Here is a 57671-nt window from a genome sequence, read left to right on the forward strand (position 1 = left end):
ATTCCCAAGGGTATGATTTATAGGCCTGTAGCTCAGCTGGTTAGAGCGCACCCCTGATAAGGGTGAGGTCGGCAGTTCAAGTCTGCCCAGGCCTACCACTTTCCTCGGAAACACTTATCGAAAATGGGGCTATAGCTCAGCTGGGAGAGCGCCTGCCTTGCACGCAGGAGGTCAGCGGTTCGATCCCGCTTAGCTCCACCATTTCCTAATCCACATTAGAAGTCAGAAAACTGAATTTTTAGCAGTTTCTCGCTGTTTGAGAATAAGAATTCAGCTTTCTGATTTTTACATCAGATGCTCTTTAACAAGGTGAAATAATTTGTAGTAATACACTGCAAGGCGAGGTTGAGTATCTCTTTTTTTAGAGAATAATACTCAACATCAAAAATATTGTGTGTCTCTCAAGCACACAATCCGGCGTTCAGGCCAATGATTTATCGTTGAGTCTGAATGTTAAAGTCGTTAGTAGTCGTTTGTGTTGTATGGTCAAGCGACTAAGCGTATACGGTGGATGCCTTGGCAGCTGGAGGCGATGAAGGACGTAGGAGCCTGCGAAAAGTCTAGGGGAGCTGGCACACAAGCTTTGATCCTAGAATGTCCGAATGGGGAAACCCACCTGTTTTACAGGTATCCATAACTGAATACATAGGTTATGGAGGCGAACCCGGGGAACTGAAACATCTAAGTACCCGGAGGAAAAGAAATCAACCGAGATTCCCTGAGTAGCGGCGAGCGAAAGGGGATTAGCCCTTAAGCTCTTTATGTTTTAGTGGAAGGTTCTGGAAAGTACCGCGATACAGGGTGATAGCCCCGTACACGAAAAGGCATTTAGAGTGAAATCGAGTAGGTCGGGACACGTGTTATCTTGACTGAATATGGGGGGACCATCCTCCAAGGCTAAATACTCCCAGCTGACCGATAGTGAACCAGTACCGTGAGGGAAAGGCGAAAAGAACCCCGGAGAGGGGAGTGAAATAGAACCTGAAACCGTATACGTACAAGCAGTAGGAGCCCTTCGGGGTGACTGCGTACCTTTTGTATAATGGGTCAGCGACTTATTGTCTGTAGCAAGGTTAACCGCTTAGGGGAGCCGTAGAGAAATCGAGTCTTAATAGGGCGTTTAGTTGCAGGCAATAGACCCGAAACCCGGCGATCTATCCATGGGCAGGTTGAAGGTTGAGTAACATCAACTGGAGGACCGAACCCACTAATGTTGAAAAATTAGGGGATGACCTGTGGATCGGAGTGAAAGGCTAATCAAGCCGGGAGATAGCTGGTTCTCCTCGAAAGCTATTTAGGTAGCGCCTCGCGTCTCACCCTCGGGGGTAGAGCACTGTTTGGGCTAGGGGGTCATCCCGACTTACCAACCCCATGCAAACTCCGAATACCGAGGAGTGCAATCGCGGGAGACACACGGCGGGTGCTAACGTCCGTCGTGGAAAGGGAAACAACCCAGACCGCCAGCTAAGGTCCCAAATACCAGTTAAGTGGGAAACGATGTGGGAAGGCCCAGACAGCTAGGAGGTTGGCTTAGAAGCAGCCATCCTTTAAAGAAAGCGTAATAGCTCACTAGTCGAGTCGGCCTGCGCGGAAGATATACCGGGGCTAAAACTGGTAACCGAAGCTGCGGATGCTCTTAGGAGCATGGTAGAGGAGCGTTGTGTAAGCCGTTGAAGGTGGATCGGGAGGTCTGCTGGAGGTATCACAAGTGCGAATGCTGACATGAGTAACGACAAGGGAGGTGAAAAACCTCCCCGCCGGAAGACCAAGGGTTCCTGTCCAACGCTAATCGGGACAGGGTTAGTCGACCCCTAAGGCGAGGGCGAAAGCCGTAGTCGATGGGAAACAGGTTAATATTCCTGTACTCGCTATTGCTGCGACGGAGTGACGGAGAAGGCTAGGCCAGCATGGCGATTGGTTGTCCATGTTTAAGGTTGTAGGCTGGGGACTTAGGCAAATCCGGGTCCCTAAGGCTGAGAACTGATGACGAAGCCCACTTGTGGGTGAAGTGGTTGATGCCCTGCTTCCAGGAAAAACTTCTAAGCTTCAGGCAATAGTGAATCGTACTCTAAACCGACACAGGTGGTCAGGTAGAGAATACCAAGGCGCTTGAGAGAACTCTGGTGAAGGAACTAGGCAAAATGGTACCGTAACTTCGGGAGAAGGTACGCCGGTTTTGGTGATGGGACTTGCTCCCTAAGCTGAGGCCGGTCGAAGTGACCAGGTGGCTGCGACTGTTTATTAAAAACATAGCACTCTGCAAACTCGTAAGAGGACGTATAGGGTGTGACGCCTGCCCGGTGCCGGAAGGTTAATTGATGGGGTTAGCTTCGGCGAAGCTCTTGATCGAAGCCCCGGTAAACGGCGGCCGTAACTATAACGGTCCTAAGGTAGCGAAATTCCTTGTCGGGTAAGTTCCGACCTGCACGAATGGCGTAACGATGGCCACGCTGTCTCCACCAGAGACTCAGTGAAATTGAAATCGCTGTTAAGATGCAGTGTACCCGCGGCTAGACGGAAAGACCCCGTGAACCTTTACTACAGCTTTGCACTGAACTTTGAGCCTACTTGTGTAGGATAGGTGGGAGGCTTTGAAGCAGTAACGCTAGTTACTGTGGAGCCGTCCTTGAAATACCACCCTGGTATGTTTGAGGTTCTAACTCTGGTCCGTTATCCGGATCGAGGACAGTGTATGGTGGGTAGTTTGACTGGGGCGGTCTCCTCCCAAAGAGTAACGGAGGAGTACGAAGGTGCACTCAGCATGGTCGGAAATCATGCAATGAGCATAATGGTATAAGTGCGCTTGACTGCGAGACAGACATGTCGAGCAGGTACGAAAGTAGGTCATAGTGATCCGGTGGTTCTGTATGGAAGGGCCATCGCTCAACGGATAAAAGGTACTCCGGGGATAACAGGCTGATACCGCCCAAGAGTTCACATCGACGGCGGTGTTTGGCACCTCGATGTCGGCTCATCACATCCTGGGGCTGAAGCCGGTCCCAAGGGTATGGCTGTTCGCCATTTAAAGTGGTACGCGAGCTGGGTTTAGAACGTCGTGAGACAGTTCGGTCCCTATCTGCCGTGGGCGTTGGAAATTTGAGAAGAGTTGCTCCTAGTACGAGAGGACCGGAGTGAACGAACCTCTGGTGTTCGGGTTGTCACGCCAGTGGCATTGCCCGGTAGCTATGTTCGGACGGGATAACCGCTGAAAGCATCTAAGCGGGAAGCCTCCTTCAAGATTAGATTTCCCTGACTCCTTGAGAGTCCTAAAGGGCCGTGGAAGACTACCACGTTGATAGGCTGGGTGTGGAAGCGTTGTGAGGCGTTGAGCTAACCAGTACTAATTGCCCGTGCGGCTTGACCATACAACAGAGATGGTTACTAACGACTAGCTAAGCTAGCGGATTGTGGAATGAAAGACACACAATGATCGCTTGCGGTGTATTACTACAGATTGTTTTACCGACTTATTTGGGGTTATCGCCGGTCACCAGACCGAGGCAAACAGCGATAACACGGCAGGCCAAGCAGATTGCTTATAAGACCAACGCCAACCCAAGCCAGTTTGCCTGACGACAATAGAGTTGTGGAACCACCTGATCCCTTGCCGAACTCAGAAGTGAAACGCAACATCGCCGATGGTAGTGTGGGGCTTCCCCATGTGAGAGTAGGTCATCGTCAGGCTTCTAATCCGAAAAGGGCCACCCAATAGGGTGGCCCTTTTTTTATGTACAAAAATATTGAATGCATAAAAAAATAAAAACAGAGAATAAAAAATAAAATTCAAAATACAGAAAAATAAAAAGCCCAATCGAATTTTTACTCGCAACACTCCCGCCGAAAAATCCAACTCGGTAAATGCCAATGAAAAAAGCGCAGGCTCTAAAAAGCTCCGAAGAGCCTTCCCTCCTATAAATAAAGCGCTTTCTTAAGTTTTTTCTGTAAGGAAAAAATGAAAATACAAAAAAATAACGCGCTTTATTTAATCTGTACCTCAAGCACCACCAAAAAAACACCTGAAATAAAAAAAGTGCTCTTTAAACTAGAAAAATCATTGCGTTGAAAAAAACGGCGCAGAAATAACAATAAAAATACCGGTGATTTTTTGCACGTTTTAATGAACCTGTGCAACCACGGGGCCTGGCGCGGATATACCGCAGTTATGCACAAGTCTATCCAGACTTTCTGTTAATAACGCCAAGCGGTGGAAAGTGGATAAATGGCTGGTGTTTTTTTACCCGTTGAAAAGGGCCCCGCGGAAACAGGGGCCTGAGCGTGGATATCCCTGAGTTATACACAGCTCTATCCATGGATTCTGTTAGTAACAGCCTGTTAATGGAATGGTCATCAGCAGGAAACAGAAATATGCCTTGGTGCTGTGGGTAACTTGGAGAATGGTACGAATAGGGTAGTTGGCAGGTGAGGTATAAAGAGCCTCCGCAGGGGAGGCTCTTATCGTGGTTGATAGGTGCTTAGTTTACTCTTTTATTTTTGAGGGAATTCGGCCGAGGTCATCTTCCATCTCGGTGGCAAGGAAGGACATCACCACCCAGGCTGCGACGTTCTGGCGCAGGTTCTCTGGCTTCACCTTATCGAGGGTATCGTTAGGGGTATGGTGATAGTCGAAGTAGTCGGTACCATCCTGGTAGAGACCGAAGGCAGGGACTCCTTCGGCGACAAACACACTACTGTCTGGTCCGCCATAGGATTTGTTATGTCCGCGCTCGATGCCAAGAGGTGCTAGTAATTGCATCATTTGGTCGGCAATATCGAATTTACTCTCAGGCAAACGAGTATCAAATCTCCAGATCTTACCTGCGCCAAAGTCAGACTCAGAGATGGCAATAATATTATCCAGCTCGTGACGATGTGCATCTAAATACTGCTTGGCACCGACCAGGCCAATTTCTTCGGCGCCGAAGAGAACTACTCGCAGGGTACGGCGAGGACGCTTGGGGAGCTCGGCAATCAGGCGAGCGGTCTCCATTACTATGGCGACTCCGGCGCCATCATCCAGCGCTCCGGTACCTTCATCCCAAGAATCCAGATGGGCGCCAATAATCATGACTTCTTCGGGTTTCTCGCGGCCAGTAATTTCTCCAATAACGTTAAATGATGGGCCATCACTGTGACGCTGATTATCTATATCGAGCTTAACTTCTACCGGCTTGCCACGTTTCAACATGGCTTCTAAAAGGTTGGCATCCGGGGCTGACAGTGCCAGTGCGGGAACTGGGTTTTCGACATCATTAATAGACATCATGCCAGTATGGGCAAAGCGGTCAGAGTCTGTGCCCACGGACCTTAGGAGCAGTGCGGCAGCACCTTTCTCAGCGGCTGCACGCATACCTTTACTGCGCCCTTGCACTGCAGGGCCGTAGCCTTCACCCGTACGAGCTTTTTCCATACGCTTGTTGATGAAGGCTATTTTCCCTTTTACCTGTTTAGGGGAGGCTTGCAGTAGGGCTTCAACATCGGGAAACTCGACGATTTCCGCAGTAAGGCCACCTTTGGGGGTTGCTACGCTATAGCCCAGGGAAGACACCACCAGTGGTTGGGGGTAGGGCGAAACCACCTGGGCGTGGGCATGTCCACGTGTCCAGCGGGGTACTTCAATTTGCTCTGTATAAACCCGATCGAACCCCAGGGATTTCATTTTTTCCTGGGCCCAAGCCACTGCACGCCGATCACCTTCCGTACCTGCGCGGCGGGGGCCCACTTCTACCGTCAAGGATTCAACGATGCTAAAGGCATCGGAAGAAGCCAGGGCGCGATCACGCAATACTTCTGCCACGGACAGATCTTCCTGGGGTAGCGGCTTCGCCTGGGCGATGCTGATTGCTGTAGTTGCAATAAAGGCCCCAGTGAGGGTCAGTAGTGGTTTAAACATATGTTTATCCTTGATTAAAGCTCGTTGACTCAAGATCTAGGTTGTTTGTTAGGTGTGTTGACAAGTAGCCTACTGCGAATATGCCGCAGTTGTTCCAGCCCCTTCTCGGTAAATAAATAGGGCGGGTGATCACTGGACTCGTGCTCTTCTATTTCGAGACACTTGAGTCGCATTGCTTCCAACTCAGGATCATGGCGCATTGGTATCGCCACTAGGGCACGCCATTCACTCTCGCTAGCTTGGCCGGTGATAGCATCCTCCAGGCCTTTAATAAAGCTGGCCCTGTCCATACGAAATCGCGGAGTGCGCAGATGCATTAATGTCCAGATCACAATGACAAAAGCACAGAAGGACAGTAGCAGAGTGAGGAACAGGGTCACTTTCTAGGGCTCCAGCAGTAATTTTATCGCGATGGACATAGTAACGAGAATAACTACAGGCTTAATCAGTTTGGCTCCATGGGAAATAACCAGGTTAGATCCTAATCTTGCACCGATAATCTGGGTGCCCGCCATAGTGATACCGACTATCAGTGAAAAGTATCCACCCAGCATAAATATAACCAGTGAGGTGATATTGGTGGCCAATACCAGCGGTTTGCTTGATGCTGTGGCTTTACGCATGTTGTAACCCAGTAGAGCGGCGAATGCCAGGGCATAGAAGGCCCCTATTCCAGGACCAAAAAAACCTCCATAAAAACCAATCCCACCACCAATCAGAATGTTAAATAGCCCAGGGCTTATTCTGGATTTAGAGTCAATATCAGAAATTCGCGGCGAAAATGCGAAGTAGAGGGCGATGACGATAATTAATATCGGCAGTAGGGTATCGAGTATGTCTCCCCCGACTTTGGTGACTGCCCAGGTACCCAGGGCGGAACCAAAAACGGCCGCTATCAAGCCCGGCCACAGGGGTTTCAGTTGTAAGTGCCCTTTTCGAAAGTAGTTGAAGCTGGATGAGAGAGTACCGAAAACGGCCTGGAATTTATTGGTGCCGAGGGCATCTAGGGGGGGGAGGCCAGCCCATAAGAGTGTGGGCAGGGTTAGTAGGCCTCCGCCGCCGGAGATAGCGTTGATAAAGCCAGCGGTGAAAGCCACCGCGGCGAGTATCAAATATGTGCTAAGGGTTAAATTGCTACTGAATTCTATCACGGGAGGAATCACTGCCCTCCAAGAGATCGGTTTGCATATTGTGGTGAAACCCCTGGTATTTACTGAAGCGACGCTGGATTTCCGTCATATCCTCTTCCAGGTTTCCCGTGGGATGGTAGAGGGAGTCCAGGCAGAAACGCTTGCGAGAAAAGTCCCAGGCAACCAGTAAAATTGGTACCTCGGCAGCATAAGCAATTCGCAGGAAGCCACTTTTCCACTTAGTGACTTTCTTGCGAGTTCCCTCGGGAGTTATACCGACCCACATTTTTTCGTTATTGCGGTATTGCCTAGCTACCTGTTTGGCGATGCCCCCTGCAGAACCACGATTGGTGGGCACACCACCGAGCCACATAAAGAGATTTTTAAAGGGGAAGAAAAAAGCTTCCTTCTTCATGAGCCAGGAAATTTTCACCCTATAGGCCATGATAAAAGGCATGGCCACGACAAAGTCCCAGTTGGAGGTGTGGGGGGCCAGGGCCACCATCACTTTTTTTTCCGGAGGGAAGGTACCTTCCAGGCGCCATCCCATCAGCCGGATCAGCAGCCTACCAATAGCAGCGGTCAGGCCGTTGCCTAGGCGGGGCATTTCTTCCGGTAATTCTTTCTGCTGACTCATTATTGATCTCTCTGTCTACTGCTCAAACATCCTGGAACTGACAAGCGATTTCAGGAAAAGTCCACCCAAGTTAATGCTCGCGGGTGGCGTAGAAGCGAATATCCGGATAACGCTCCTCTGCCAACTGCAAATTCACACGGGTAGGCGCTAGGTAGGTCAGGTGTCCACTGCCATCTATGGCGAGGTTGGTACTTGCTTTGCGTTTAAAGTTTTCCAACTCTTTCACGCTCTCGCTTTCCACCCAGCGAGCAGTATTTACATTTACATTTTCATAAATGGCTTCCACCTTATATTCGTCCTTGAGGCGATAGGCGACCACTTCAAACTGCAGGACACCGACGGCGCCGACAATAATGTCGTTGTTATCCAGTGGGAAAAATACCTGGGTAGAGCCCTCTTCGGAGAGCTGCTGCAAGCCCTTTTGCAGTTGCTTTAGTTTTAAAGGATCTTTCAGGCGAATACGACGGAATAACTCCGGGGCGAAATTGGGAATGCCGGTAAACTTTAGAGACTCACCTTCAGTAAAGGCATCTCCGATCTGGATAGTGCCATGGTTGTGCAGGCCGATAATATCACCGGCAATAGCCTCTTCCACGTGGGTTCGGTCGCCAGCCATAAATGTTACGGCGTCGGCAATTTTTATATCTTTGCCGATGCGTACATGTTTCATTTTCATGCCACGGCTATAAGTACCGGAACAGACGCGCATAAAGGCAATACGGTCGCGGTGTTTGGGGTCCATATTGGCCTGAATCTTAAACACAAAACCGGAGAACTTTTCTTCGTTTGGCTCTACCTGGCGCTCCTGGGTGGCGCGAGGCTGAGGGCCCGGGGCCCATTCGACAAATCCATCGAGCATTTCACGTACGCCAAAATTACCAAGCGCTGTGCCGAAAAATACCGGAGTCAGTTCGCCAGCTAAATAAGCTTCCAGATTGAATTCGTGGGTAGCGCCGCGTACCAGTTCGATTTCCTCGCGGATGTCCTCGGCATATTCGCCGAGTAGCTCATCGGCCTCAGCGGAGTCGAGCCCTTTGATCTGGATATCGTCGGGAATTGTGTGACCCTGGCCTTGAGTAAATACGTGAATCGTATCGGTGTAGAGGTTGTATACCCCTTTAAAATTTTTACCGGAGCTCAGTGGCCAATTGATGGGGGCGGCTTGGATATTCAAGACTTCTTCAATTTCATCCATCACTTCGATGGGGTCGCGAATATCCCGGTCCAGTTTGTTGATAAAGGAGAGAATCGGCGTAGTGCGCAGTCGGCACACATTCATCAATTTGATGGTGCGGTCTTCGACACCCTTGGCGCCGTCAATAACCATCAGAGCAGAGTCGACTGCAGTGAGTACCCGGTAGGTGTCTTCGGAGAAGTCTTCGTGCCCGGGGGTGTCCAGCAGGTTAACCGTGCGCTCCTTGTAGGGAAACTGCATCACCGAGGAGGTGACGGAGATACCCCTTTCTTGTTCCATGGTCATCCAGTCGGAGCGCGCGTGGGGACCTTTTTTCCCTTTAACCGAACCTGCCAGCTGAATGGCATTTCCGAATAAAAGTAGCTTTTCGGTCACGGTTGTTTTACCGGCGTCCGGGTGGGAAATAATAGCGAAGGTACGGCGGCCGGCGTAGCCCGCCAGGGAAGAACTCTGGCCCATATTTTAAGATTCGATCACTCGATATTCGGAATAAAAACAGGTCTGCATTATACACGCCGGCGCTGATACAAGGGTGGGGTATACTGCGAAATTGGCCTCTGAAATTGGGGCATAAAAACCATTTCGGCAGTGTCAATAGGCGGAGCTGCCAGCACTGCTGGCACTCCAGAACATCTTTTTGAATAAATTCGACTTTTCAGTCGAGTCAAGGTCATCACAAAGAACAGTGACTAAGCATGGGGCTACAGAAGTGGCTCGGGTGCTGGGAAACCATGGGGGAAGTATGAGTCAGGAACGATTACAGCGAGTGCGGGAGGAGTTGCGGCGACAGGGCGTGGAGGCTTTCCTGGTTCCCCGCGCCGATGAGTATCAGAATGAATATGTGCCCGCAGCAGATGAGCGTTTGGCCTGGATTACTGGCTTTACTGGATCTGCGGGCATGGCGGTGATTGGCCTGGATAAAGCTGCTCTTTTTGTAGATGGTCGCTATACCCTGCAAGGCCAGCAGCAATTGGGAGACCTGCCCATAGCCCTGGAGGATCTAAATAGCGAGGTTATTGCCCGTTGGGTGGGTGATCAGCTGCGTTCGGGTCAGTCTCTGGGCTTTGATCCTCGCCTGCATACGGAGCCGGGGTTGGCGCTGTTGAAAGAGTATTTGGCTGAACGAGATATTGCCTTAAAGCCCTTGGAGCACAATCCCATTGATACGATTTGGCTCGACCGGCCAGCATCTCCCTGTGGCCAAGCCTGCCCCCACCCCTATGTGTTTACTGGTGAGCACTCCAGTGAAAAGCGCCAGCGCATCGCCACTCTTCTCGCCGAAAAGCGTGTAGATGCTCTGTGGCTGGCAAATCCCGAGAGCTGTGCCTGGCTGTTCAATATTCGTGGAGACGACATTCCCCATTTACCTGTAGCACTATCCAGTGGAGTGCTCTTCAGAGACGGCAGCGCAATTTTGTATCTGGCCGAACCGGCAGTTGGTGAGGGGCTTTTGGAGCACCTTAATCGGGAAGTGATGGTGGTAACCGAGAAGGGCCAGCTGTTTGAAGGTCTGCGCCGCCGCCACGTGAACAGGATTTGGGTAGACCCCACAATTAGTAACTGTTGGACTCTGCAGCAGCTACGCGCTCTGGATTTGCAATTGCTATTGGAGCGTGACCCTGTGACCCAGGCCAAGGCGTGTAAAAATTCCGTAGAGCTGGCGGGCTCCAAGGCAGCGCATGAGCGCGATGGTGCAGCGCTGTGTGAATTCCTAGCCGAACTGCCCACTGCAGTGGCAGAAGGTTTGGATGAACTGGCTGCGGTGAAGCTGCTTTACAGCAAGCGTCAGCAGCGCGAAGGCTTTCGCGGCAATAGCTTTGAAACTATTTCGGGCTATGGTCCCAATGGTGCCATAGTGCACTACCGGGTGAGCGAGGAGTCGAGCTTGCCGATGGCTCCTGAGGGCATTTTCCTGTGCGACTCGGGCGCTCAATATCCCGATGGCACCACGGATGTGACTCGTACAGTGGCCCTGGGAGAAATTCCTGCACTTGCACGAGAGCACTTTACCCGTGTGCTCAAAGGACATATTGCCATCGCTACCCTACGCTTTCCGCTGGGCACCTGTGGAGAGCAGATCGATGCGATTGCACGTAGATCTCTATGGGATGCCGGCTTGGATTACGCCCACGGAACAGGTCATGGTGTTGGTAGTTTCCTAAGTGTGCACGAAGGGCCACAGCGTATCGGCAAAGCGGTTACCAATACCCCGTTACAGCCCGGTATGATTCTTTCCAATGAACCGGGTTTTTATCTTACCGGTCAATACGGTATTCGTATTGAAAATCTGGTGTTTGTAAAAGAGAGTGTGGATTACCAAGGTTTTTTGCAGTTTGAGGAATTAACGCTGGCGCCGATCGATCGGAGTCTGATTGATACTACACTTCTCACCGCGCAAGAGCTGCAATGGTTGAACTGTTACCACCAGCGTGTGCGGAAGATCATTACGCCTCTGGTGAATGAAAAAACGGCTTCCTGGTTACAGAAAGCCACCGAGGCTTTGTAATTTGATCGCTGGGAGCTCAGCTCCCAGCATCTCTTTTGCGGCTCTATCAAAATACAGAGTACTACGCGTTTACACTGTAATAATTACTGCACCTCAAATTTGTATCCCGCACCGTAAACTGAATGGATTAATTCTTTATCCGGCAGCAAGGCCGCAATTTTCTTGCGCACTTTTTTTATGTGGCTATCGATAGTTCGATCGCTGATTACCCGGTAGTCGGAATAAATACGATCCATGATTTGTTCTCGGGAAAAAATACGGCCGGGCTCACTGTAGAGAAGCTCGAAGAGATGGAACTCCAGGGCCGTTAAGCCCACGTCTTGGCACCCGATCAACAGTTGACCGGTGTTGCGCTGCAGCTGGATCTCCCCGAGTTTTTGTTGCTCGGAGCTGTGCGTACGACGCAGAACGGCTTTGACCCGCGCCACGATTTCTCTGGGGCTATAGGGTTTACACACATAGTCGTCCGCTCCAATTTCCAAGCCGCGCAAGCGGTCAGCCTCTTCAATTCTGGCGGTCAGCATAATAATCGGTACGCTGCTGTAGCGGCGGATTGCCGTGCAGATCTCCAATCCGCCTTTCCCCGGTAACATCAGATCGAGCAAAATCAGGTCTGGGGGTTGGGCCTCGACATGGGGGATGACCTCATTGCCATTGGTGAGTATATCGGCCTGATAGCCAGCTGCTTCAAGGTAATCCAGCAGCAAGTTGGCCAGTTCTATTTCATCTTCGACAATTAAAATCCTTGCGCCCATTATTCCTACCATTTGATCCTCTCGCTGAGAGGGAGATAAATACTAATTTCCAGGCCGCCCAGGCGAGACGGGCCAGCGGAAATACTGCCCTCGTGGGCTTGGACAATATTCTGGCAAATCGACAGCCCCAGGCCCGCCCCCCCGGTTTCTCGGCTGCGCGAGACTTCGGTGCGATAGAGACGATCGAAAAGGTGAGGCATATCTGCACTGGTGACTCCCGGAGAGGAATCAGCAAAGGTGATAATAGCCGTTTGCGCTTCCGCGCGGGCATGTATTTTAAGTTGGCCACCGTTATCTGTATAACGCAAGCTATTGGTGAGGAGGTTGCCAAACAATTGTTGTAGACGTGCCTCATCAGCGTAAATTAGTTTGTTTTCGGCCAACTCACACTGCAATTGCAAATCGATATTTTTCTCGGCAAAGGCACTGTGAAAATCCTCAACTACCTTGATCAGCAATGGGCCCAATGAGAGGTCGGATTTGCAATAGTTCAAGGCCCCGGCATCGGATAGCGAAAGCTCATAGAGGTCGTTTATCAAGCGGCTGAGCTGGCGAATTTTATCGTGCAAAATATTGAGATTTTCCGGTGTGGCGGTGCGTACACCATCCTGCAGGGCTTCAATTTGCCCTTTGAGTACTGCCAGTGGAGTGCGCAGCTCATGGGAGATATCGGCCATCCAGCGATTGCGTGCGTGCTCGTTGGCCTCTAGGGTTGCCGCCAAGCGGTTGAAGTCTGCACTCAGCTGGCCAAGTTCGTCGCGCCGCTCGATATCAATTCGGGTTTTATAATCTCCCGAAGTGAGGCGGTGGGTGGCTTCGGCCAGGCGTTGGATAGGGCGTACCAGCTGCCAGGCCAGGGGTAGGGCAATGGCTAGGGCAACGAGAAAAGTGGCGATGGAGATCAGCGCAAAAGTGCGGGATAACTCCCGGATAAAACCCTGTTCATAATTATTGGAGAGCTCGGGCGGTGGATTGATAGTGAGGTAGCCAACAGTTTTATCTGCTACTTTAATTGGCTGATAGAGCAATTCTTTTTCCGGTGCTGGTCGACCAATTACGAGTCGCTTTTCACTGTCAAAAAGGCTTAGGCGTGGCCCCAAGCGGTTACCCATAGGCGGGCGATGGCCTGGCCCGAACATGCCTCGCGGTGGCCTTCCATCAGGTGGTGGGGGTGGCGGTAAGCGGTCGAAGCGACGAAAGATTGTTTGTCTGTGCAGGTCAATCCACTCGGAGCCATTCGCTTCTAGAGATTTCCAGCTGCCCTTACGACGGTAAAAGCTTTCCAGTGCCTGGACCAGTCCTTCCACATCGCGCAACTCTTGTGCACGCATATAAGCCTGAAAACCGTGGCTGAAACTCCACTGGAAAAAAACAAACATACCACCGACAGTAATCGCCGTGGTGAGTAAAAAAGCCAGGCTGAGTTTGTTGCGAATATTTAACGACATCTTTTTTGCAGTCCTTCCTACGGACAGTGGGTATAGCGGACTCTCCCGTTCCACCATTTTGGGCTTTGCCCGTTCGGATGATTCTCCAAGCGTACACTTACAGCAAAAGGGGAGGCAATCTCAGTGACCAATTACTTACTGTTTATGACCAAGAATACAAAGCAATTCAGGTACTTTGCGAAAAATCGTGCTGAATAAATACAGCGGGAAAACCTCCAGCGGCTTACTGACTAATGTGCGCTAAATCTTGTGGCTTCTTACTCTCTTCCCTCCTTTCACCCTGAGATAAAGGCGATGTGGAAAAATGGTGCAGGACAAAGTTATCTCTGTCGCGCTGAATAAATAGTGTTGCCAAAACCCGCTTGCCCCCGCGACTCCAGGTACTGTGGTCGTGCGCATTGAGAGTCACTGTGATTTGGTTGAAGCCAGGCTTCAGCAGTTTTTCTGGCAGATGCACGTCGGCGGCGTAGAGACGCTGTATTTTTTCTCCATTGATGTAGAGGTGTGCGTGCCCTTCGAGGAAACGCTGTGGCTTATTTTTGGCGTAGCGGGGGGATTCCAGTTCGAAGCGGTCGTAGCCGATATGTAAATTGAAACCGGAGAGGCTATCTCTGCTGATGTCCAGTTCAATTCTCGGTACGGCTATATGCACGGGTATCTCTATGACCGGATGTTGATCGCCGTTGTGGCCGGCGTGGGGGTTGGGCTGGGCGGCCAGTGCGGGGCTGCCCGATACCATCAGACCGAAGAGGGAGCCAATAAGAAAATATCCGATTATTTTCATAGAAAGTTCGCCTTTAATGATGCTCGATGTCAGCGCCCAATGGTTGAAGAACACCGGTTTACAATGGTTTGCTCATCCAGTTTTCCGTAAAAGCGTGGTCCAAAAGTGAAGGGGAATGCGGGCACCAATTGGGCGTCATCGCTAAGTGTGACAGTCAAGTGATAATGGTAGCCGCGATCTTCATCTGTATGGCCGTTGTACTGGTCCAGGTATGCACCACCCTGGGCTGACAGTTCAGGATCCCAGTAATAGTCCTCGTAAAAAAAGCCGGCCGTAGTATCGAATTCGTTACCGGATAGGGAGGTATAACTGCCGTTGGTGGATGGGCCGGTATTGTTGGTATTTGCAACGCCCTTGCTAGTGTCGTATTCGTCAACCAATAGGCATGAGCGCTCGCCGGCGACGCCACAACCGGTTTCTGAGCTGGGATCGTCGTAGTCGCGTATTGCCCAGCTGCTTATTGCCAATTGTCCGTCGCCTTCCCAGGGCCCGTAAATCGGGTAGCCGTCGGCGGTATAACCATAAATTGGTGAGTGGGCATCACCTACATCCCCCACCAGATTTGCCAGGCAGTCGCTGTAGAAATGATGATGGTAATCACCGTTGGCGGCATGACCACCACAGACATCCACATCATAGACTTCGGCCAGAGGGGCTAGGGTGTGCCAAGTGTTGTTGACAGACTGGCCGTCGCTCCACTGATAGATAGAGGTGCCATTTACCCAGTAGCCCTGCACGCCGAGGCTAGTTTCACAGTCTTCTGTTGCAGCTTCCGGGGATTTGGGGATGTAGCCCTGATGCGAGACATTCTCCGGGCAGACGGGGCCGGGGGGCCAAAAGCCATAGCCTGCTTCGGCACCACAGGAGGCGTTGCTGCGATAACCGATATCCTGACCAAAACTGATGAAGTCACCCACTTGCACATTGGGGCTGCCGTTTAGGAAATCACTGTTAACCTTGGGGCGGGTGAGCAGGGCACTGAGGATATTTTCGGTGATCAGAATTTCGTAGTCGGGAATTCCGCTTGCGGATACCCGGGTGTATTCCTTGCCGCTTACAGTAACGGATTCAACACTCTGCACATTGACCAGAACTTGCTCATTACTGTTGTTCTCGTAGATATAGGGCGCGCGCTCTCCGGTGGTATTGACGACCCAGACCCCGGTGTCTTCCGTACTGCTGTCGCCTCCTCCAGTGTCTTCGTCCCCATTGCTGTCATCACCGCTGTCGCTGCCGGTTGAGGAATCACTGCCCCCGCTGCTGATTTCTGTATCAGAGGAAGAACTCCCTCCGCCACCACATCCCTGTAAGGCACCGGTGATCAGTGTAAGGGCGATGGCGCAGGATAAAAGCGAGCGCTGGTCCGGGAGGAGCATTTCTATTCTTTTCATGGGTAACCCTGACATCAAAGGAGAAGCCACCTGAAAGTACTGAAGAAAAGAGGACAAAATATGGACAATATGCAGACTTGCGCAGCTGGTTTTCCCGATGAGAAATGCCTTTCACTATTGCGCTAAAACAGACCATTGCGTGAAAGCGTCTATGTCTGCAAAAACCTTTCTCCCCAATGGGTATGGGGAAGCCATTCATTCCCCCTTTGCCGATTTTTTAACGCGATGAAAAAATATGATGTCGCTCTCTGGCAGAGATCGACACTGTTAAATTTTGCAAAGTTTGCCTTGGGGAATAGTCTTCAAGCGTAGTGACAGTTGTGGGGGTGAGATTGCCAACCGCGCTGTGGGGGAATCCCGCAGCGCGGTTTAATTGCAGCAGCGCTTAAAAATAAATGCAAAACCTTAAGGTGTTTCGGCTTACCTTGGTGGGGGTCTCGGCGGAGTACCGCCCCCGACCACATCGGAACAGACACTGACGATCGTCTGGCTATCCAGCTTACCGTAGAAGCGCGGCCCGAAGGTATAGGGAAAGGCTGGAATAAGCTGCCCGTCTTCGGCCTGGGTCACGGTGAGGTGATAGTGGTAACCGCGTTCACTATCGCTGTGACCGTTGTATTGATCCAGATGGGCACCGCCGAGCGCAGTAAGGACGCTGTCCCAATAATAATCCTCATAGAAAAAACCAGACCTGGTAATAAACGTATTGCCCGATAGAGAAGTGAAAATATCACTGGTACTGGGGCCTCTATTGTTTAGTACTTCAGTGCCTTTAGTGAAATCGTACTCATCGATCAACAAGCAGCTGCGCTCCCCGGCTATGCCGCAACCACTCGGTGCGCTGGGGTCGTCGTAATTGCGAATGGCCCAGCTGCTTATGGCCAGTTCTCCATCGGCTTCCCAGGGGCCGTAGATGGGATAGCCATCGGCGGTAAAGCCGTAAATCGGGGAGTGAGCACCGCCTGAGTCCCCAACCAGATCCGCCAGGCAGCCGCTGTAAAAATGGTGATGGTAATCCCCCCTAGCCGCATGGCCTCCGCAAATATCTACATCGTACTTTTCTGCCACCGGTGCCAAGGTGTGCCAAGTGCCATCCACTACCTGGCCATCGCTCCACTGATAGATGGAAGTGCCGTTGACCCAGTAGCCCTGTGCTCCAAGCCCGCTTTCACAGCTTTCATCGGACATTTCTGGTGCCAGTGGGAAGTAGCCTTGGTGAGAGACGTTCTCAGGGCACACGGGACCGGGAGGCCAGTAGCCGTATCCTGCTCTCGTAGCACAACTCTGCGTGTTACTGCGGTAGCCGATATCCTGGCCAAAGCTGACGACATCGCCAACCTGTACAATGGGGCTACCGCTGACGAAATCAGTGGCGGCCTTGGGGCGATTGATCAGCCAACCGTATAGATTGTCGGTGATTTCGGTTTCGTAATCGGGGATACCTGTCGCCGTTACCAGAGTGTAATCTTTGCCGTCCACCATGACTGACTCCACACTCTGGATGTTCACCAATACCTGTTCGTTGCTATCGCTTTCGTAGATATAGGGTGCGCGGACGCCAGTGGTGTTCAGAATCCAGGGCTCGTGGTTCCCGTTGTTACCGCCGCCATTATCTCCGGAATCATCTTTTGGAGGGGTATCGGGGTCGTCCTGATCGCAGCCCATTAGGCTTATTGAAACCAGGGTCGAGAGTAGAGCTGACAGGACTGTGTTGCGCCACAGTTGCCAGCGAAGCGATGCACTTTCCTTTTCTTGCATAAATCACCGTCCTTGCTGCGGAGTAACTAGGCGTGACCGGACTCTGGGTTCGGCCACGGCTGAAACTAACGTGCAAAGTGGGAAGTAATATGCAAGCTCACTAGTGTGGCGGATAATTCATTATGAAGGCGGCAGAGTGAAATACAGCGCTGTAAAGTTGAACAAGAGGCAGCCTCATGGACGGGAGAGTTGCGCAATGAGGCTGTCGCTTGTGTTTTCCTGAACTGAAATTAACTGGCCGATAGGGGTTCTGTTGTGTCGACTTCCGCACTGCGCTTGCTGGTATCGTGGCGCAGCCACCACCAGGATAGGGCGCCGAGCAACAGGTTGGATGCGGCGGTAGCGGCAAACAATCCGGTCATGCCCCAGAAATAGTTGCCGACCCACGCTAGGGGGAGATAGATACCGAGTACCCGCAGGAACGAGATCATGGTTGCAGGCAATGGCCGACCCAGGCCGTTGAAGGCGGCATTGGCCGACATTACAAAACCGTAACCGGCATAGCTAAACGGCACCAGGCTCAGGTAGGCGACAGCCACGGCGATAACTTCTGGGGAGTCGCTGAACAAGCGCACTACTGGCTCGCCGATCAAATAAAGCAGCACCGCCAACCCCGTCCCCAGTATCAGGCAGAAGCGCGCCAGTACACTGACGGTTTCCCGCAGCCGGTCGGTGTTGCCGGCCCCGGCGTTTTGTCCCATAAAGGGGCCGACGACTGCAGAAAGTGCATAAAAAATAATCAGGGCGACTGGCTCGATACGCAGGGCCACGCCGAGTCCGGCCACGGCCTCGTCGCCGTGCACGGCCACCAGTGCAACTACAACACCGCCGGCCATGGGGATAATGACATTGGTGAGTACCGCCGGCAGTCCCACGGCGAGGACTTTGCGCCAGGATTCGACTAGGGTACCGAAGTGCCATTGGGGCGCGGCCACAAGATTTTCCCGGCGGATCAAATAATAGAAGGCGAAGAAGAAACTGATGGCGCGCACGATGACAGTGGCGATCGCTGCGCCCTGTAATTCCAGCCGGGGAAACCCTAGTAGGCCGAAAATCAGAATAGGATCGAGGATCACATTGAACAGGGCCACCCCCACCATGATTCGACCGGTCAGCGCGCTGTTGCCGATAGCGCGCAGAGCCGAAAGGGCAATGGTGGGGACTATCACGAAGATCGTGCCGATGTACCAGGGCACCATGTAGTCCTCGATCAGTGGCATCAGCTCTTCGCTGGCACCGAGCAGGGAAAACAGGGGGCGAATGCTCAACAGGCCGGCGACAGTAATCAGCAGAGAAATGAGGAGCGCCAATACCGAGGCGTCTGTTACTAATCTGCGCACATTCCCTACATCTCCAGCACCGTAGGCACGGGCTACCGCGGAGGAGGTGCCAGCGCCGAGACCAATGGAGAAACTGTTGATGACCATCACAACCGGGAAGGTGAAGCTCATAGCCGCTAGAGGGGCACTGCCCAGCTGTGAGACAAAATAGGTATCCACGATATTGAAGGACATTACCGCGAGGATACCCCACACCATGGGCAGAGCCAGTCTCTGCAGGTGGCCGGAAACCGAGCCTTCTAGGAGTGAGGGACTGCTTTTAGATAGCGACATTCGATAACTCTTTCCAACAAATCGGTGGTTTGGGCAGATTTTCTGATACTGCTCAGGCAATGAAGATATGGTTCGGCAGCATCCCCTGCGGAAAACTGCGTGGGATGGCACGGCGAGAAATTTGGGCCAAAAACGCCCGCTGACTGTTTTAAGCTACGGTTGCGGCTCTGCCAGGGCGAGGCTCATGAGTACAGCATTCTCGCGTTTGCCGTTTTCCGCGGGATAGTAATTCTTGCGCAAGCCATCCTCAGAAAAACCCAGTTTGCGATAGAGTGACTGCGCGGCGAGATTGGAGGCCCGCACCTCCAGCAATAGCCGCCGGATATCTTTGTGTCGCTCGTCAATAAGGCGGCGCAACAGCGTTTCCGCCAAGCCATGCCGGCGCCACTTGGGTACCACGGCCACATCGAGAATTTCCGCTTCGTCAAATAGCTGGCTGATTACACAGCAGGCGACAGTCTCATTGCCACTGCTGAGAAGCCAGCACTGGTGCCCGTCTTTTAGGCTCTGCAGATATTGTGTCTCACTCCAGGGGTGGCTGTGGGCACTGAGCGCCAGATTGGCCAGAGCGGCACAGTCAGTCTCCTCGGCGAGACGTAAATCCAATTTGGTGTTGGACAACATCATTGAGCGCGGGTCTCTGCGGGATAGGCTTTGCGCAGCAGCTGCCAGAGTTCGCGCTTGCGTTGCGGCTGTTGTAGCAGTTGCGACAGACTGGGCATGGAAAGGATGCGTATAGCATCCCAGTGGTTGATATCGCTTTCCAGGGGCTGAGGTGTACAGAATTCCTGTGCTTCTTGCCCCATCAACCAGATCGACCGCACTGGATAGCGCGAGCAGGAGGCCTCCAGCCAACTGGAAAAGGTATCGCGGGCCTCCGAGGCGTCTGCCGCCGGGCCGAAGCGGTTTTCTGCCATTGGCCAATGCAGACGCTCTTGCTGGCGCGGTAGCTCGTGCCAGTTAAGCGCTCGAACGATATTGCCGAACAGAGACTCCAGTGGCAGTGCGGCACCGGGCTCGTGGCTGTCTACTGCCAGCAGGGTTTCGCCGAGACGCCAGCAGTTGAGTACAAAGGGTTTCACTTGCTGGCTCGGCGCCGCCACCGGTATGGCAATAGTAGGTTTTGCCGGAGCCTGTGCTTTTGTCGCGCTAGTTAGTGCGTTGATCTCCGCCGCGACAGTATCACGCTCTTTGGTTGCCGGTGCGTCGATAATCTGTGCCGCAGACTGCGGCAGGGGGTTGCTAGCTAACGGCAGCGATTGGTCAGTAGCGGTATCAGGCTCCACCGGTGGCAGCTTGGCCTGGCGGGGCTCGGGAGCGAGCGGTAATACAAAGCGCGGCACATAGCTGGCTATACCCAGTACCGACAGATATTCCGCTCGCTGCAGCTCGTTCACTTACACGCCCTGTTTCTTACTCTCACTGATGGCGAGCAAGTTTAACGCATCCATGTAGGCTTGTGCCGAGGCAATCAAAATATCGGTATCGGCGCCAACACCATTGACCAAACGGCCATCTCTTTCCAATCGCACGGTGACAGAGCCCTGGGAATCTGTTCCCTGGGTGACGGCGTTGACGGAATATAGTTTTAAATCTGCACCACTATCTACGATATGCTCAATAGCTTTGAAAGTGGCATCTACCGGTCCGCCGCCTTGAGCCTCAGTCTGGTGGGGCACACCATCGATGGATAGTTCGATAAAGGCTTGTGGCGCACTGCCGATTTTAGTGCGGACGTCCAGATCGAGCAGCATGAAGCGCTCGGCGGGTTCCTCGCGCAGGGCCACCAGAGAGTGCAGGTCCTCGTCGAAAATTTCGTGCTTCTTATCGGCCAGTTCCTTAAAGCGCTGGAATACCAGTTGGAACTCTTCGCCATCACTAAAGGCGATGCCCAGCTCCTCATAGCGGGCACGTACCGCGGCTCTGCCGGAATGTTTACCGAGCACCAGGCGGTTTTGCCCCCAACCCACATCTTCGGCACGCATGATTTCGTAGGTTTCGCGGTGTTTGAGTACCCCGTCCTGATGGATGCCGGACTCATGGGCGAAGGCGTTGGCACCGACAATGGCCTTGTTGGGTTGTACCGGGAAGCCGGTTACCGACGAGACCATGCGTGAGGTGGGCACAATATGGCTGGTGTCGATGCCGGTGTGTACCGGGTAGAGATCCTGGCGGGTCTGTACCGCCATCACGATTTCTTCCAAAGAGGCGTTACCGGCGCGCTCACCCAAGCCGTTGATGGTGCACTCTACCTGGCGTACGCCGTTCATAACGGCGGACAGGGAGTTGGCCACCGCCAGACCCAGGTCGTTGTGACAGTGGGTAGAAAAGATGGCTTTGTCGGAGTTGGGGACACTCTCGATAACCCGGCGGAACATGGCACCGTACTCGCCCGGTTCACCATAACCGACAGTATCGGGGATATTGATAGTGCCGGCACCGGCGGCGATCACCGCCTCGATAATGCGATACATAAACTCCGGTTCAGAGCGACTGCCATCCTCCAGAGAGAATTCAACATCGTCGGTAAACTGGCGCGCGGTCTTTACGGCTTTCACCGCTTGCTGCAGCACATCCTCCGGATCCATCTGCAGCTTGTATTGCATATGAATTGGGGAGGTGGCGATAAATGTGTGAATACGCGAGGCGTTGGCTTTTTTCAGGGCCTCTCCGGCGCGCACTATATCGGCGTTGACGGCGCGAGCAAGGCTGCAGATACGAGACTCGGTCACAGCTTCGGCAACCGCCTGAACAGCTTCAAAATCTCCGGGGCTGGCAATGGCGAAGCCAGCTTCAATCACATCTACACGCATGCGTTCCAGCATGCGGGCTATGCGCACCTTCTCCTCTTTGGTCATAGAGGCGCCGGGACTCTGCTCTCCATCGCGCAGAGTGGTATCAAAAATGACTAACTTATCTTTTGGGGTGCTCATTTCTGTTTTTTCTCCTTATTTGTTTCGAGGCTAAACAAGGGGCTTCGCCGCTGTCTACGCAACGTCCAAATAAAGTTGGGAATTCTGTTTAGGGTGGGGGGGAGAAAAATTATATGCCGCGCAAGGGCAGTCGTAGCGAGGAAGCTAGGGCGAAATGGCGAGGCTGAAAAGTACAGTTGTCAGTCTTCATGTGTGGCGATACCGGCAGCGGACTGGATTTCGCATATTATGGAGGTCATTTAAGCTTGAGGTCAATGCTCATCCTAAATATTCATTTAAATCGTTTTTTGTTGGTGGTTGCGTCCTAATGTTTGCCCTATTTGTTGGCTTTTTTTCTCTCTTGGGGTGTTTGCCCCAAGGGTGAAGGCTCCCGGGGGCGATGAGGAAAATATTGTTTCTACTTTGCGGCCCCTTTGGGGCTGCTACCTTCCAGCTTGTGAAGAAATTGCCAGAGGTCACCGTGAAGCTGTTTCACCTCAGTACGAGTAATGGCTGAGTTTTGGATGTTTTGCTGCACCCACTGCTTGGCTCGGGGCTTTAATGCCAGACCAGCACTGGTGGCAGCCACTAGGGTGACCCGTTCATCCCATGGAGCGCGTTTTCTCTCTACCAGTCCATGTTCCTGCATGCGCTTCAATAGGGGGGTGAGAGTGCCGGAATCGAGCATCAAGCGCTGCCCGAGAGCTCGGAGGCTTCTCTCATTATCCTTTCCGTCTTTTTCGACTTCGCAGTTTTCATCTTCACGTGCCCACTCCCAGAGCACCATCAACACAAGGTACTGGGGGTAGGTGATGCCCAGGTCTTGCAGCATGGGCTGATAGGCTTTCGTCATAGCCCTGGAGGCAGCGTAGAGGGCAAAACAGAGCTGGCGGTTGAGAGCCAGCTCGGAATCTTCGTCGCAAATCACAGTTACAACATCCGTTCGATTTCTTCCTGCAGGGACTCAGGGGTGTCTTTTGGGGCGTAGCGTTTAATTTCCTTGCCATCCTTACTGATCAGAAATTTGGTGAAGTTCCACTTGATGCCTTCGGTGCCAAGGAGACCCGGTGCTCTTTTCTTCAGCTCCACAAACAGTGGGTGAGCCGTGGGGCCATTGACATCGAGTTTGGCGTAAACGGGAAAGCTGACGCCAAAATTCAGTTCACAGAACTCTTGGATTTCATCGTCACTGCCGGGTTCCTGTTTGCCGAACTGGTTACAGGGGAAGCCAAGCACGGTTAGGCCGCGGTCTTTATATTGATCGTAGAGGGCTTCGAGTCCTTTGTACTGCTTGGTGAATCCACACTTGCTGGCAGTGTTTACCACAAGGATCAGTTTGCCCTTGTAGTCCTCAAGGGAAGTGGTTTCGCCACTGGCGGTCTTTACGGGGATTGAGTAAAGGTCTGTCATGGTGTGCTCCGCTTTTTAGATTGTGCACAATTTAATTGTGGGCAATTTAAAAAGCAAGGCTTTTTCAACTCAATGAATATAGGTGAGTTTAAGCATGGGGTTTATTGTGAGAATGATTATCAATAATATTGTGCGCTCCATAACGAATAGTGTTTGTAGCAACTGAAAAGGACACTCCATGCGCCTTCTCCACTATCTGGCACGCTTGTTTTTAGCGTTGCTGGCCATTTCGATTATCCCCGCCCAGGCCCAGCAGGGGGGGCTCTCAGATCAGGAACTGCGCCAGTTGATGCAAATGGCGGAGTATATTGGCGTTGATTACCCGGAGGCTGTGGCCGGAGGCAAGATCATCAATGCCGACGAATATGCTGAAATGAAGGAGTTCGCCGGGCTGCTGATCGACCGTGGGCAGCAGCTAAAAGATTCCACCGAGGCCAGTGTTATTCGCGCAGAGGCCCAGGCCTTACAGGCGGCGATCCAGCGCAAAGCGGATATTGATGAAGTGCAGGTACACACAGCCAGTTTGCGCCAGGGGTTGCTAGCTATTGCTCCGGCATTATCACTGCCAAGTGGATTAGTCAGTACTGAAGAGACTCTCGCGCTCTATCAGGCCCAGTGTATTGCGTGTCACGGTGTGGAGGGCCACGGCGACGGCCCCTTGGCGGCGAATCTGGAGCCTGCGCCGACCAATTTCCACGAGCGCGAGCGCGCTGTTAATCGTTCTCTGTTGGGGCTTTACGATGCGATCAGCAATGGTATTGATGGCACCGCCATGACTGCATTTGCTAACCTCACCGAGCAGCAGCGCTGGTCTCTCGCTTTTTACGTGGGTGGCTTGGCATTTGCCGGTGAAAGCGACCCGGCTGCGGAAATGAAACCTAGCTTGCAAGATATGGTGATGTATAGCCCACAGGTGCTGCGCAATGATCGTCCGGAAATCTCCTCGCAGACGGTGGCGGCCCTACGCGCTGATCCGAGTGTGCTGTTTACCGCAGAGGCTTCGGTAGGCGGCTCTCCCATTGATGTGGCGCGCACACAGTTACAGGCGTCTCTGCTGGCTTATCAACAGGGCGACTTCGCCAAAGCTCGCACACTGGCTATCAGCGCCTATCTTGATGGTTTTGAGATGGCGGAAAACTCCCTGAACTCTCTGGATGCAGACCTGCGCTTGGCCACTGAACGTGAATTGCTGGGATTGCGCGCGCAACTTCATGCCGATAGCGACCCCCAACAGGTTCGGGCGCAGATTGAGACAATCCTGCAGCAACTAGCTCAAGCGGAGTCGTTAATTCAGGAGGGCAACCTGTCTGGTGCTGCTCTATTTATTGCCAGTCTGGTGATTCTTCTGCGTGAAGGGTTGGAGGCACTGTTGGTGGTGATTGCTCTGACTACTATCCTGGTAAAAACTGGCCGTCGCGATGCCCTCAAATTTGTACATGTGGGCTGGGTAGGTGCCTTTGCCGCCGGCTTTGCCACCTGGATTGCGGCGCAGACACTGATCACCATTAGTGGTGCCGGTCGTGAGGTGATGGAGGGCGTGGCCGCCTTGTTGGCCGCGGTAGTGCTCTTCTATGTGGGCTTCTGGATGCACAGCAAAACACAAGCGGACGAGTGGCAGAAATATATCCGTGAAAGCATCAACCGTAGCCTAAGTACCGGTGCCCTTTGGGGTATTACAGGGCTGGCATTTATCGCAGTTTACCGTGAGATCTTCGAGACCATCCTGTTCTATCAATCTCTACTGGCGCAGACTTCTGCAGGCCATTATGGCACTTTGTGGACAGGGATTGGCGCTGGTGTAGTTTTACTGGCGGTAATTGGTTTTGCCCTAGTGCGCTACTCGGTGAGCCTGCCGATCGGTAAATTCTTCAGCGTGACCACTTATGTATTGCTGGCACTGTCATTCGTACTTGCAGGCAAGGCGGTTGCCGCGTTGCAGGAGGCAGCCTGGATTGGTATTTCACCGCTGCCGGTGCAGTTTAGCTTCGACTGGCTGGGTATTTACCCAACTTGGCAGGGGATTGGCTTGCAGGCCTTGGTGCTTATCGGAGCGCTTTGGCTGATGAGAAAGGGGAGTGCTTCTACTGAGGCTCCTGCCAAGGTTGCTTAATAAAACGTAGCTTGAAAGTATTGAAAATACCCGCTCCCAGAAGCGGGTATTTTTTTGCTAAAGAAGCCCCACTTAGAATCTGAATATGCCAATTACCCTATTTGGGTGTGGAGTTCGCAGCTGTTGCTGGACTTGAGCGCGATTAAACTCTGAATTTGGAGTTCGAATAAGGCACATTTTTTACTGGTGGTTAGTGGCTGCTGGTTAAATCGATGAATTAAGTAACACTTTGGCTGAGTTACTCAACTAAGGCTGATCCGTTTATATCCTTCGCTGCAATAGGCTGCCCTACGCTGATATGTACTTTGGGGAAAAAGCGCATTTTTTTATGATTGGGGCTGCCTGAAACCTCATCGTGCAATCCCTTCAGAGTAAGGGGGAATATGGGGGTGGCCGTATGCGTTAAGACCTCCTTCAGTTGTCTTTCAATATCAGTATATTCACTGTCATAGTGATCTTTAACGGTAAAGAAGCAGATTAATTCACCATTCCCTACAGCTCGACGTATTTCAGCTGAGAGCTTCTCTTTATCTCTTGTCGCGTCGTAAAAAATGGGCGCAAGACTGTAATTGTTAAAAATAAATCGCAGCAAAGGAAATTGATTAAATCCCTGGGGCAGAATAAAGCGAATCGGCCTCAGCAGAGTATCCATAAGCAGTTGGGGCGCCAGCCTGGCTGCTGGGCTGCAGACTAGCAGTGCAGCTCCTGTGGCGGGAATGTGCTTGAGTTCTCCGTAGGAGGTACGGGCGAATAGATGCGAGGAGAGCCACACAAGTAAGTGCACAATAAATTCTGGTTGTTTGAAAAACAATAAAGCCATTACTGTACAGTTCACCAGAGCCATCAGGATAAATAGCTGCGGAATTGTAATTTTCAGTACATCGAGAAAAAAAATACTAAGCAGCGAGATCAGTACAATAAATAGGGCGTTTAAAACATTGTTTAGGGATAGGACTTGCGCACGCACAGCGTAGTCGGTCCTGTCCTGCATGATTGTATAAAGCGGCACGATGAAAATACCGCCAAATATGCCCAGCAAAGCGGTATATATGAGTACGGCATAAGCGCCATCACTTTGCAGGTATTCGCTGATAGATGCCCCGGACAAGGTGTCAAACTGTGCAGTGGTTATGCCGAGGCCCAGCCCACCTAGAGTGATCCCCAAGGCGCCGATAGGTACTATGCCAAATGTGATGCGCCCTCTGGAGAGTGCTTCGCACATCAGGGATCCCGCCGCCACACCAATGGATAGGCAGCACAGAATAATGGTGATAACTGGCTCGCTCGCGCCTAGTACATTCTTGGTGAGGCTGGGCACCTGTGCCAGATAGGCTGAACTGACCAGCCAGAACCAGGAACAGGCGAGAATAGCGTAAAAAACTGATGGATTCTTAACCGTTAGCCGCATTATACGCCAAGCTTGGGATACGGGGTTCCAGTCGATGCGCAAATCTGGGGTCGGGGGAGGTGCTTGTGGGATCATTCGGCTGGCAAGATAGCCTAAGACGGCTATCACAACCATGATGGCTCCCAATTCCTCCAGTCCCGGTTGGCCCGGTTTTGTGTAACCGGCGAGTAGGGTACCGGCAATAGTCCCGACTAACACCCCGGCAAAGGAAGCCATCTGTGCCAATCCATTGCCTCCCATCAACTCGCTGCGCTTGAGGTGTTGGGGTAGTAGGGCATACTGCACAGGGCTGAATATAGCGGTGTGTGTTGCCATTAAAAACAACACAATAAAGTTCAGGATCTGGTTGTTATAAATAAGGCTATAGGCTCCCAGCAAGACAAAAAATATTTCCGCTAACTTCAATATCCTGATAATTCGGCTCTTGTCATATTTATCCGCTAGCTGGCCGGCCGTTACCGAAAAGAGAAAATACGGCAGTATATAAAAGCCCGTTGCGAGATTGATTAAGGCATTAGCCTCGGACTCCGCCAGACGAAATGCCAGCATCACCAGGAGTGCATTTTTGAAAATATTGTCGTTGAAGGCAGCGCTGATCAGTGAGAGAAACAGTGGCAGGAAGCGGCGCTTGGTAAAAAGGGTGAATTGGTTTTGCTGGGCCATTGGCGCCTTTCTTTAGTTAGGTTGCTTCCCTTGAACAAATCCAGTGATTAAACCATTGTATCAGTGCAAAAGTGAGTAACTAATAGCATAGGGTAAAGCTGAATCAGTGGATGCTTGGAGAGTAGAAGGAACTGCTGCCAATTAGGAGATGGAATCTGGTTTTATAGTGTTGATTGTTGTTGTAAAAGAGTAGTTGTGGTTTTTGAGGTCTTTATCCTTAAATGGTGAAGCTGTCTTTGTAGGTTTTCTTTTTAAATATCGTCGTCTTTGTAAATGTTTTTTAAGGTTAATAATGTTCTTCTGCTTAACTGGCTTTTTGTCTTCTTGATCTGTAATAGGGCTTGAGTAATGGGAGCGTTATGATTCCTAAATATGCCCCATAACTGTTTTCTTCTTTTCATGGTTGTACTTGAATGATCTTGCTTGTCTATAAATAGACACAAAAGTTCTTCTTTTTTTATTGCGTTTTCTATTTCGTTGAGAAGGTTGATATTCTTTTCTGTTTTTTCTGAGTTGTAAATTATAGGTTGTGTGCCCCCATTGCTAAGGGAAAAGCGTATTAATTTATGATTGAATAATGACTGCGGTAATATAAAACGAACGGGGCGCGGTATTATCTCATATAGGATTAGAGGTGCCCGGTAATTCATGGACGTGCAGATGATGAGAGTGGCTCCTTGTTCTGGTATCAGTTTCAAGTTTTCTCCTTGCACTCGAGCCACGATATTTGTATAGGCCCAGGTGGTTAGGTGCACTAACAGCTCGGGTAATTTGAAACAGATAAAAATTAATGCAAGGAGATTTAAAATTGCAAGGAATATTATAAGTTGGGTGATAGATATCTTTGCCGCATCTAGCAATATAATATTGACTATTGAGATTATGACAACGAATAGGGCGTAGGACATGTTATTCAGTGCAAGAATTTGTCCGCGTATTTGCTTTTCTGCCCGGTCTTGAATGATGGTGTAGAGTGGCACGATAAAGATCCCCCCGGAGAAACCCACCAATACTGTGTAGAGCAAAATTGAAACTGCGTTGTCGCTCATCATAAATTCAGATATGGAAGCTCCAGATATAGTATGAAAACCTAGTGCGCTAAAACCCAGACCAAGCCCGCCCAGAGTTATTCCAAGCCCACCGATGGGCACTATGCCAAGTGTAATACGGCCTCGAGATAAGGTATTGCACATAAGGGATCCAAGCGAAATACCAATTGTTAAGCAGCAAATCATCAGGGTAACCACAGGTTCGCTGGCGCCCAGTGTGTTTTTGGTGAAACTGGGAATTTGCGCAATAAAAGTTGTGCTGATTAACCAAAACCAAGAGCAGGCGATGATGGAATAAAAAACCGAAGGGTTCTTCATTGTTTGCTGTAAAATTTTCAGAGTTTGCTTTACTGGGTTCCAACTCACTTTTAAGCGGGGTGACAATGGTGGTGCTGGAGGTATTGCGCGGCTGCTTAAATAACCAAAAACTGCGATACCAGACATGACAATGCTAAGATATAAAACCCCATGTTGTCCCGGCTTGATAAAATCTGCGAGTAGAGCGCCTACGATTGCACCGCCAAGGCTGCCAGCAAAAATTGCCATTTGTGCCAACCCATTAGCACCCATCAGTTCTTTTCGTTTCAGGTGTTGGGGCATAACTGCATAGCGGGCAGGGCCGTAGAAAGTCTCGTGGGTTGCTAATAGGAATAAAACTAAGAAGCTTAGCATCTTACTGTTGGCATACAGCGCAACAGCCCCCAGAAGTACAATGGGGATTTCTAGCAGCTTAATCAGCCTAATAAATTTGCTTTTATCAAACCTATCTGCCAATTGCCCCGCTGTGATAGAAAACAGGAAAAAAGGTAAAAGATAAAGTGCGGTTGCCAGATTGATCAGAGTATTGGCTTCGTTTTTTGCCAGCTGGAAAGCGAGAATAACTAAGAGAGCATTTCTGAAGATATTGTTGTTGAAATAGACAGTGATCAGGGTAAGGAATAGGGGGAGGAAGCGGCGTTTTCCCAATAGCTGAAACTGATTCTGTCGAGCCATTGTCACTTCCTTACATGGAGCAGCCTATATCTGATTGGTTATCAGTCGGGGATTCATATTTGTTGAGTGACGCTGCGCATATTCCTTGTTAGACCCGTATTCGGCCACCGTTCTATATAGGGGTCTGAAGATGGGATTACATTGAAGGAAGTTTGGTTAAGCATAGGACAGCAGTAAGACTACAGTAGCCTTGGTCTGGTCAAATATCCTGGCGCGTAAGGGTTTTGATGACAGGGCTGGTGTTTTCCCAGCCCCAAAATATGTGTTGATCTATTTTAATTCCCCGCGCAGCTCCAATACCTCATCGTGTAATGCCTCTACCTTGGCTTCAGGCGCTTCAATCGGAGCGCCTGCCACGACACTGACTTTGGACCAGAAGCGCTTTGGTAGGGTGGTGAAGGCGTGTCCACCTTTATGACTGAAGAAGCTACCCCAAAGTCCGCGCAGGGCCATGGGGATTACCGGCACAGGGGTGCGCGCAAGGATTTTTTCAATGCCGGCTTTAAACGGTTGCATCTCTCCGTCTTTAGTGAGTTGCCCTTCTGGGAAAATACATAGCAGGTCACCATCTTGCAAACCCTGCTCAATGTCCTTGAATGCCTGATCATAGCCTGCAGGATCTCGTGACTTGGAGCAGATGGGAATGGCGCGCCCAGTGCGGAAGATAAAGTGCAGCACCGGGATTTCGTAAATCGGCTTATACATGATAAAGCGTATTGGGCGGCGTACGGCGCCGGCTAACAGTAGGGCATCCACATAACTCACATGGTTACACACGATCAGGGCTGGTCCTTCTGCGGGAATCTGCTCTAACCCTTGATGCTTAACCCGATACATTGTGTGGGAGAGCATCCAGATAAGTAGACGCATCGCGAATTCGGGAACCTTGGTGAATACAAAGATAGCCACGGCGGCGTTCATCAGGGCGATGACTAGGAAAAACTGTGGAATCGTGGCTCCTAGGATATTCAGGAACAAAATACCCAGCAGCGCTGAAACAACCATAAACAGCGCGTTAAGAATATTGTTGACAGAGATAATCTGTGCGCGAATTTCTCGAGGCGATCGGTCTTGCATCATAGCGTAGAGAGGCACAATGTAGAGGCCACCAAAAATACCTAACAATACGATGCAGGTAAGAATAGTGAGGGCGCCATTGCTGTTGAAGAAAGCGCTTAAGGTGGGCTCTTGCAGTTCCTGAAAGCTCCCCCCGGCACTGGAAAGGGCGATTCCGGCAATGGTGAGACCGGCGGCACCCAGTGGCACTAGGCCCAATTCGATATGGCCGTTGGATAAGCGCTCGCACAGCATGGAGCCCAGGGCAATACCGACGGTAAAGGCACACAACAATAGGGTGACAAGGGATTCATCTCCCCCCAGTACATTATTCGTAAAACTGGGTATCTGCGTCAGATAAGCCGCGCCCAATAGCCAAAACCAGGAGATGCCGATAATGGCATAGAAAATTGATGGGGTTTTGGCGGTAGTACGCAGGATTTTGTTGGTTTGGGTGATGGGGTTTGGGTTGATATGCAAATTTGGCGAGGGCGCTGGACTTTGAGGAATCCAGCGGCTTGCCAAGTAGCCGAATATCGCGGCCCCCATAATAATCAGGCTGAGGTAGAAGAGACCGTGTTCCCCTTGCCCGGTCAGTCCGGCGAGTAGGCCGCCCACAATGGTGCCGGCGAGGATACCAACAAAAGTACCCATCTCTACCAGGGCGTTACCACCGACCAGTTCAGAGCGTTTCAAGGATTGTGGCAGGATGGCGTACTTCACCGGGCCAAAGAAGGCGGACTGCACTCCGAGCAGGAACAAAACGGCAAGGCAGAGCAGATTACTGCCACTATAAAGCGCACCTATACCGAGGGAGCCAATAACGATCTCTCCCAGCTTGATCAGTCTAATTAAGCGGCTCTTATCAAATTTGTCCGCCAACTGACCTGCAGAGGCGGAAAATAGGAAAAACGGCAGTATAAACAGGCCAGCGGCGATATTAATTAGAGCATTGGCTTCGCTTTCCACCAAGCGAAAGGCGATCATCACGATCAACGCATTTTTATATACGTTATCGTTAAAGGCACCTAAAAACTGGGTGATAAAGAAGGGCAGAAAGCGGCGGCTGGCAAGCAGTTGGAACTGGGTGCGATGGGCCATTGGTGGTATCTCTTATGAAAGCACGCCATCCATCTTAAGCTATTGCGGCAAAGATTTGTCCATCCTGTAGTGTTGATGAAATGGATGGTACAAGAATGAGGAAATATTAGGAGAGAGGGAAACTTCGAGGAAAATATTGAGAGAAACCGGCCGCCGGGGCGGCCGGTAGAGCGGAAAGCCGGTAACAGATGGCAGGATTATTGCCAGCGATTACCAGATCTTCACGCGCTCCTCTTTCGGCAGGTACATACCGTCACCTTCTTTAATATCAAAAGCTTCGTAGAAAGCTTCGATATTGGGGAGGACCCCTTTCACTCGGTACTCCGCAGGAGAATGGGTATCCACCTTCATACGGCCGCTCAGAGCTTCATCGCGGATCTTGCTACGCCAAACCTGTGCCCAGCCCATAAATACGCGCTGATCGCCGGTGAAACCGTCGATGACCGGTGCTTCTTTGCCGTTCAGGGACATTTTGTAGGCTTTATAGGCGATGCCGAGGCCGGACAAGTCGCCGATGTTTTCACCCAGAGTCAGCTTGCCGTTGATGTGCTCATCTTCTAAGGGTTCGTAGGCGTCGTATTGGGAGACCAGCTTACTGGTAAGGCTCTCAAAGTTATTGCGGTCAGAGTCAGTCCACCAGTTATTTAGATAGCCCTTGCCATCGAATTTACTGCCCTTGTCATCGAAGCCGTGGCCGATTTCATGGCCGATCACACCACCGATACCGCCGTAGTTCACTGCATCGTCGGCATTCATATTAAAGAATGGTGGTTGCAAAATTGCTGCGGGGAACACGATCTCGTTCATTGCCGGGTTGTAGTAGGCATTCACGGTCTGTGGGCTCATGCCCCACTCACCGCGGTCGATGGGCTTGCCCAGCTTGTTGCGATCATAACTGGCCTCAAACATATTGGCTGCCAGCACATTGCCCACCAGGTTATCGGCATCTACCTTGAGTGCGGAGTAGTCACGCCACTTGTCCGGGTAGCCAATCTTGGTGGTGAAGTTTTCCAGCTTAAACAATGCCTGTTTGCGGGTGTCCTCACCCATCCACTCCAAGGACTCGATGGATTCACGGTAGGCGGCTTTCAGGTTGTCCACCAGCACAGTCATGCGCGCTTTAGCTTCCGGTGGGAAGTACTTTTCAACGTAGCGCTTGCCGACCAGCTCACCCACTGCGCCATTCACAAACTGGGTGCCGCGCTTCCAGCGGGGTTCCATCTGCTCTACGCCGTGGAGTTTGGTGTTGTAAAAATCGAAATGTGCCTGGGCAATCTCACTGTGCATGTAAGGCGCCATGGCGGAAAGTACCTTGACCTTCAGGTAGCGCTTCCAGGTGGCCATATCGGTGTCGACAATGATCTGATTAGCGGCTTCCAGGTACTCGGGCTGGCCCACAATAAAGCTGTCAGCCTTGGCCAGTTTGGCTGCGCTTAGGTAGCTGTTCCAGTCAACTGCGGGCATCAGCTTTTTCAGCTCCGCAGTGGATTTCTTGTTGTAATACTTTTCGGGGTCGCGGTTGTCCAGGCGTGTACGGTGATGCTTGGCGAGGCTCTCTTCCAGCTTGAAGATTTTCTTGGAGAACGCTTCGGCATTATCCAGCTGGCCTAACTTTTGGATTTCTACCAGATACTCTTTATAGGCCTTGCGCAGCCCCTTGCTCTTCTCGGTATCTTCGAAATAGTAGTCGCGGTCCGGCATACCCAGGCCGGCCTGCCACAGGTAGAAAATATAGTTTTCGACCTCTTTCAGGTCTTGGTAGATGCCGCCACCGAAGGGTACGTCGTAGCCGGCGATATCAGCGTAGGCGAAATAGTTAGTCAGATCCTTGCGGGTCTTAATTGCGTCGATTTTGGCGAGTTCGGAGGAGACAGCGGTAATGCCTTTCTTTTCAATCAGCTTTTCATTCATAAAGCTGTTGTAGAGGTCACCGATCTGCTTGGCATCTTTGCTGCTGGCGCCTTTACTGGCCTCCATGATCAGTGTTTTAACTTGTTCTGTGCTTTTGTCTCTCAGGGTTGTAAAGCCGCCCCAGAGGGATTTATCTGCTGGAATTTCGGTGTTCTTTAGCCAGGTGCCGTTTACATAGGCGAAGAAGTCATCCTGTGGGCGAACACTAGTATCCATCGCGGTGAGGTCGATACCGGAAGTGAGCTGCTGCTGTTCAGCAGTGGCCTTATGGTGGCTGGAGCCACTGTGATCGTGGGCGTGGGCTGTTAGTGACAGCTGGGTGCCGGCGAGAATGCCTGCAATAGCGACAGGTAGTAATAGTTTTTTCATTTCGGCTCTTTTGGCTAAATTTTGCACAGTTGTATCAAACGTACATGGTAAAAGGGGACAGTAAGGTTGGGCAAGAGGGCTGCGTTTAGCGGCGGATGGATTGCGGCAGATGGTGGCTTGGCTAATTTGGTTAGGAGTTACAAATTTAGCGAAATTTCTTAGTAAAAAGCCCCACAGAGTGGGGCTTTTGCGAAAGAGTGGGTCAGTCGGGTAGATTGAAGGTAATCGGCAGTGAGAAGCTGAAAGTCTCCTCGCCCAGCTGGGAGGGTACTGCGGGGTATGGCGCCGCTCTCTCTACCGCAGCGCGAGCTTCACGGTTGAGAGTTCCAAAGCGGGATTCTTGCACTGCCTGAATCTCCTCTACTTCGCCGCGGGTGTTAATAACCACATTCAGGCGCACACTACCTTCCTGGCCCCGCTCCTGGGCGCGTTTCGGATAGCGAATATGACGGTAGGTGTGGCGCAGTAGGTTGGAAGTGTAAATTTGGCGAGCCAAGATCATACCGGCGGTTAGGGGGGCCTCTTCTTCCTCCTCAAACTCCTCATCCATTTCTGCCAGCGCTATATCCTCGGGGCCGTTTGCGGCTAGTTGGATAGGCTCGCCGCTACTTTCGTTTTCCTGCTGCAGGGGGGCTTCCTCTGTCTGTGAGAGCCCATCGGTGGCTTCAGTCTGAGCTACCTGCTCTGTGATTTGCTCGGCCACCTCCAACACTTCGGAGCTTGCCGGAGTCAGAGTCATGGTGGGCGGGGCGAGATCCACCTCAACCAGTGTGGGCTTGGATAGCTCCTCCTCTTTCTGTGGTGCCTGCGCCGCCGCCAGGGCTTCCTCTTGGCTAATCAACTTCAACTGCAGCTCGGCGATCCGCTCGCTGCTGGGCTCTAGGCTCTCAAAAGTGGAGCGCAGGGAGTCGGGAATATTTCCGGCAGAGAGCAGTCCGTCACGAAAATCTGTCGAGGGGGGGACAGGGCCGATCCAGGCGCGCAGCAGGGTATTGAAGAAATCCGGATTGGCTATCTCACCGAGGGTAATGCCATTTAGGGAAACCGAGGTGATACCGCTGTCGGCAGCAAAATCGATGGCTAACTGGTCCCCGCGGTGTAGGCGGCCTTTAAACAGGTTGGCGAAGGTCACCATATCCTCCGCCTGACTGCTCAGGGTGTCACCGCGGTTATTGATGGCGATACTTTCCATCCACTGGTTGCGGAAACGGCGCGCGGGCAGGCTTTTGGCGAGCACCCGTACTTCCAGGCGCCGCGGTGTCTCTGGGTTGTAAAGGCCGGCTGAATCACTAGAAAGACTCTCCGAGTAGACAGCGGCTATATAGAGTTCTTTGTTAAATTGTTGTTCGAGCGCAAGGCCATTTAAGAGCGGTGCAGCTGAGGTAGTTACAGCAAATGTTAACACCCAAAGTGAGAAGACAATTTTTATCGATTTCATTGTTCTATGGTGTCTGCATATCCGGACACTCGGGTCCCGGTAATTAAGATTGAGGTGTCCCTCCCCGGTGCACACAAATCAGATGAAATAGTGCGCATTCAAAGTGTGAGTGAGCACACTGTACTCAACACTTCGCCTAACTCTACTGCAACTGGAATGGAGTTCAAGCCTGGAGAGGTTAGAATGCCCCCCTTCGCAGGATCGCGGGTGCCGAGTGGGAAACGATTGTCATAGCCAACGATGTGTGTGGCAGATCGATATCGTTTAGAATCCAGCATCGCCAAGTGGCATCGGCCACACTTTTAGAAAAAATGGAAAAGTTTTCACTAATTTTGCGGTATCTATGGAAACCAAGCCCCTTATTGACTATCCGCGGGAAGCTGTCGATAAGCTTCTTAACGTCATTCATCTGTTTCGAGATATTCGTGCGGCCAGTGAGTGGCAGTACGATGTATTGTTAAAGCGCTCCCGACTTTTGAGTTTGGAACCTGGTGAACAGCTGCTGCGCGCCGGCGACGTGGATCAGTGGGTTTTTTTCCTTTTGCGGGGAGAACTGCAGGTTCAAGTGGAGGGCAATGGGCTTAATGGCGAGCGTCCCCTGGCGGTTATTCGCCCAGGGGAATTATTTGGCGATCTCTCTATGTTGTTGGCAGAGCCTCGTAGCGCGAATATTTTTGCTGCGCACAATAGCCGCGAGACCCAGGTGCTCGGGCTCGATTGCTCCCTGTTTGGGGATCTTGAAGATTTCACTCTGCTGCAGTTGCCAACAAAATTGACGTTTTATCGCAATATGGTGCATTCGCTGCGCTGGAAGTTGGAAGTGTATCGCTCTAAGTACCCCAGCCATCAACTGGCCGACAGCCATCGCAAATTAAAGCTTTACACCGGGCCAAAGAATAGCCGCGAAGAGTTAGTTGCCCTGGCCGAACAGGCAAGGGCTCTGGCCAGAATACTTCTCGATTGGAATGCGGAATTTGGTTCCGGTGAACTGATTGATGATGAGTCAGACATGCTGGGTTTTTTGGAATCGATGCTGTCTTAATTCTCACTAAATGATGCGGTTGGAGTGCCCTGTGAAGACAGTCTGACCGATTTCCCCTCTTTGCTCCACGCGAAGCACCTGTCCCTTCTTATACTCAATTTACTCAGACATCGACTGATGTTACCGGCCCCGCAGCCTTGTCAGCTGGTCTATTTCTCTGAAAATTCAATTTAGGAATACGACTGGGCTGTGTAAAATTTGGCCTACTCAAAACACTGCGCCAGCGTTGCTGCCGGCCGCTTTATTTGTGCCTGACAGGTTTCTATTTATGAGTGCACTGGTATCTATCTGGTCTAACCGAAATTATCGAATCGCATTACTCGTTACCCTACTGGCCCTTGCCTGGCTATTCAGTGGAGTTTTGCTACCTGAAGAGGATAGTGAGAGTGCGAATTCCGCCGAAAAAGCGGGGATTGTTCCCGAGGCGGCGGTGCGGGTTCAGGCCCGGCGGATTGAGGCTCAGTCCTACGCGACACGGGTGTTGGTCAATGGGCATACCGAAGCAAATCGCAGCGTGCGCCTGAGAGCGGAACTGGATGGTGTTATAGCCCGGCTGCCAGTGCCAGAGGGAAGCCAAGTACAACAGGGTGAGGTGATCTGTGAAATCGAAGCGGAGGACCGTCTGGAAAAACTGGCCCTGGCCGAAGCCGCGCTCAATAAAGCGCGTCTGGATTATGCTGGCGCTGAGCGGCTAAAAAAGAAAGGCTTGCAGTCCGATACGGCCATGGCTCAGCAGAATGTTGCTCTGGCGCAAGCGCAGGCGGATTTCACCTCGGCCAAGGTGATGGTGGATAACTTGAAAATCCGCGCGCCTTTTGCCGGCGTGGTCAATAAGCGCGCAGTAGAGCTGGGTGATTTTATTCGCCGGGGAGAAGAATGTGCGACCCTGCTGGATTTGGATCCAATTCTGGTAGTTGGTGAGGTCTCCGAGAATCAAGTGGGCAATTTAGTGCCCGCGGGCCCGGCCAGTGCAGAATTACAACGTGGTATTCCGGTTCAGGGTAAATTGCGTTACATCAGCCAGCAGGCTCAAGAGATCACCCGCGCTTACCGGGTCGAGGTGGCAGTGAATAATCCCGGCAACTTGCTGCGCGGTGGTTTAAGTGGTCGCTTGGCTCTGCCCACCGGTGAAATACTGGCACACCATATTAACTCCTCACTACTGACTCTGGATGACAGCGGCACACTGGGTGTGCGGGTGCTCAATGAAAACAATCAGGTCGATTTTATCAATGTCACTTTGGTGGGTGATGGAGACGGGGGTGTTTGGGTCAGTGGCCTGCCGGACCCGGTTACTCTGATCACCGTCGGTCAGGAATATGTGAGCCAGGGCGATATTGTCAAGGTGGAAATGTCTCCACCAGAACCTGCACTCAGTGTGCAATCCCAGCCTGTGGATATCACCCCTGAGCCGGTTTCAGTGCCCAGTGCACAGGATGATCAGGAAGGTAACTAGCGATGAAATTATTGGAGAATGCGATTGCGCGCAATCGCAGTGCCATTTGCCTGATGTTGCTGATTGTCTTAGTGGGGCTTGTGGCCCGCGGTGCTATGACAATTGAATCTAGCCCTGAAGTGAATCCGCCATTTGTTATGGTGCAGGTTACCCATGAGGGGATTTCTCCCGAGGATGGCGTGCGCCTTTTGGTGCGCCCCTTGGAGCAGGAAATCCGTGCGGTCGAGGGAGTTGTCGAGGTGATTGCGGTCGCCCGTGAGTCCCTGGCCTATATCGTGGTGGAATTTGACTCCGCAATTGATGTGGATGATGCGGTGGATGATATACGCAACGCGGTGGAGAGGGCCCGTGCAGAGCTGCCAAGGGATGCGGAAGAACCCACCGTTGAGGAAGCATCGGCGCAACCTTTTCCCACCATTGTGGTTACCCTCTCTGGTGAAAAAGTTAGTGAGCGGGTACTGCTCAGTAGTGCCCAGTTACTTAAGCGCAAAATAGAAAATATCAGCGATGTATTGAGCGCAGATCTACACGGCAATCGCGAAGAGGTAGTCGAGGCAACTATTGATCCGGTGCGCCTGGAGCACTATCAGGTGACCAGTGCAGAGCTGATTAACGCGGTGCTGGGTAATAACTTGCTGATTCCCGCAGGAGAATTGGATACGGATCGCGGGCGCTTTTCTGTCAAAGTTCCCGGCCTGATTGAGAGTGCACAGGATGTTTATGAGATCCCGTTAAAGAATTCGGCAGATGGCGTTGTTACCCTGGGTGATGTGACCGATATTCGCCGCACCTTCAAGGATGCTGTGAGTTTTACCAGCATCAACGGTCGCCCCGGTCTCGCTATTAATGTCGAGAAACGCAATGACGCCAGCTCCGTAAATGTGGCAGATCGGGTCAGATCGGTTGTGCAAGAGGAGCTGGGAGCTTTACCCCAAGGCGTAAAAGTGGAGTTTGTTTTTGACCAGTCCAACTTTGCGCGGGATATGGTCAGTGAAATGCAGGGCAATATTCTTACCGCAATGCTGCTGGTAATGATTATTGTGGTGGCTGCCCTGGGTTTCCGCTCAGGCATTCTGGTTGGATTGGGGGTGCCATTCTCGCTGCTGTTCGGTTCTATCGTCACCTGGTATCTGGGGTACTCCTTTAATTTTATGGTGATGTTCGGCATGTTACTGGCCCTCGGTATGCTGATTGATGGTTCCATCGTGATTACCGAATTTGCCGATCGAAAAATGGCAGAGGGTTTGAGTGCTCGTAACGCTTATATCGCATCGGTCAGTCGTATGTTTTGGCCGGTTGTCGCCTCAACGGCAACTACGCTCGCCGCTTTTCTTCCGATAATGCTGTGGCCGGGAGTGGTCGGCGAGTTTATGCGCTACCTGCCGGTGACTGTCTTTGCGGTATTAGCGGGATCACTGCTCTATGCACTGTTTTTTGCTCCGGTGCTGGGCGCTTTATTTGGCAAAAGTAATTTAACAGCTTCAACGCGTAGTTACTTAAAGCAGTTAGAGGAGGGGCAGCCCACGCTCCTACCGGGAATTACCGGTTACTATGCCCGCCTCTTGGCTTTTGTCTTGCGTCGCCCAGGGATGGCCTTTACCACCACAATTGTTCTCTTGGTCTGCATATTTATTGCTTTTGGCCGCTTTGGTGCCGGGGTTGAATTTTTCACCGAGACCGAAGAGCAGTACGGCAATGTTGAGATTAGAGCGCAGGGCAATCTCTCCATGGCGGAGAAGAAAGTGCTGGTCGCCCAAGTGGAAAAAGCGGTCCTGAGTATTCCAGAAGTACGTATAGCGCACACGACAATCGGTTCCGGTGGAATTTCCGGTAACTCCGATCGTGCCCCGGACCAGATTGCCAATATGTTGGTGGAGCTGCTGCCGGCTGAGGAGCGCGAGCGGCGCAGCCGGGAAGTTTTCGAAGATATTCGTGCACGCACAGCAAATTTTGCAGGGATCAAGGTTACGGCTAACGTAATGGAAGGCGGCCCGCCAGTTGGCAAAGATATTGTGTTAGAGCTACGCGGGCAGAACTATGAAAAATTATTGGCCGAGACTTGGCGACTACACCGGGCAATGGAAGATGATTTCGGTGGTTTACGAGATATTGTCAATACTGCACCACTCCCAGGGATTCAGTGGGAGGTGCGGGTGGATCGTGCCAAGGCCTCCTTGTATGGAGCTGATCTGACTGAAGTAGGACGAGCGGTTCAGCTGGTAACCAACGGTGTGCGAGTGGCTGAATACCGTCCCGATGATACTGATGAAGAGGTGGATATTCGTATTCGTTACCCGCAAAGTGCTCGCGGTATAGCCGCTCTTGATCAACTCAAGGTCAACACTCCGCGCGGTACAGTGCCTATCAGCAGCTTTGTACATACAGTGGCCATGCCGAAAGTAGACAAAATTGAAAGGATCGACGGCATTACCCGCATGCAAGTAAAAGCTGACGCCCAGGAGGGTGTGTTGCCAGACGATAAGGTCAAAGAAATCCGGGCTTGGCTTGAGCAGAATCCGGTAGATCCAAGCGTGGAGTTATTATTTCGCGGTGCGGATGAAGAGCAGAGTGAGTCCTTTCAGTTTCTAGGGGTGGCTTTTCTACTTTCACTGTTTTTGATGTTTATCCTGTTGGTAACCCAATTCAACAGTTTTTATCAGTCATTGCTGATCTTGTCTTCGGTGATTATGTCGACGATTGGTGTGATGTTGGGTTTATTGCTTAGCCAGAGCACCTTCAGTGTCATCATGACTGGAGTGGGGATTGTTGCCCTCGCGGGGATTGTGGTTAACAACAATATTGTTTTGATCGATACCTATAACTTTGTACGTAAAAGTGAGCCTGATCTTAGCCCCGCAGAGGCGGCTCTCAAAGCTTCCACGCAGAGGTTACGCCCGGTATTTCTCACTACTGCGACGACGATTTTAGGTTTGTTGCCGCTAGCCCTAGGTGTGAGTGTCGACATGGTAGGACGAAATGTTGTGGTCGACGGTGTAATCGCATCATTCTGGGTCAAACTGGCCAGTGCTATCGTCTATGGATTGTCCTTCTCCACACTCCTGACGTTACTGGTGACCCCGGTTCTTTTGGTTTTGCCTGGGCATTTGCGTAGCAAACTCTCTTGGAGAAAGTTAGCAGGTCCTCGATTGAGCTAGCAAATTCAGTATTAAATTATTCTTGTGATCACTTTTTGCGGGGCTATAGCCCCCGTTTCTTTATGGTGAATAAGAGGCTTGATTAAAAATTGGAGCAGAATCTGGAGGGAAGGTTGGGAAACAAGTTAGAGACTGGAATATGTCGCTGGCCGGAGGAAATTATCAAACTTAGCCGTGAATTAGCAGGGACAAGTCTACGGCAAGTGATTGGTAGTTTTATCCAGAAGCACCAACTGCCAGCAGATTTTTCTCATGAGATAGAGGCCTATTACTTGCCATTGGCTTTATGGCTCATGAAAAGACACAAGGAAGGGCAGACCCTGGTTGTGGGGATTAGTGGTGGGCAGGGCACTGGCAAGTCAACGTTATCAGACTTTATTTGCCTGATACTGGCGAAACAGGGGTTCAACTGCTGCACTTTTTCTTTGGATGACATTTACCTGACTCATTCCCAGCGGCTGCAGCTCTCCCAAGAGGTTCACCCGCTCTTGCGCACCCGCGGAGTACCGGGCACTCACGATGTTCAATTGGGGTTAGAGACTCTGGATGCTCTTTGCAGTGCTGGAGATCAGTCACAAGTTTCTCTGCCGCGTTTTGATAAATCCAAAGATGACAGGGTGCCCAGTAACCTTTGGCCTGTGCATAGTGGCAAGGTGGATATTGTATTACTTGAGGGATGGTGTCTCGGCGCTAAGGCATCGATAATACCAATTCGGCCTATTAATTCATTGGAGAGGTTAGAGGACACTTCCGGCAGCTGGAGACGTTTTATTAATCAGCAACTGGAAGGGATCTATCGCGAACTATTTCAGCGCGTGGATATCATGGTGATGCTATGTGCTTCTGGAATGGAGTCAATTTTTGAGTGGCGCAAACTACAGGAACAAAAGTTACGTAAACGCACAGGGGCGGGGATGGAGGAGTCTGAGCTGGATCGCTTTATTGAGCACTATGAACGGATAACACGAAATCTGTTAATTGATATGCCTAACTGGGCCGATTGCATTTTGTACTTTGGGGAGGATCACCACATACGCGCGGTCAGTATTGGTGCTCAAATCGGTGAGTGCAAAGGATAGCCCCCGGGCTTGCCGGGGGCGGTTCAGCGGGCACTGTTGTTCCCGCTGAACAAGCTAAGTGAGTTACTTATTACTTAGCCTTGGGCGGACGACCACGGCCGCGCTTTACAGGAGCAGCTTCAGTTGCAGCTGGGGCTGCGGCTTCGACTTTTTTGGGGCGCCCTGGCTTTTTCTTGGCTGCTTCGCTTTTGGCCGGGCGACCGGGCTTCTTTTTCGCAGTTTCTGCCTTTGGCGGGCGGCCGCGACCGCGTTTTACAGGAGCAGCTTCAGTTGCTGCGGCTTCTGTTTCTGCTTTCTTTGGACGGCCAGGCTTTTTCTTGGCAGCTTCGGTTTTGGCTGGACGACCGGGCTTTTTAGCTTCTTCGGTTTTCTTTGGGCGACCCGGCTTTTTCTTGGGCTCTTCAGTAGTGGCTGCAGCCTTAGGAGGACGGCCAGGCTTCTTCTTAGCTGAGTCAGCTTTGGCTGGGCGCCCGGGCTTTTTCTTTACCGCAGCAGCTTTTTTCTTCTCTGCAGTGGCAGCTTTCTTGGCAGCAGCTGCAGCTTTTTTGGCTTCTGCTGTAGCTTGCTTCTTCTCTTCGGTTGCCAGCTTCTTGGCGATAGCGGCTTCTTCTTTAGCGACGACTTTGGCTACTTTAGCCGCAAGCTTGTTTGCAGCTTTAATGCCGGCCAGCTCTTCTTTTGCTTCTGCAGCGGCAGTTTTGGCCTCTGCAGCGGCAGTTTTGGCTGCTGCAGCAGTATCACGCGCTTTTTTCAGCTGGTTTTGCTGGGCCGGGGTTTTCTTCTTAGCGCGGACAGCGGCAACTTTTTCTTGAGTCGCTTTAGCTTTTTCTGCGGTTTTCTTGGCACTGTTTGCCAACTTTTCTACTTTAGCGGTCAGGTCCTTCTCTTGTTTGAGACGGGCACTTTCCAGTTTTGCGGTAAGGGAGCGCAGCTCCGCTTCCAGCTGTGCAACATCGCTAGTGGCGACTGCGGATACTTTTTTTGTAGCCATTTAAATTTCCCTGCAAATGTATTGTTTTGTTAAATGGGGGCATTCCTATCAATTATTCTCAGCCATCTTCCCAGTGAAATGCACTGTCGAAGGCGTCTGTTTTCGGCAGAAAACAATTGATAGTGAGTCCCCCCAAGTGAGCGGCGCTAATTGCAGCTTATTTGTATACCTAAATGCAAGTGTTTTATATGGAATTTTGCTATTTCATGTAAAAAAAATCGTTTTTTTTTATATATTTTCAATTTGAGGACCTAAAAAGAGAGTCGTAGTAGGTATTTGCGCAGTAAAGAAGACTTTTGTTTTACTCTCGTTGCATAAACTGAAAGGTGTAATTGCAAGTGAATAGTTGAGTAATTTCCTATGGTTTATTGATGACTCTCGTTTTTGTATAAGAGATTAAACTGGAGAGCACTTACAGTTCCGATTTAGCGCAAACCCAGGTAGTGGGGTTAGTGTGTTGAGCAAGTAAAGAGTTAACAAAACTTAACGGACTGTTATCGACAAATGCTTAAGCTCGGAGCCTGCGACTATGAATCATTGCAGTCTTTATCAGATGTAACCCTACCGCGCTGAGTTAATGTGGCTGAATACTGATTTCACTATAGTGAAAGTGACTCTAACCATGCCTTAAAAGCTCTGGCTTCTTAAGTGGAGTAAAAGTAGTGGCTGGCTCTGGAGAAATGCCCACTCTTTTCATGGGCTTCTAGTCTGGATGCACTGTCTAACAGAAGAACTTCGAAAGCTGTGGATATTACTATCCTGCACTTGCGAGAGGTTAGGGATGTACAACGCCTTCAAGGTTCAGCTGAGCCGTCGCGGATCAGTAAGGCACTTCTTATACGTGTACATGTAGGCTTTGATTAATTAGATAGCCTCTTTATTTATGGGGATATTACTCTGTTTAGGTGAGTTAAGAGAAAAGCTCGGTGGTTAAGCTGGATATTGGCCAAGAATTTTCCCATTGATGCCAACAGCCGATCTGAATTCTGGTTGAGTTTTGAGTGTTTGTGGCTATCTTGAAATAGTCGTAGGAACTAATCGCTTTGTTGCAGACTAACTCAACTGGTCTGTTAACTAAGTATCAAAAAGTTAGTGGGTATTTGCTGAGTGTTAAAACGCTCAAGAACATTCACTTGGGTAACTGGGATAATGAAGGCTTTAAAGTAAATTCTTTGTTATCTAGTGACAGGTTGAGTCTTTTGTAGAGTCATCACTTCCTGGAGCTAAAAGTATGCTTCCTAAGTAGGCATTGCTATGAATAGCCTTAGGGGGCTCAGTTTAATGCTGGGCAGAGAATTCTAGGTTAACAAGATATTCCCTTGCAGTGGTTTCTGATAGTGATGGCGATTGCGGTGAATTAGCTGAAAGTTTTCAAGGTATCTTAATACCGCTTGGAGATGGATTCTTCTTTATAAAGAGTTGATAACTTAAGCAGAGACTTTGGTGATAGAGGAAGGGATTGCGGCTCTATCACCGTGTCTTGGTATCTAAAGGTTACAGTGGCCCGTAGGGAAGGTAGCGGTTATTGGAGTGTTGACGAATCCAGAGAAGTTGTTCTTTTTGTAATGGTGCTTTGCGTTGGCGCAGCTCTTTGGCCAGGGGAATGACAGCAGACTCTGCCCCGGCATCCCAGCCGGTCAGTTCCATTTCTGCAAGGGTGAAGAAGCGTATGAGTTGCCATAACTGCTCGTTGTCCCAGTGTTGGCTCTCTTCTAACCATTGCTGAGCCGGCAGGCGAATCAGCTTTGAGGCCTTTAAGTCATCTTTATTTAGATTTGCGCTTAGGCTGTTATCAGAGGCGGCAACACTGATAAGCCTCTGCAATTGATCCCGGTCGAATTCCCACTGGTTTTCTTCTTGCCGGCCACTCACCTGTGGCTCCCAGGCTCCTACACTCATATTCTCTCCTTACTTAGGTACGAGGTTTTCACCATTATACCGAGGTGAACTTACTTCTGTGGGTAGCAATTCCTTAATACTTCGTGGGGTGGAGTAGAGGGAACAACTTCCGTGTGATTGGGATAATATAGAAGAGTTACTTTTTATTGAGGTCCTTATGGAATTTATCTCTAAGGCGTTACCCGCGAGTAAACGGATCGCCCTGGTCGCCCACGACAACCGCAAGGGGACCTTGATACAGTGGTGTCTTCGTCACCGTTATCTTCTGGAGAAGCACAGTCTTCTGGCTACGGGCACAACTGGCGGTAAGATAGAGGAAGCTACCGGTCTCAAAGTAGAGAAGCTATTGAGTGGTCCCCTAGGGGGGGATCAGCAGCTTGGAGCCCGAATCAGTGAAGGCAAGGTAGACTTGCTAGTCTTTTTCTGGGACCCCTTTGAGCCTATGCCTCACGATCCAGATGTCAAAGCACTGTTACGTATTGCTGCCGCTTGGAATATACCCGTGGCCTGCAATTCGAGTAGTGCAGACATGATTGTTCAGTCGACCCTAATGGAGCGTGAGTTTGACCGGGAGGTACCGGATTACCAGCGTTATCTGCAGCAGCGATAGTCGGATCTTTCGATCAAAAAATGATCTGATTATTCAGCTTGCTTTCTTAACTTATTGATTTTAAAGGATTATTTCTATTGGTTATAGGTTGTACTTGCAATGCCTGGCGATTCGCGGCAATCTTGCCCACCAGATGAGACCGGTTAAACCGGCACCCTTGGTATTTGATAACAGCACGGTGTTTTATGAGTAGACGACGCGGAAAGGCCGTAGAAGAAGAGAAGGCGGATATCGACCTAACGCCCATGCTGGACGTAGTGTTCATCATGTTGATCTTCTTTATCGTAACGGCGTCCTTTGTAAAAGAGAAAGCGTTGGACGTAAATGTGCCTGATCCGAACCAGACCCAGGACAACCCGCCTGATTCAGATAAGCAAAACATCCTGCTGGTTGTGAACGCCAACGATGAGATCAGTCTTGCTGGTAGCCGTATTGATAGTCGCGCTGTTCGTGCCCGTATCGCGCAGCTGTATGCCGAGAATCCTCAAGCTATTGTGATTGTACGTGCGCATAACAAGTCGAGTGCGGATACTTATGTACAGATCGCGGATGCTGCTAAGGAAGTGAATCCGGCTATTCAAGTTTCCCTGGTGCCTTTCGAGAAGTAAACCAGAGAGAAGCGAGCGAGCCTTCGCATTGCATAAAAAAAGCCAGCAATATGCTGGCTTTTTTTATGCCTGCTGCTAATTACTGAGTCCCCGCAACGGGAGCCTTCAATAGCGCAGGAAAGGCGAACGGTAAAAATTGCTTTTTGCCCGCTCATGGCCGATCCGCCAGTGCCTGCTTTGCTTCCATCCTTCGCTCTACCATTATTGTTGTAAAGAACAGTCGATATCGAGCAGCCCTCACAGATCTCATTCAGCAGGGGATCATTGTGATAGATACCAATCAGAACCTTTATCTCGCAGAACTGAAATGACTGAAAGCCGCTAGCGGTTGAGAGCCGGTCCCTGAAGGATAAGAATTCCAGTAGTGTCAGCGTTTCAAGAATATCCACTTATTGAATCAGCGTGCGGTAAATTTTACCCACTCGCTTAAGGGGATGTAAGGCGCGGTCAACTGAAGAGCCATACCAGGAAGCTCTGTTCATGTAACATCTGCTTAAACCAGAGCTCGAAGCTCTGGTGTTTCACAATAAACAGAGGTTCATCGTGCTTAGAGCCATCTGATAGGGGCTTCTGACACCCTAGCAGCTCGTCTATTTTCAAGTATGAGCTATCAGTGAGAGTCATTTGGTAAATTCTGGTCGAGTTTTGATCAACGGCGAAATAATGCTCTCTTTAATCTGTAAGGATCAAAACATAACTTTTGCCAAAGTGATTAATATGATCCTCAATATCAGGCCCGGAGCTTTTTGAATGGAAAACCCCGCACAACAATTGCGTATTGATGGCACACGTCTCTGGCAAAGTCTTATGCAAATGGCTGAAATTGGTGCAACCCCTGCTGGGGGTTGTAACCGGCAGGCTCTGACTGATGAGGATCGTAAAGGGCGCGACCTGTTTGTACGCTGGTGCCGGGAAATCGGTTGTGAAATTCGCGTGGATCGCATGGGGAATATCTTTGCTCGCCGTTCCGGTACCGACAATAACCTCCCCGCAGTGATTACAGGATCGCATCTGGATACCCAGCCCACTGGCGGCAAGTTTGATGGAGTTTACGGTGTGCTGGCCGGCCTCGAAGTATTGCGCACCCTTGAGGAGGGTGGGGTTCGAACCAAGGCACCCCTGGAAGTGGTGGTGTGGACTAACGAAGAGGGGGCTCGCTTCTCCCCAGCCATGGTCGGATCCGGTGTTTGGGCGGGGGAGTTTAGCCTCGATTATGGCCACAGCCGCATGGATAAATCTGGCATAACCATTGGCCAGGAGCTGGAGCGTATTGGGTATTTAGGTCCTGAACCGGTCCAGCCGGCACCTATCAAAGCGGCCTTTGAGGCGCATATTGAGCAGGGACCTATTCTGGAAAAACAGGATCAAGTGATTGGAGTCGTTACCGGGGTGCAGGGAATCCGCTGGTACGATGTGACCTTCTTTGGTACCCCCTGTCATGCAGGGCCCACCCCAATGGAGGATCGTCGCGACCCTGTCCAGGCCATGGCGTGGCTGTGCGAGAAACTATATGGGGAAGTGAAGGCTTACTCCGAGGATGCCCGGATTACCTGTGGCGACTTGCGTGCAGAACCGGGTAGCCGCAATACCGTACCGGAAAAAGTAGTGCTCGCATTGGATTTACGCCACCCAACACCGGAGGGGTTGGAGCATTTACACCGCACTCTCTACCGGGTAGCCGAGCAGGCGCAAGAGGCCAGCGGTGTTGTTATCGATGTGCGCGAAGAATGGTTCTCACCACCGGTGGCTTTTGATAAAGACTGTATTGAGGCGGTTGACAGTGCGGTACAAAACCTGGGTTATAGCAATCGTAAGATGGTTTCTGGAGCTGGGCACGACTCGGTATATATCTCGCGGGTTGCACCCGTGTCTATGATTTTCGTTCCCTGTGCGGGGGGGCTTTCACACAATGAAGCGGAGTCGGCTGAGCCAGGCCACTTGGAAGCGGGCTGTAATGTTTTGTTGCACGCCATGTTAAATAGCGCCGAAGCGGGCTGATTATCCTTACTAGCCAATATGCAATAAGAACGCCTGGTAAGCCTAAAAGGTTGGCTGGGTTCCTATCAATAGATTTAGGTTGATCATGAGTGAATTTACCTTGAAGTACCGCAAGGATAACGGTGGTACAGCTCCACTGACTAACTGGGGAATGGACTCGGAGTACGGCGTATTGCGCGATGTACTCATCGGGCCGGTGGATAACTTCAGCTGGCGCACGGGAAATGCCAGTGCACGCCGAGCTGAACGCTTAGGCATGCAGTTCGATCACAAAGTGGCTGAGATGCAGCATAAAGAAATGCTGGATGCCTATCGCCATGCGGGAGTGACTACCCATTTGATTCCGGCAGACAGCAGCTTGCCCTATCAGATCTACGGACGTGATTCTTCGGTAATGACGCCCTGGGGACCTATTGTTACGCAAATGTTTAGCCCTTGGCGCCGGGGGGAGTGGGCCCCTATCGTTAAGAAGTATGCGGAACTGGATATCCCCATTTATGATGTCATCACCGCCGGCTCTCTGGAAGGTGGTGACTTTATGGTGCTTGAGCCGGGAGTGATTCTGTGCGGTTATTCTGGTGAGCGCACCAGTCCTCAGGGCTTTGCGCAGATGAAGAGCTGGGTAGAGAAGGAGGGTTGGGAGGTAAAGGGCTACCAGTTTGACCCCTTCTTCCTGCATATCGATGTTATGGTGGCAATGCTGGCGGAAAAGCTTGCGGCCATCTGTGTTGATGCCGTCGAGCCGGAGCTGGTGCAGTGGTTTAAGAGTCGCAATATAGAGATTATCGATATTCCTTTCCCGCAAGTACTGGAACTGGGAGTTAATGTGGTGGCCCTGGGGAATGATCGAGTGATGCTACCCAAAGCCAATACTGGCCTCGCGGAGAAGTGTCGGGCCCATGGTCTTGAGGTAATTGATCCGGATATCTCCATGATTACTCCCGGAGGTGGTGGTGTTCACTGTATGTGCCAGCCTCTGCGTAGAGAGTCCGCGCTAAAGCCCTAACAAGTGCCCTGAAAGAATAGCTCGGTGATCTATGAGCCACCGGGTTATTCCCGTCAACGAATGTGGTTGGTTATGAACTCGCCTCTGGGCTTATAGTCGTTAATATGAATCGCCTGTCAAAGGCGGCTCGCGGCTATACACCCGGTTATCAAGCCTTTTGTGCTAACTAATAAGATAAAAGTGGTTTCCCTTGGGAAAGGCATAGAAATTTCGCGCTAATCAACGGAAATCTGTTTATTTGTGGTTGCACACTTAGGCCAAGATCCTATTAGTATTCCGGAAGCACTATCAGAAGCTCTGCGTTTACTCACAGCTCTGTTTTTTTGGCCGCTGCGGCTGTCTATCAGTCTTAAATGATTCGAACCCGGAGAACATTATGCAAAGCGCATGTGCGGAAATTCAGGCCCAGGTAAACGAGCGTATCCTGGAAATAACCATCAATCGCCCTGAGCGCAAAAATGCACTGACTATGGCTATGTATACTGCCATGGCAGAGTTGCTCAATAGTGCAGTCAATAATAGTGAAATCCGCGTAGTTATTCTCACTGGTGCCGAGGGCATTTTTACCAGTGGCAACGATTTGACAGATTTTCTCGGTGGCTCTGCAGAGGGTGAGGAGTCTCCGGTATTCCAGTTTATGAGCGCACTTTACAACTTTCCCAAGCCAGTGGTTGCAGCAGTGAATGGCCCTGCAGTGGGTATCGGTACCACTATGCTGTTGCACTGTGATCTGTCATTTGCCGGACATGATGCCCTGTTCCAAATGCCGTTTGTCAACCTGGGGTTATGCCCTGAGTATGGTTCCAGTTACTTATTGCCTCGTATTGCCGGCCACGCAAAAGCATCGGAATTATTGCTATTGGGCAAAAAGTTTAGTGCTCAGGAAGCTGTGGAGATCGGTATCTGTAATGCGGCGGTGGAGCCGGAGCAGGCGATTGTTCGGGCCCGAGAGGTGGCCGCTGAGCTAGCGGCGAAGGCACCGGCTGCCGTGCGGCTTTCCAAGCAGTTATTGCGTCGCGCAACCCAGGAAAAGGGTTTGGAGATTATTCAGGAGGAGGGTCGCCATTTCCAGGACCGCCTCACTTCTGAGGAGTTTAAAGAGGCGGCTACTGCCTTTATGGAGAAGCGCCCTGCAGATTTCTCAAAGTTCGATTAAAAAAGTGGCCGCTGATGCGGCCACTTTTTTGTTTGCTTAATATCTGCGTTTTCTATGGTGAGGGCGAGAAAGGTAATTGACAGCTTGATCGGGCTGGTCAGTAAAAATTCCATCGACGCGCAGTTGGTAGGCGGCAAAGTGGAGGAATTGGTTAAAACTATCGAATTCCTCTGGAAGCTTCTCCGGGTCGGCACGAAAAGTATAGGGGTGAACTTGGAGATCCCTGCGATGGGCACGGCGGACGATATTATTGGCCCTTGGCTTACCATCCTCAACTTCTATTAACATGGGGTACCAAGGGCCGATGCCATCGGCATAGCTGGTGATTTTGCGCATGCCTCCAGGCTCCAGCATCCAATCGTAATCATAATTTTGAATTATGCCATCAATCTCAATCAGTTTTTCCCCCCAGCTGGTTGCAGCAATAAGCTGAACGAGGGAAAGATCCATCCCCATGGCGGGCATTAGTTCAAACTTGATACGTTGTAACTCTTCTGCATCGAAGCACTGTAAAAAAACTTTTTGTTGTTTGTCGCTATAGCCGTATTCCTTAAGTTTTTGCAAAGCGATTGTGGCGATATCTTTTCCTTCCCAGTGGTGGAAGTATGGTTTTTTTATTTCTGGATAAATACCAATTTCATATCCAAGGGATTTATTTAAACCCTGGATGAGTTCTATTTCTTCTTCGAAAGTGGATAGTTGAAAACTGGATTTCCATAGGGGGAAGCGATGCGGATATTTTGCCTGAGGCCCATCCTCGCCTATTGAGAAAGCTTCGCTAACACGGAGCTTTTTTAATTCTTCCAGCGTGAAATCGATAGTGTAGTAATGCCCATCTTCACGAGCTCGTCCAGGAAATATCTCTGCAACATTGGTGGTGCTATCGAGGTAGATATCATGCATCACGATCAGGTGATTATCTTTGCTAAGAACCAGATCCTGCTCAATATAATCTGGTCGCATAGCATAGGCCATGGCCTTTGCTTCGAGAGTGTGCTCTGGTAAGTAAGCAGAGGCACCACGATGAGCAATAACCAAGGGGGATTCGGCTCCAGCGGTACTGTTTTCAGCACAGGTGATATTTGCACTGGCAGAGCCAATGAGTAATAAGGTAGACAGAATTCTTTTGAACATTTGTAAGAGATCCCAAATAAGTGTGGGAAGCTTTCTAGCAAAAGAATATGACAGAGATATATCAATGCTAAAGTGGTTAAATATAGTGTGAACCATAGGGCATTTAGATTTGCTCAACGGTTTCAAGTGGCAAACCGGGCTTATTGCCCGGTTGAACTGGTTGTAAGACGCTTGCCTTTCTGATGGCAATTTATACTGATACTTCTTGAGGCCAGAGGTGTTGTGCAAATTGCTGCCGCAAGTCTTTCTTGCTAATTTTTCCCGTAGCGGTATGGGGGATTTCTGAGGTGATGATACAGTCATCAGGAATCCACCATTTTGCGAAGCGTCCGTGAAAAGCGGCGAGAATCTGTTTGGCTTCGAGCTTTTCGTCGGTCTCTGGCACCACGATCAATAGTGGCCGTTCGGCCCATTTTTCATGAGCGACACCTATAACTGCTGCCTCGGCAACTCCATCAAGGGTTATAGCGAAATTTTCAAGCTCAATGGAAGATATCCATTCTCCCCCAGATTTAATCACATCCTTGGTTCGGTCGGTGATGGTCAGAAAGCCTAAAGAGTCTATAGTGGCCACATCGCCGGTATCAAACCATCCGTCCACCGTGAGCGCAGACTCTTCGGCTTTATAGTAGCGTTCGCAAACCCAAGGGCCTCTTACCTGTAGTGTGCCAAAAGCAATACCATCGTGAGGAAGGGGGCTGCCGAGAGGGTCTACAATTCGCATTTCTACTCCAAACCCCGCACGGCCCTGCTTCAGGCGCAGGGCCTTGGCTTCATTCTTAGGTAAATATTCATCTATGCGGGCATTGTAGGTACCAAGTGGGCTCATCTCTGTCATACCCCAGGCATGATGGGTATAGACACCATGCTTTTCTTCAAACTCTTCCATGATACTCCAAGGGCAGGCAGAGCCGCCGACGACCACACGGTTCAAGCTAGAGACCTTTTCTCCACTTTCACGCAAATATTTGAGAAGTGCTAGCCAAACGGTGGGCACGCCAGCGGCGATGGTGACTGACTCTTGTTGTATAAGTCTACTAAGCGTTTCACCACAACCCATTTTAGGGCCTGGTAAAACTAACTTAGCGCCAACAGCAGGTGCCGCGTAGGGAATGGACCAAGCATTAACATGAAACATGGGCACTACGGGAAGGATGGCTTCATCGCGGCGTATGGCGAAGACATCGGGCATTAGTACCCCGTAGGTGTGCAGTGTCATTGCTCGGTGAGAGTAGAGGACTCCCTTAGGGTTCCCTGTGGTGCCGGAGGTATAACAGAGAGCGGCGGCACTTTGCTCATTCAGTTCCGGCCAGTGGAAATCGCCAGAATGATTATCGAGAAGCTCTTCATAGCAATAGTAATTATGTAGAGTGCTTTGGGGCATATGAGCCCTGTCGGTTAAAACGATGAAACCCTCTACGCTGTTGAGTCTATCAACCATTTTTTCAATAAGCGGAACAAACATTGGGTCGATAAACAGCCAGCGATCTTCGGCATGCTCGACAATATAATGAATTTGTTCAGGAAATAAGCGTGGATTGATGGTATGGCAAACAAATCCGCTACAGGAAGTCGCATAGTAGAGTTCAAAATGACGATGGTCATTCCAGGCCAGAGTGCCGATACGATCTCCATTGTTAGCTCCAAGTCTGGCTAGGGCCTGGGCAAGTTGGGCAGAGCGTTTAAAGGCCTCTTTGTAGGTGTAGCGAAACTGAGGATTATCCTTAGTAATGGAGACAATTTCACTATTGGGTGAATTACTCAAGGTGTGCTGCATGATACCGGTTAGGGTAAGTTGTGACTGCATCATCATGCCGTTCATTTAAAGCTCCTATTATTATGGTTTTTAGCACTTGATCTATATAGGGTTGTGCGGATCGATATTTATGCCTTGCTATGAATGAAGAATAAAAAGAATACATTGTACTGTGCATAAGTTGTGAATATGTTTCTATGCACTTAATTAAAGTATCCATACACCACTGATGTTACTGGTATAGAGTGTTCTTCAATTGTGAGTAAGGTAGACCAATGGGTCTCTATGGAGAATGAAAAATTCTGCACGTATAGTGAATTCCGTAAGTTATTATTTAATTTTCCATACGGTATTTCTCAGGTATACAGAATATTGCTACAAATGCCAAGAATAATTGAAAGGTGGTAGCTTTTTTACTGGATTATTTTGATCCATTCACCGGGCTCTGGTTCGCCCCGAGGATAATAACCATTGAGAAGTCGCAGCTGTTCCTCAGCATATTCACCAATTTCCATGTGTCGTGCCAGGGAGGAAAAGGTAGTTTTTTCTGTGGCTTTTACGTAGCGCAGTCGTCTTATATCCTTCTCTACAATATCGGTTTCCCGCAAGGGTCTGAAACTGCGAATACTGGTTAAAAATAGTGTGTCATAATGTTCAAGATCATCCTTTTTCTGCGATGATGCATTGGCCACTTTACCTTCCAGCATAAATTGACGGCTGCCATAGTAGATAATTGCAACTCGATCTAGATCAATATTATTCTTTTCAAGTGGTGGGACTTTACCTGTGTGTCCCTCTAGTCGGTATTGATTTAGTTTTTCATCTTGTTCCAGCTTGCGTAAATCGTACTGCTCACGCAAGGCCATATCTGCGGGTTGATTCCCCTCACGCTTAGCGACCTTAATCGTAATTGTTGCTGATTGGTCAGGAGCTGTGCCTACGATGGAGGAGCGTTGATTGGCTACTGTCCAACCATCAGGAAACAGCAGTGAGAAGCCTAAACGTTTATGATTAAAACGATTTTTATTGGATTGCCTGGCATTATCACCGTAAACAAGACCATCAGTTTTTTCACGGTAATAGGCTACTTTAACATCCTTGCTCTCTTCAGGTAGGGTACCTGCGGCCTTGACTACTTCCTGTAGACGAATATCGTTGCGTGGGTGAGTAGAAAAAACGCCATGATATGTCTGCGGTTTTTTACCCTCCACACGCGCCCGTCTGCGGGCGAAGATTTCCTGATCTTTTAGTATGCCAATTACATTGAGCATTGCGGTGGGATCATAACCGGCTTTGAACATATACTGCGCACCAAAGCGGTCTGCCTCCAACTCCATTTCCCTCCCATAACCTTTCACCGCAGCAGTACTCCAGAGATTTGCTGCATCACCAACAACCCGGCTACCTGTTACCAATACAGATAATACTGATGCGGCACTGGCACCAGTGGCAGCGGTTTTTTGACGAACGGCATGGCGTGCAGTGATATGGCCTATCTCATGGGCGAGCACAGCTGCCATTTCTGCTTCGGAGTGAAGGTAAGTCAGCAGGCCGCGATTGATATATACATAGCCTCCAGGTAGGGCAAAAGCGTTGATATCCTGGCTATCGATAATCGTGAAGTGATACTTGATGTCGGGCCTATCGCTGGCTGCCGCTACTTTTTGCCCTACGTGGTCAACATAGGCGGTGAGTACTGGATCCTGGTAGATAGGGGTGCTTTCGATCAGCTTTTCATGCATTTCTTTGCCGATAGAAATCTCTTTATCCTCGGACATCAAGACCAGATCGGGTCGGTTGGTGGCCGGGTTGAAAGCACATGCAGTACATACAAAGACCAATAAAAAGACGTACCACCGAAAGAAATTTTGCATTAACCCTGCCTCCCTGCTTATTTATTGTTTAAGAACTGCTGCCTGCTGCGGGTACCAAAAATTGCTGTAGCTGCACGGCCATCCCTTTACAAGCATTGTTTTGTACCCGTGCGATCAGGGGGATTGGTATTACGATGGCGGGCATATAAGATGTGCCTTTGGCATCTGCGCTCAGCTTTCCGGACAGCTCTCGATCGCGAAAATCCCATACTGATGCTTCATAATCAGATTCCTTATCCCAGGTACCGAAACCGAAACAACCAGCTCCGCCAGTACTGATCGTGCAGCTTATTGAGCCGGCACTGGCAGTGGTTTCTGTAGAGCCGTCTATCCAGACGATGTATTTCACCCCATAAGACTCCATACGTTCACGGACCTCTTTGTTTTCCATAAGGCGATCGAGTGAACGCACATGCATGGGGGCGGTTCTTGGCTCGAACCAGGGATACATAAGATCAACAAACTCTTTTTCGGGAATAATATTAACCCCCATCTCAGGATTGTGTAATTCTCTGCCAACACAGTCGATAAGATTGGGTTCCGTTTCGTAATCACTGGAATGGCGACGCCCTAATATCACCACGGAATCCCCAGCCGCAAGTTCACCATCGCTACGTCTGTATTCATCAATAACTACAGTGGTGCATCCGCTAAGGATGAGCAGGGATATAACAATTAATGGCTTGAACACGATGAAACCCTCTATTCAGCCTGTGGGGACTTTACTTTAAATTCCTGTAATGACGCAGATCTAATCCTGCCAGAGAGAAATGCCTGTAGCTCGGGAACCTTTTCGAAACCTGTATATAAGGTTGCACCTGCATCGCGAAGAGCAATATTGATTGCCTGGGTTAAGGCCTGCTCTTGGGACTGTAAAAAGGCGGTTGGTGTTTTACCGTAAGCAGTGATCACCCAGTTGGCAACTTGGTTTCCCTGGGAGTCATAGGCGTTCATATCATATTTGATCCACACCTCAAAAATATTGACTCTTGTTTCTCTGGGCATGGTGAACTGAAGTTCACGGACTTCCGGAACTATAACAAGCTCAACATTAGCGGGGACATCTTTAGGGTATTCAGAAAGTGAGATAGTATTGACAAACATAGAGCGGAGAACTGTTTCAAATAGATTTCCCTGTGCTCTGCCAGTATTTATTTTCCATTCCTCTCGGTCCTCACTATCCTCCTGATAGGTATAATTTTTGAAATCCTCGCTCAGATAGATACCCACTGAGAGTGGAAATTGATGACCTACAGGGGCGGGATAGTTTCCTTCAACCTGAACCGTATGGGAGCAGGCCGTAACAATTAGAGAGAGAAAAACCACAATCGCCAGGTGAAATGTGGGTGTCTCCTTTATCCTGTGCTTCATGCATGACTCCTGATAACAATCAGCTAGCGAAAATCATTAAGTCCAACAAAAGTGCCACCATTACGATAGGTTAGTTCTCTCATCAGCGCGGCAAAACGTAATCCGGTAGTTTGCAAATGCGGAGGCCTGGAAAACTGTATTGGGAACCCTACTGCGTGGATGCGAATATTGCGTTTACCCTCTCCATGTTGGGCATTGACTCGATCCACAGCCAACATGACATTGCGAATTGATTTCCCTGTAAATTCATCACCTAATACATAGATGCTAATTTTTTTACTGGGATCGTAGAAACTACGCACGGCTTTTTGTATGCCCTCTACAGGACTAGAGTTACTGAAAGGGTTCCATGTTTTTAATCGTTGGAGGATCGCCTGGCGACGTCCAGGGGTATCGGGGATCCACTTGTTGCGGTAATTGAAAAACATGTAATCCCCCATGTCATTCATTACCTGAATACCTTTGACGTTGGGATACAGGTCTAAAGTATTGACCATTTCCGCCATCATGCGGTCCCAACCATAGTTAAACATACTGCCGGAGGTGTCGATAATGAAAAGAATGTATTCACTGTCGACTGGTATACCACCTATGACATTATTTTTACGCTGGTAGTTTTCGCCGAGTAGGCGACGCATTTCTTCGGTCATCGTCTGAAGAGCGATAGTCAATTCACCCTTCAACTTGCCTTCCTGGCTTTGTCCTTCCGTTTTACTGGCGTAGACGGCCTGCAGAGCTTGAAGTTCTCCACGTAGATTGGCAATGCGCTTGCGCTCAATGTCAATCTGTTCGCGCTTGGCGTTGAGGTCCCGGTTGAGGACGGTGGTTTCACCACGAATTTCTGCGATTTGTTCTTGAAGCTCTATAACCTGAGCCTCCAGATCTATCTCCGCTTCTTCCAATACAATGGGCTCGGCTGTTTTGGCAATCATTAACAGCAATACAATAGCGCCAAATCCACAGCAAATGACATCGAGAAAGGAGATGCTGAATTCTTCTTGGCGTTTTT

The 57671-nt window shown here is 50.4% G+C and carries 42 protein-coding genes, 2 tRNA genes and 2 rRNA genes (1 of these 46 cut by a window edge); 15 read left to right on the forward strand and 31 right to left on the reverse strand.

Features of this window, described 5'->3' with window-relative positions; genetic code table 11:
* Positions 1-21 precede the first annotated feature (21 nt).
* From ACJJI0_RS18585 to rrf, 4 genes are all read left to right on the forward strand, one after another.
* Positions 22-98 (forward strand) — tRNA-Ile (locus ACJJI0_RS18585).
* Between the two features lie 27 nt (positions 99-125).
* Positions 126-201, forward strand: a tRNA-Ala gene (locus tag ACJJI0_RS18590).
* A gap of 283 nt (positions 202-484) precedes the next feature.
* Positions 485-3365, forward strand: a 23S ribosomal RNA gene (locus ACJJI0_RS18595).
* Positions 3366-3568: 203 nt separating this feature from the next.
* A 5S ribosomal RNA gene (gene rrf, locus ACJJI0_RS18600) occupies positions 3569-3684 on the forward strand.
* A 793-nt stretch (positions 3685-4477) separates the two neighbouring features.
* Here rrf and ACJJI0_RS18605 read toward each other — a convergent pair.
* The 5 genes from ACJJI0_RS18605 to ACJJI0_RS18625 form a co-directional block, all read right to left on the reverse strand.
* Positions 4478-5890 carry a M20/M25/M40 family metallo-hydrolase gene (locus ACJJI0_RS18605; RefSeq protein ID WP_444883734.1) on the reverse strand — a complete coding sequence of 471 codons (1413 nt, stop codon included), beginning with the start codon at positions 5888-5890 and terminating at the stop codon, positions 4478-4480.
* A 29-nt stretch (positions 5891-5919) separates the two neighbouring features.
* A complete protein-coding gene (locus tag ACJJI0_RS18610; protein WP_444883735.1) occupies positions 5920-6270 on the reverse strand; it encodes a hypothetical protein in 351 nt (116 codons plus the stop codon).
* A 3-nt stretch (positions 6271-6273) separates the two neighbouring features.
* Entirely contained in the window at positions 6274-7041 is a 768-nt protein-coding gene (locus ACJJI0_RS18615) for a TSUP family transporter (protein WP_444883736.1), read from the reverse strand.
* On the reverse strand, positions 7025-7657 hold the full coding sequence (locus ACJJI0_RS18620; RefSeq protein ID WP_252084477.1) for a lysophospholipid acyltransferase family protein: 633 nt from the start codon (positions 7655-7657) through the stop codon (positions 7025-7027). Before ACJJI0_RS18620 ends, ACJJI0_RS18615 begins: the two co-directional genes overlap by 17 nt.
* A 70-nt stretch (positions 7658-7727) precedes the next feature.
* On the reverse strand, positions 7728-9311 hold the full coding sequence (locus tag ACJJI0_RS18625; protein ID WP_444883737.1) for a peptide chain release factor 3: 1584 nt from the start codon (positions 9309-9311) through the stop codon (positions 7728-7730).
* Positions 9312-9594: 283 nt separating this feature from the next.
* Between ACJJI0_RS18625 and ACJJI0_RS18630 the strand changes: the two genes are divergently transcribed.
* The gene (locus tag ACJJI0_RS18630; RefSeq protein ID WP_444883738.1) at positions 9595-11358 is read left to right on the forward strand and encodes an aminopeptidase P family protein; all 1764 of its coding nucleotides are present in this window, start codon (positions 9595-9597) and stop codon (positions 11356-11358) included.
* Positions 11359-11441: 83 nt separating this feature from the next.
* Here the strand turns inward: ACJJI0_RS18630 and ACJJI0_RS18635 are convergent, their stop codons facing one another.
* From ACJJI0_RS18635 to ACJJI0_RS18685, 11 genes are all read right to left on the reverse strand, one after another.
* A complete protein-coding gene (locus ACJJI0_RS18635) occupies positions 11442-12113 on the reverse strand; it encodes a response regulator (RefSeq protein ID WP_444883739.1) in 672 nt (223 codons plus the stop codon).
* A 5-nt stretch (positions 12114-12118) separates the two neighbouring features.
* Positions 12119-13561, reverse strand: coding sequence for an ATP-binding protein (locus tag ACJJI0_RS18640; protein WP_444883740.1), 1443 nt, complete (start codon positions 13559-13561; stop codon positions 12119-12121).
* A 223-nt stretch (positions 13562-13784) separates the two neighbouring features.
* Positions 13785-14345, reverse strand: coding sequence for a hypothetical protein (locus ACJJI0_RS18645; RefSeq protein WP_444883741.1), 561 nt, complete (start codon positions 14343-14345; stop codon positions 13785-13787).
* A 29-nt stretch (positions 14346-14374) separates the two neighbouring features.
* Positions 14375-15736 carry a YHYH protein gene (locus tag ACJJI0_RS18650; protein WP_444883742.1) on the reverse strand — a complete coding sequence of 454 codons (1362 nt, stop codon included), beginning with the start codon at positions 15734-15736 and terminating at the stop codon, positions 14375-14377.
* Between the two features lie 420 nt (positions 15737-16156).
* Positions 16157-17494 carry a YHYH protein gene (locus ACJJI0_RS18655; protein ID WP_444883743.1) on the reverse strand — a complete coding sequence of 446 codons (1338 nt, stop codon included), beginning with the start codon at positions 17492-17494 and terminating at the stop codon, positions 16157-16159.
* A gap of 230 nt (positions 17495-17724) precedes the next feature.
* Positions 17725-19107: an MATE family efflux transporter gene (locus ACJJI0_RS18660; RefSeq protein ID WP_252084538.1), complete on the reverse strand. Its 1383-nt coding sequence runs from the start codon at positions 19105-19107 to the stop codon at positions 17725-17727.
* Between the two features lie 153 nt (positions 19108-19260).
* Positions 19261-19734, reverse strand: coding sequence for a ribosomal protein S18-alanine N-acetyltransferase (rimI, locus tag ACJJI0_RS18665; RefSeq protein WP_444883744.1), 474 nt, complete (start codon positions 19732-19734; stop codon positions 19261-19263).
* Complete coding sequence (locus ACJJI0_RS18670; RefSeq protein ID WP_444883745.1) at positions 19731-20504, reverse strand: uracil-DNA glycosylase family protein; 774 nt, start codon at positions 20502-20504, stop codon at positions 19731-19733. The genes rimI and ACJJI0_RS18670 overlap by 4 nt, the downstream gene beginning before the upstream one ends.
* Positions 20505-22040 (reverse strand): 2-isopropylmalate synthase, encoded by a 1536-nt coding sequence (locus tag ACJJI0_RS18675; RefSeq protein ID WP_444883746.1) that lies wholly within the window; start codon positions 22038-22040, stop codon positions 20505-20507.
* A 397-nt stretch (positions 22041-22437) separates the two neighbouring features.
* Positions 22438-22947 (reverse strand): MarR family winged helix-turn-helix transcriptional regulator, encoded by a 510-nt coding sequence (locus ACJJI0_RS18680; protein ID WP_444883747.1) that lies wholly within the window; start codon positions 22945-22947, stop codon positions 22438-22440.
* Between the two features lie 2 nt (positions 22948-22949).
* The gene (locus tag ACJJI0_RS18685) at positions 22950-23429 is read right to left on the reverse strand and encodes a glutathione peroxidase (protein ID WP_444883748.1); all 480 of its coding nucleotides are present in this window, start codon (positions 23427-23429) and stop codon (positions 22950-22952) included.
* 178 nt (positions 23430-23607) lie between these two features.
* On the opposite strand from ACJJI0_RS18685, the gene ACJJI0_RS18690 reads away from it, so the two are divergent.
* Positions 23608-25539 (forward strand): cytochrome c/FTR1 family iron permease, encoded by a 1932-nt coding sequence (locus ACJJI0_RS18690; protein ID WP_444883749.1) that lies wholly within the window; start codon positions 23608-23610, stop codon positions 25537-25539.
* A gap of 238 nt (positions 25540-25777) precedes the next feature.
* Here ACJJI0_RS18690 and ACJJI0_RS18695 read toward each other — a convergent pair whose 3' ends face one another.
* The 5 genes from ACJJI0_RS18695 to ACJJI0_RS18715 form a co-directional block, all read right to left on the reverse strand.
* Entirely contained in the window at positions 25778-27610 is a 1833-nt protein-coding gene (locus ACJJI0_RS18695) for an MFS transporter (protein ID WP_444883750.1), read from the reverse strand.
* A gap of 251 nt (positions 27611-27861) precedes the next feature.
* Entirely contained in the window at positions 27862-29652 is a 1791-nt protein-coding gene (locus ACJJI0_RS18700; protein ID WP_444883751.1) for an MFS transporter, read from the reverse strand.
* Between the two features lie 270 nt (positions 29653-29922).
* Complete coding sequence (locus tag ACJJI0_RS18705) at positions 29923-31809, reverse strand: MFS transporter (RefSeq protein ID WP_444883752.1); 1887 nt, start codon at positions 31807-31809, stop codon at positions 29923-29925.
* Between the two features lie 210 nt (positions 31810-32019).
* Positions 32020-34089, reverse strand: a complete 2070-nt coding sequence (locus ACJJI0_RS18710) for a M13 family metallopeptidase (RefSeq protein WP_444883753.1) — start codon at positions 34087-34089, stop codon at positions 32020-32022.
* Positions 34090-34291: 202 nt separating this feature from the next.
* On the reverse strand, positions 34292-35527 hold the full coding sequence (locus ACJJI0_RS18715) for a TonB family protein (RefSeq protein WP_444883754.1): 1236 nt from the start codon (positions 35525-35527) through the stop codon (positions 34292-34294).
* Positions 35528-35870: 343 nt separating this feature from the next.
* On the opposite strand from ACJJI0_RS18715, the gene ACJJI0_RS18720 reads away from it, so the two are divergent.
* From ACJJI0_RS18720 to ACJJI0_RS18735, 4 genes are all read left to right on the forward strand, one after another.
* Positions 35871-36569: a cyclic nucleotide-binding domain-containing protein gene (locus ACJJI0_RS18720; RefSeq protein ID WP_252084550.1), complete on the forward strand. Its 699-nt coding sequence runs from the start codon at positions 35871-35873 to the stop codon at positions 36567-36569.
* A gap of 268 nt (positions 36570-36837) precedes the next feature.
* Positions 36838-38025, forward strand: a complete 1188-nt coding sequence (locus ACJJI0_RS18725) for an efflux RND transporter periplasmic adaptor subunit (RefSeq protein ID WP_444883755.1) — start codon at positions 36838-36840, stop codon at positions 38023-38025.
* Between the two features lie 2 nt (positions 38026-38027).
* Positions 38028-41180: an efflux RND transporter permease subunit gene (locus tag ACJJI0_RS18730; RefSeq protein ID WP_444883756.1), complete on the forward strand. Its 3153-nt coding sequence runs from the start codon at positions 38028-38030 to the stop codon at positions 41178-41180.
* Between the two features lie 113 nt (positions 41181-41293).
* Positions 41294-42259 carry a phosphoribulokinase gene (locus ACJJI0_RS18735; RefSeq protein ID WP_444883757.1) on the forward strand — a complete coding sequence of 322 codons (966 nt, stop codon included), beginning with the start codon at positions 41294-41296 and terminating at the stop codon, positions 42257-42259.
* Positions 42260-42329: 70 nt separating this feature from the next.
* On the opposite strand, the gene ACJJI0_RS18740 is transcribed toward ACJJI0_RS18735, so the two are convergent.
* Positions 42330-43250, reverse strand: a complete 921-nt coding sequence (locus ACJJI0_RS18740) for a hypothetical protein (protein WP_444883758.1) — start codon at positions 43248-43250, stop codon at positions 42330-42332.
* A 1494-nt stretch (positions 43251-44744) separates the two neighbouring features.
* On the reverse strand, positions 44745-45149 hold the full coding sequence (locus ACJJI0_RS18745) for a hypothetical protein (protein WP_252084555.1): 405 nt from the start codon (positions 45147-45149) through the stop codon (positions 44745-44747).
* Between the two features lie 157 nt (positions 45150-45306).
* On the opposite strand from ACJJI0_RS18745, the gene ACJJI0_RS18750 reads away from it, so the two are divergent.
* Together ACJJI0_RS18750 and ACJJI0_RS18755 are read left to right on the forward strand one after the other, a co-directional pair.
* The gene (locus tag ACJJI0_RS18750; RefSeq protein ID WP_444883759.1) at positions 45307-45759 is read left to right on the forward strand and encodes a methylglyoxal synthase; all 453 of its coding nucleotides are present in this window, start codon (positions 45307-45309) and stop codon (positions 45757-45759) included.
* Between the two features lie 185 nt (positions 45760-45944).
* Positions 45945-46367, forward strand: a complete 423-nt coding sequence (locus tag ACJJI0_RS18755; RefSeq protein ID WP_252084556.1) for an ExbD/TolR family protein — start codon at positions 45945-45947, stop codon at positions 46365-46367.
* Here ACJJI0_RS18755 and ACJJI0_RS18760 read toward each other — a convergent pair.
* Positions 46337-46756, reverse strand: coding sequence for a tryptophan 2,3-dioxygenase family protein (locus tag ACJJI0_RS18760; protein ID WP_444883760.1), 420 nt, complete (start codon positions 46754-46756; stop codon positions 46337-46339). The two genes, ACJJI0_RS18755 and ACJJI0_RS18760, sit on opposite strands and share 31 nt — an antisense overlap.
* A gap of 58 nt (positions 46757-46814) precedes the next feature.
* The gene (locus tag ACJJI0_RS18765; protein ID WP_252084558.1) at positions 46815-46991 is read right to left on the reverse strand and encodes a tryptophan 2,3-dioxygenase family protein; all 177 of its coding nucleotides are present in this window, start codon (positions 46989-46991) and stop codon (positions 46815-46817) included.
* A 126-nt stretch (positions 46992-47117) separates the two neighbouring features.
* Here ACJJI0_RS18765 and ACJJI0_RS18770 point away from each other — a divergent pair, with 126 nt between their 5' ends.
* The 3 genes from ACJJI0_RS18770 (at position 47118) to ACJJI0_RS18780 (ending at position 50527) form a co-directional block, all read left to right on the forward strand.
* On the forward strand, positions 47118-48365 hold the full coding sequence (locus tag ACJJI0_RS18770) for a Zn-dependent hydrolase (protein WP_444883761.1): 1248 nt from the start codon (positions 47118-47120) through the stop codon (positions 48363-48365).
* An 85-nt stretch (positions 48366-48450) separates the two neighbouring features.
* Positions 48451-49371 carry a dimethylarginine dimethylaminohydrolase family protein gene (locus ACJJI0_RS18775; RefSeq protein ID WP_252084560.1) on the forward strand — a complete coding sequence of 307 codons (921 nt, stop codon included), beginning with the start codon at positions 48451-48453 and terminating at the stop codon, positions 49369-49371.
* 376 nt (positions 49372-49747) lie between these two features.
* Entirely contained in the window at positions 49748-50527 is a 780-nt protein-coding gene (locus ACJJI0_RS18780; RefSeq protein WP_252084561.1) for an enoyl-CoA hydratase, read from the forward strand.
* Positions 50528-50563: 36 nt separating this feature from the next.
* On the opposite strand, the gene glpQ is transcribed toward ACJJI0_RS18780, so the two are convergent.
* The 6 genes from glpQ to ACJJI0_RS18810 all read right to left on the reverse strand — a co-directional run.
* Positions 50564-51661, reverse strand: coding sequence for a glycerophosphodiester phosphodiesterase (gene glpQ / locus ACJJI0_RS18785; protein WP_252084562.1), 1098 nt, complete (start codon positions 51659-51661; stop codon positions 50564-50566).
* Between the two features lie 190 nt (positions 51662-51851).
* On the reverse strand, positions 51852-53483 hold the full coding sequence (locus tag ACJJI0_RS18790) for a long-chain-fatty-acid--CoA ligase (protein ID WP_444883762.1): 1632 nt from the start codon (positions 53481-53483) through the stop codon (positions 51852-51854).
* Between the two features lie 347 nt (positions 53484-53830).
* Positions 53831-55291 carry a M48 family metalloprotease gene (locus ACJJI0_RS18795; protein ID WP_444883763.1) on the reverse strand — a complete coding sequence of 487 codons (1461 nt, stop codon included), beginning with the start codon at positions 55289-55291 and terminating at the stop codon, positions 53831-53833.
* 28 nt (positions 55292-55319) lie between these two features.
* Positions 55320-55982, reverse strand: coding sequence for a hypothetical protein (locus ACJJI0_RS18800; RefSeq protein ID WP_252084566.1), 663 nt, complete (start codon positions 55980-55982; stop codon positions 55320-55322).
* An 11-nt stretch (positions 55983-55993) separates the two neighbouring features.
* On the reverse strand, positions 55994-56662 hold the full coding sequence (locus ACJJI0_RS18805; protein ID WP_444883764.1) for a hypothetical protein: 669 nt from the start codon (positions 56660-56662) through the stop codon (positions 55994-55996).
* A 23-nt stretch (positions 56663-56685) separates the two neighbouring features.
* Positions 56686-57671: the 3' portion of a VWA domain-containing protein gene (locus ACJJI0_RS18810; RefSeq protein WP_252084568.1), read on the reverse strand. Its footprint extends 19 nt past the window's final position; the window shows 986 of its 1005 coding nt (coding positions 20-1005); its start codon lies off the right edge, out of view; it ends in the stop codon at positions 56686-56688.

It is taken from the genome of Microbulbifer mixtoriginis (SeqCode) (assembly GCF_052466695.1).

Excerpts from the sequence above, each read along its gene's own strand:
- ACJJI0_RS18645 (WP_444883741.1), bottom strand. The coding sequence starts at position 14,345 with ATGAAAATAATCGGATATTTTCTTATTGGCTCCCTCTTCGGTCTGATG.
- ACJJI0_RS18655 (WP_444883743.1), bottom strand. The coding sequence starts at position 17,494 with ATGCAAGAAAAGGAAAGTGCATCGCTTCGCTGGCAACTGTGGCGCAAC.
- ACJJI0_RS18710 (WP_444883753.1), bottom strand. The coding sequence starts at position 34,089 with ATGAAAAAACTATTACTACCTGTCGCTATTGCAGGCATTCTCGCCGGC.
- ACJJI0_RS18745 (WP_252084555.1), bottom strand. The coding sequence starts at position 45,149 with ATGAGTGTAGGAGCCTGGGAGCCACAGGTGAGTGGCCGGCAAGAAGAA.
- ACJJI0_RS18780 (WP_252084561.1), top strand. The coding sequence starts at position 49,748 with ATGCAAAGCGCATGTGCGGAAATTCAGGCCCAGGTAAACGAGCGTATC.
- ACJJI0_RS18640 (WP_444883740.1), bottom strand. The coding sequence starts at position 13,561 with ATGTCGTTAAATATTCGCAACAAACTCAGCCTGGCTTTTTTACTCACC.
- ACJJI0_RS18790 (WP_444883762.1), bottom strand. The coding sequence starts at position 53,483 with ATGAACGGCATGATGATGCAGTCACAACTTACCCTAACCGGTATCATG.
- ACJJI0_RS18695 (WP_444883750.1), bottom strand. The coding sequence starts at position 27,610 with ATGGCCCAGCAAAACCAATTCACCCTTTTTACCAAGCGCCGCTTCCTG.
- ACJJI0_RS18740 (WP_444883758.1), bottom strand. The coding sequence starts at position 43,250 with ATGGCTACAAAAAAAGTATCCGCAGTCGCCACTAGCGATGTTGCACAG.
- ACJJI0_RS18765 (WP_252084558.1), bottom strand. The coding sequence starts at position 46,991 with ATGACTCTCACTGATAGCTCATACTTGAAAATAGACGAGCTGCTAGGG.
- glpQ (WP_252084562.1), bottom strand. The coding sequence starts at position 51,661 with ATGTTCAAAAGAATTCTGTCTACCTTATTACTCATTGGCTCTGCCAGT.
- ACJJI0_RS18605 (WP_444883734.1), bottom strand. The coding sequence starts at position 5,890 with ATGTTTAAACCACTACTGACCCTCACTGGGGCCTTTATTGCAACTACA.
- ACJJI0_RS18750 (WP_444883759.1), top strand. The coding sequence starts at position 45,307 with ATGGAATTTATCTCTAAGGCGTTACCCGCGAGTAAACGGATCGCCCTG.
- ACJJI0_RS18715 (WP_444883754.1), bottom strand. The coding sequence starts at position 35,527 with ATGAAATCGATAAAAATTGTCTTCTCACTTTGGGTGTTAACATTTGCT.
- ACJJI0_RS18625 (WP_444883737.1), bottom strand. The coding sequence starts at position 9,311 with ATGGGCCAGAGTTCTTCCCTGGCGGGCTACGCCGGCCGCCGTACCTTC.
- ACJJI0_RS18775 (WP_252084560.1), top strand. The coding sequence starts at position 48,451 with ATGAGTGAATTTACCTTGAAGTACCGCAAGGATAACGGTGGTACAGCT.
- ACJJI0_RS18805 (WP_444883764.1), bottom strand. The coding sequence starts at position 56,662 with ATGAAGCACAGGATAAAGGAGACACCCACATTTCACCTGGCGATTGTG.
- ACJJI0_RS18685 (WP_444883748.1), bottom strand. The coding sequence starts at position 23,429 with ATGACAGACCTTTACTCAATCCCCGTAAAGACCGCCAGTGGCGAAACC.
- ACJJI0_RS18635 (WP_444883739.1), bottom strand. The coding sequence starts at position 12,113 with ATGGGCGCAAGGATTTTAATTGTCGAAGATGAAATAGAACTGGCCAAC.
- ACJJI0_RS18725 (WP_444883755.1), top strand. The coding sequence starts at position 36,838 with ATGAGTGCACTGGTATCTATCTGGTCTAACCGAAATTATCGAATCGCA.
- ACJJI0_RS18660 (WP_252084538.1), bottom strand. The coding sequence starts at position 19,107 with ATGTCGCTATCTAAAAGCAGTCCCTCACTCCTAGAAGGCTCGGTTTCC.
- ACJJI0_RS18620 (WP_252084477.1), bottom strand. The coding sequence starts at position 7,657 with ATGAGTCAGCAGAAAGAATTACCGGAAGAAATGCCCCGCCTAGGCAAC.
- ACJJI0_RS18630 (WP_444883738.1), top strand. The coding sequence starts at position 9,595 with ATGAGTCAGGAACGATTACAGCGAGTGCGGGAGGAGTTGCGGCGACAG.
- ACJJI0_RS18675 (WP_444883746.1), bottom strand. The coding sequence starts at position 22,040 with ATGAGCACCCCAAAAGATAAGTTAGTCATTTTTGATACCACTCTGCGC.
- rimI (WP_444883744.1), bottom strand. The coding sequence starts at position 19,734 with ATGATGTTGTCCAACACCAAATTGGATTTACGTCTCGCCGAGGAGACT.
- ACJJI0_RS18720 (WP_252084550.1), top strand. The coding sequence starts at position 35,871 with ATGGAAACCAAGCCCCTTATTGACTATCCGCGGGAAGCTGTCGATAAG.
- ACJJI0_RS18795 (WP_444883763.1), bottom strand. The coding sequence starts at position 55,291 with ATGCAAAATTTCTTTCGGTGGTACGTCTTTTTATTGGTCTTTGTATGT.
- ACJJI0_RS18705 (WP_444883752.1), bottom strand. The coding sequence starts at position 31,809 with ATGGCCCATCGCACCCAGTTCCAACTGCTTGCCAGCCGCCGCTTTCTG.
- ACJJI0_RS18770 (WP_444883761.1), top strand. The coding sequence starts at position 47,118 with ATGGAAAACCCCGCACAACAATTGCGTATTGATGGCACACGTCTCTGG.
- ACJJI0_RS18730 (WP_444883756.1), top strand. The coding sequence starts at position 38,028 with ATGAAATTATTGGAGAATGCGATTGCGCGCAATCGCAGTGCCATTTGC.
- ACJJI0_RS18650 (WP_444883742.1), bottom strand. The coding sequence starts at position 15,736 with ATGAAAAGAATAGAAATGCTCCTCCCGGACCAGCGCTCGCTTTTATCC.
- ACJJI0_RS18700 (WP_444883751.1), bottom strand. The coding sequence starts at position 29,652 with ATGGCTCGACAGAATCAGTTTCAGCTATTGGGAAAACGCCGCTTCCTC.
- ACJJI0_RS18755 (WP_252084556.1), top strand. The coding sequence starts at position 45,945 with ATGAGTAGACGACGCGGAAAGGCCGTAGAAGAAGAGAAGGCGGATATC.
- ACJJI0_RS18690 (WP_444883749.1), top strand. The coding sequence starts at position 23,608 with ATGCGCCTTCTCCACTATCTGGCACGCTTGTTTTTAGCGTTGCTGGCC.